This is a genomic window from Paenibacillus sp. cl6col (genome assembly GCF_900102125.1).
GTDB lineage: Bacteria > Bacillota > Bacilli > Paenibacillales > Paenibacillaceae > Paenibacillus_B > Paenibacillus_B suaedae.
This window is the reverse complement of record NZ_FNAZ01000004.1, coordinates 1-57,671: the sequence shown is the minus strand read 5'-3', so window position 1 is coordinate 57,671 and position 57,671 is coordinate 1. Positions and strand designations below refer to the sequence as shown.

The window sequence follows — 57,671 nt, the reverse complement described above, 5'->3', positions numbered from 1 at the left end:
AATAATCTGCTCCGCAATCGTACGTTCCCGCTTAATGATATCAGTCGGTACACCCTTCTCATCAACCAATACCTTCGATTCCACAAAATCGAAATCAATTGCTCCACGGTTCATCCGCTTCTGGCGAAGCTTCAGCGCCAATTCCTTCATCAGCTTGAAGCTGTCAACCAAATAAGCGTAGCGTGCTGATACCTCTGGATCCTCATCCTCAACGATTTTCCGTACATTGGTGTACGTCATACGCTCAACAGTACGAATTACACTCGGGAATACATCATGCTTCACGAGCTTCGCCTTCTCGTCGAACTCCATCTCGCAGGACAATGTCAAACGATCCACACGCGGATGGAGAGAGCATATTCCGTTGGACAATCGATGCGGCAGCATCGGAATAACTCGATCCACCAGATACACACTGCAGCCGCGAGCATATGCCTCGCGATCCAGCGCAGAACCTTCCTTCACATAATAGCCGACGTCTGCAATGTGGACGCCAAGCTTGTAATGTCCATTCGGTAGCTGCTCTACATATACCGCATCATCCAAGTCCTTCGCATCTTCTCCATCGATCGTGACGATATTCATGCCCCGTAAATCACGGCGTCGCTGACTGATGATTTCTTCCTCGGTTATGGAATCCGGCACAGCTTCTGCTTCTGCCATCACTTCATCAGGGAACGCCTCCGGAAGCTGATGCTTACGGATGACGGACAAAATATCAACGCCAGGATCATCCTTATGACCGAGAATTTCGGCCACCATGCCTTGCGCTGCTGCTCTTCCTTCCGGATAGCTTACAATATGGACAACGACCTTCTGCCCGGTAACCGCGCCATGCATATCTTCCTTCGGAATGAAGATGTCGCGATTGATCCGCTTGTCATCTGGAATGACAAATCCATACGATTCGTAATTTTGAAAAAGGCCGACAACACGCTCCACTGCACGCTTCACAATGCGCACAACTTCGCCTTCCAATCGAGCGCCATCAAAGCCTTTATTCGTCACGCGTACAAGCACGGTATCCCCATGCATCGCAGTCTTCAAATCATTTGCGTGAATGTATACATCGGGGTGCCCCGTTTCTTCCGGAATCAAGAATGCGAAGCCTTTGGCATGCGCCTGCAAGCGTCCGCGCAGCAAGTTCATACGCTCCGGCACACCGTAGCGGTCTGTGCGAGTGCGCAGCACCTTACCCTCTTCTTCCATTTGATTCAACATTTTCAGAAATGCCTTGAACTCTGAAGCGCCTTCAATATCGAAATGCTGCTCCAGCTCTTGATAGGTCATCGGCTTATAAGCGGTTTCACGCATAAAGTCCAACAACTGTTGTTCTGTTACCATTCCTTCACCTCACCTTGCCATGACCTGCATGATACAGTATAACAATATATAACCTAGTATACACGAAATAAAATCGTTACATCCCGGCGCTTTTCCTACATTTTTTCCGTTCGATCCACATCGTAACAAGTTTCTTGTCTTCGCCGGAAAAATGGGTACAAAAAAAGCGAGGAGCATGTCCTCGCTTTGCTTACGAATGGGAATTAACCTTTAAGGAAATAAGCTACGATCAGTGACAAGATAAAGAATCCTCCTGCCAATACAACCGTTGCACGTTGCAGGAACAAGTCCAGACCGCGTGCCTTCTGCTTTCCGAATAGATGTTCCGCACCGCCGGAGATGGCACCTGACAAGCCGGCACTTTTCCCTTTCTGCAGAAGCACAATGCTAATCAAACCGATAGAAAAAATGACAAGCAAAATTTTCAAGAAAATTTCCACAGTTACACCTCCTAATGCGTGATACACGTTCGAAAAGCCAAAAACAGTACTTTTATTGTATCACACGAATAAGAAGCAGGCAAGGCTTATCCTCTCTCCCTTTCCTTTCTCTTCCGGAAAGCTACCTCAGTTACCAGGCATTCTTACATGAATACGTCGCTTACTTATTCTTCGCCATGCTGCAGCAAGCGCAGTGCATTATGGCGCACAGGTCCAACATACTGATTAAGTGGGAAAGAATAACGGATCGCTTCCGTAATGAAGCTCTTCGCCTTATGGACACTCTCACGTACATCATTCCCCTTCGCCAGTTCTGCTGCTACTGCTGCTGAATACGTACAGCCAGCGCCATGCGTATAGGTTGTATCGATCAGATCAGCATCCAATATTTCGAAGGATTTGCCATCATACAATACATCGACAGAAGTAGGCAATCCAATCTTGGAGCCGCCTTTCACCAATACGTACTTCGCTCCCTGCTCTTGAATGCGAGCAGCGGCTTCCTTCATATCTTCGAGCGTACGGATTGGCGCTGTTCCTGCCAGCTGTGAAGCCTCGAACAAGTTCGGTGTTACCACGATGGCCTTCGGTACGAGTATGTCCCGCAAAGCATCGTTCGTCTCTGGGTGAAGTGCCTCGTCAGCACCCTTGCACACCATAACCGGGTCAACAACGACGTTCGGAATGTTATGCTTCTCAATGGTGCGTGCTGCCAGCTCAATTATATCGATAGAACCCAGCATACCGGTCTTCATGCCTGAAATACCGACACTCATGATTGTCTTCAATTGCTCTTCTATCGTAGAGAGCGCGATTGGGAACACCCGGTGCGCCCAACCTTCTTCCGGATCCATCGTTACAATGGTCGTCAATGCGGTCATGCCGTACACACCGCGTTCTTGGAATGTTTTTAGGTCAGCTTGAATGCCAGCTCCACCGCTCGTATCCGAGCCAGCCAATGTCAGCACTTTATGAATCGGTTTCATGTGTCCTTACCCCTTTACAGTATCTTGTTCCTCTAAATTTAAGATAAGTACATTATAACCGATTCACATGAATCTTCCGAGGAGCCAATACTATTTTTCGACAATCTTTATACTGCCCGCTTCTGTCCGTACCTTTATAACCATATCGCTTCCATGTTTCTCATTCGGTGCAGAGACGCTTCCCAACTCTGTTTTCAGATCAAACTTCCCGTTGTATTCAGGAACAATACGAATATTCACGCTTCCAAGCTGGCTTTCCGCATCGATCGGATGTGCCGCAGCTTGAACAATCGAGACGGAGCCTGCATTGGCTGAAGCCTGAACATTCTTCTTCGTCTGGTTCAATTCAACACTTCCCAGTGAAGAGCTTGCTTCAATCTCCGCATCGACATTATCTGCTACCACTTGACCCGAGTCCGACCTAAGCTTAACGACATCCCCTGTTACGTTCTTTACTTTTACCCTTCCCAGATTACTTAATGCTTCAAGTTGCTTAATATGTCCACCTGTCATTTCGAACGTCCCAGCAGACACCTTTGATGACAAATTGTCGAGCACAAAATTCTCCGATGTATGGATGATAATTTCATGATAACGGCGTTGCGTATTGCCAATGTTGATATTCAACCATCCTGCATTATCATTGTCTTCAAAATTCAGCTCTAGCGTTCCATTCTCCGCCTGAACATCACGAATTCGATTAATAACCGCTTCTGGCGCCTGCCCCTTCAACTCAATCATATTCTTGTTATCATTGATCCAGCTTACCTTAACATCCCCATAATCCGCATTGATAACTATACTCTCAAGCTCCCTTACATCAATGCGAGATTCGTAATCAGATGTCTTATCTGCCCCTTTTTCCTGACCAGATGCATCCTGTGAACCTTCCGCAGAGATACGGTACTCATAAGAAGGAAGTTGTGACTTAAATAGCTGATTTGGGCCGTAATAGATCAAGCCCGCAACCCCTGCCACGATACACACAATTCCGACCATATTCATGGTTGCACGATTCCAATTCATCTAACCTCGCTCCTTCCTTCATAGGCGACCCAGTGGAAATAGATCCGGTTCCATTTCAAATATGCACGTCCTACAACAACTATCGCTTGTATTAAAAATATTCCAATGCCGAACGCAATCGCTACGATCGACAACTCTGCACGATAAAACTCTCCGCCAAACCCAATTTTGAATGCGAACAAAAGAGGAGTTGCCAATAACGCTATTGCCGCTACACCAAGCCCAAACCACGTTGCCCATAGCCCGAACATAACCGGGACAACCATAATGCTAATAAAGATCGTACCTGCATAGGCGATAGCTGAACGGGGACGTCGTCCTTCGGACTGCTGATATGGTGGGTAAGCAGTATTCGGTATTCCGCCGTACTCTTGAGAATATCGATTCGGTTCCCCATAGTGTCGATTCAAATCTAACGGCTGCTCAGCATTCTTCAGGAAGCTAGGATCCTCGAAGAGTGGAGGCACTTGTGACGCTTGACCTTGATGACTAGGAATAAACGACCCCGGCTCTGTCACCGGCTCCCGTTCAACCTCTTTATCCCCTCGCTCACCTAACAGCAGCTCGGCCGCAAGCTCTTCCGGATCGCCAAGCTCTCTAGCAATCTCTTCTTCTGTTCGTCCCTGCTGCTTGCTGAATTCAAAGTGTGCATCATACTCTGCTAATATTTCATTGCGCTCCGCCTCTGGAAGCGACAGTAGGCCCATTTTCAATTGCAGCATAAATAACTGCTTATGCATGTTGTTCACCTCTCACTTCTCCTTGGATTCTTCTTCTTCCGCCTCGGTAAGCAGATTGGCTACTCCCGACACAAATTTATCCCATTCGGTCACGAGCTCATTCATATAATCCTTGCCCACTGGAGTAAGCTTATAATATTTCCGTGGCGGTCCCTCGGTAGATTCTTGCAAATAGGTCGTACAGTGGCCATCCGCAACCATCCGCCGCAGAACTGGGTACAGAGCACCTTCGGCAACCTCCACATGCTTGGATATCTGCTGGGCCAGCTCGAAGCCGTAACGGTCTCTCTGGTTAATGAGAACCATGACACACAGTCCGAGCACCCCTTTTTTAAATTGAACGATTTCCTTCAATTAAGTCACCCCCACTCATAACGTAATGAATTATAATTTATGATTCAGTATTGTATATTGATTAGTAGTACACGATGATTATATCCCCTGGAATAGTGTTCCACAATAGGTTATTTCCAAAACTAGCCTCAGGTCTAGGTAAAACCCAACTGGAGTCGGAATGAAGCAGTGAAGCATAATTTCACAAGGATCAGAACAGGTAAGAACAAAGAGAAATAAGGGAAGACAAGAAGGTCAAGTACGAAAAGCAAGCAAGAGTAAAAGGTAGATTAAAGGAAGAGCACAATATGCCTACCTCACATATGGATATGGGGTCATAAAAAAGAAGCCAGACCCCTTCAAGGGAGTCTGGCTTCTATCGGATCAGCAGGCCGCTTGTGCGGCAAGCTAATTATTTTTTCAAGTTGTAGAAGGATTTCAAGCCGTCGTAACGAGCTGTGCTTCCCAAGTTGTCTTCGATGCGAAGCAATTGGTTGTACTTCGCAACGCGGTCTGTACGGGAAGGAGCACCTGTCTTGATTTGGCCAGCGTTTGTTGCAACCGCGATGTCAGCGATTGTGCTGTCTTCGGACTCACCGGAACGGTGGGAGATAACAGCTGTGTAGCCAGCGCGTTTTGCCATTTCGATCGCTTCGAATGTTTCTGTAAGCGTACCGATTTGGTTAACTTTAACCAAGATGGAGTTACCGATTCCTTTTTCGATACCTTGAGCAAGACGCTCCGTGTTTGTAACGAACAAGTCGTCACCAACGAGTTGTACTTTGCCGCCCAATTTTTCAGTGAGCAACTTCCAGCCATCCCAATCGTCTTCGGACATACCGTCTTCGATTGTGATGATTGGGTACTTATCAACCCAAGAAGCAAGAAGGTCAACATACTCAGCAGATGTGTAGGACTTGCCTTCGCCTGCCAATGTGTATTTACCGTCTTTGTAGAACTCAGTGGACGCAACGTCCATACCCAAGAATACTTCTTCGCCTGGCTTGTAGCCAGCTTTTTCGATTGCTTCGATGATAACTTGAAGTGCTTCTTCGTTGGAACCAAGGTTAGGAGCGAATCCACCTTCGTCACCTACTGCAGTGTTCAAGCCTTTGTCCTTCAATACGGACTTCAGGTTGTGGAAGATTTCAGCACCCATGCGAAGTGCTTCTTTGAAGTTAGGTGCGCCTACTGGCAATACCATGAACTCTTGAACGTCGATGTTGTTGTCAGCATGCTCACCACCGTTGATGATGTTCATCATTGGTACTGGCAATTGCTTCGCGTTGAATCCGCCAAGGTACGTGTACAAAGGCATATCCAATGCATGTGCAGCAGCGCGAGCTACAGCCATGGATACAGCCAAGATTGCGTTAGCACCCAATTTGCCTTTGTTAGGCGTGCCATCAAGCTCGATCATCGCTTTATCGATTGCAACTTGATCAAGAGCATCGTAACCGATGATTTCTGGAGCGATAATTTCGTTTACGTTTTTAACAGCGTTCTCTACGCCTTTACCAACGTAACGGCCTTTGTCGCCATCGCGAAGCTCAACTGCTTCGTGAGCACCAGTGGATGCACCGGAAGGTACGATTGCACGGCCGAAGCCGCCGGATTCCAATTTTACTTCTACTTCTACCGTAGGGTTACCACGGGAGTCAAGCACTTCGCGTGCGTATACGTCCATAATCATTGTCATGGTGTGTACAACTCCTTTTTTGATTGTTTATATATAAATTACTATATATCTAAGTAAGTTGTAAAACTTACTTCTTAATCATGCTTTGTCCAGTCATCTCTGCTGGCTGAGGAACGTTCATCAAGTCAAGAATCGTCGGAGCGATGTCTGCCAAGATGCCGCCTTCGCGCAATTCCACGTCATTCGAAGTAACGATGAATGGAACTGGGTTCGTCGTATGTGCAGTGAATGGACGGCCTTGCTCGTCGAATACCATATCCGCGTTGCCGTGATCCGCCGTAATGAGGCAGACGCCGCCTTTCGCCAATACCGCTTCAACGACCTTGCCCATGCACTCATCCGTAGCTTCTACGGCCTTGATTGTTGGTTCCAGCATACCGGAGTGACCAACCATATCAGGATTCGCGAAGTTCAGGATAATCGTATCGAACTGGTCAGAGTTGATTTCGTTCACTGCTGCTTCTGCAACTTCGTAAGCGCTCATTTCAGGCTGCAGGTCGTAAGTTGCTACCTTAGGCGAGTTGATAAGCACACGCTTCTCACCAGGAAGTTCAACGTCACGGCCGCCGCTGAAGAAGAACGTTACGTGCGGATACTTCTCAGTTTCCGCAATACGAAGCTGCTTCTTGCCATGCTGCACGAGCACTTCACCAAGCGTGTTGTCCAACTCTTTAGGAGAGTAAGCAACATATCCGCCAACTGTTTCTGCGAACAGCGTAAGCGCAACGAAATGCAAGTTCTTAGGGAACTTGTCGCCACGATCGAAGCCGCGGAAATCATCGTTGGTGAACACTTGGCCAAGCTGGATCGCACGGTCTGGGCGGAAGTTCATGAATACGACGGAGTCGCCTTCTTGAACCAAGCCAACCGGCTGATCGTTCTCATCCACAATTACCGTAGGCATAACGAACTCGTCATATACGGATTGGGAATAAGATTCTTCAACTGCAGCAATTGGATCGCGGTATTTCGGGCCTTCGCCGTATACCATTGCACGGTACGATTTCTCAACACGTTCCCAGCGCTTGTCGCGATCCATCGCATAGTAGCGGCCTTGAACCGTAGCGATACGGCCTATGCCAACTTCAGCGATTTTGGCTTGCAGCTTTTCGATATATCCGCGGGAGCTATCAGGCGCAACGTCACGGCCATCCAAGAATGCGTGAATGTATACGTCCTTCAAGCCTTCACGCTCACAGAGATCGAGCATCGCAAGCGCGTGGTCGATATGGCTGTGTACGCCACCATCAGACAACAATCCGTAAATGTGAAGCGCCTTATTGTTCTCCTTCGCAGTCTTCACTGCTGCAAGCAGTGTTTCGTTCGAGAAGAAGTCGCCTTCACGGATCGATTTCGTAATACGAGTCAGGTCTTGATATACGATGCGGCCTGCACCGATGTTCAAGTGACCTACCTCGGAGTTCCCCATTTGACCTTCTGGCAAGCCTACTGCTTCGCCGCAAGCTGTCAGTGTCGTATGAGGGAATTGGCTCATGTAACGGTCGTAGTTTGGCTTGTTCGCTTGCGCGACTGCGTTGCCAACTAGTGTATCGCGAAGTCCGAATCCGTCCATGATGATAAGTGCTACCGGTCTAGGTGCGGACATCTTACTTCGCCCCTTCCACCAAGGAGATGAAGGAAGCTGGTTGCAAGCTTGCGCCACCTACCAATGCGCCGTCAATATCACTTTCTGCCATGTATTCACGTACATTTTCCGGTTTTACGCTTCCGCCGTATTGAATGCGAACAGCAGCAGCAACTTCATCATTGTACAAGCCCTTCACAACGCTGCGGATGTAGCTGATAACTTCATTCGCGTCTTTCGCTGTGGAGGATTTTCCTGTACCGATCGCCCAGATTGGCTCATAAGCGATGACAGCTTCTTTTGCTTGTTCAGCAGACAATCCTTGGAATGCTGCTTCTGTTTGCACTTTGCACACGTCGTTCGTTTTGCCGGATTCACGCTCTTCAAGCGACTCACCCACGCATACGATTGGCGTCAAGCCATGACGGAATGCTGCATGCATTTTTTTGTTTACTGTTTCATCAGTTTCCGCGAAGTATGCACGACGCTCGGAATGACCGATAATGACGTAGTGTACGCCAAGGTCTTTCAACATAGCGCCGGAAATTTCGCCTGTGAATGCACCGGAATCTTCAAAGTGAAGGTTTTGCGCACCAATCTTGATGCTTGTGCCTTTCACTGCTTCAACCAATGCTGGCAAGTTTGTAAATGGTGCGCAGAGTACGCTCTCTACGCCCTCCACTTCTGCTTTGCCTTTCACTTCGGATACGAAAGCGACAGCTTCCGATACCGTTTTGAACATTTTCCAGTTCCCTGCGATAATCGGTTGTCTCACACGATTCACTCCTTTACGCATAAGGGAGCGGCCGAAGCCGCCATCCCCTTACTTGCTCTCTTACTTATCGTTCAATGCAACCACGCCTGGCAATGCTTTGCCTTCCATGAATTCAAGGGAAGCGCCGCCGCCTGTGGAGATGTGGTCCATTTTATCTTTCAGCTTGAACTTCTCAACCGCTGCTGCAGAGTCGCCGCCGCCGATGATTGTGTAACCAGCAGTTTCCGCACATGCTTCTGCTACTGCACGCGTACCATGAGAGAACGGCTCGATTTCGAATACGCCCATAGGCCCGTTCCATACAACAAGCTTGGAATTCTTGATAACATCAGCATAGATTTCACGAGTTTTCGGACCGATGTCAATGCCTTCCCATTCTGCAGGAATGCTGTCGATCGCTACCACTTGTGTGTTTGCATCTGCACTGAAGTCATCTGTAACTACGATATCTACTGGCAAGTAGAGGTTTTTGCCAAGTTCTTTGGCTTTCTCGATGAAGCCTAAAGCAACATCAAGCTTCTCGTTGTCGACAAGCGACTTCCCGATTTCATTGCCTTGTGCTTTGAAGAATGTGTATGTCAAGCCGCCACCGATCACGATATTGTCGGCGATTTCCAACATTTTGTTGATAACGTCGATTTTATCTTTAACCTTGGAACCGCCTACGATTGCCGTAAATGGACGCTCAGGGTTTGTCAGCGCTTTGCTAAGTACATTCAATTCTTTCTCCATCAACAGACCGGACACGGCTGGCAAGTGATGTGCGATGCCTTCAGTGGATGCATGTGCACGGTGAGCCGCGCCGAACGCGTCGTTCACAAACAAGTCCGCAAGTTCTGCGAAGGCTTTAGCCAATTCTGGATCGTTCTTCTCTTCGCCTTTGTGGAAACGAACGTTTTCAAGCACGACAACGTCGCCGTTTTCCATTTTTGCAATTTCAGCTTTTACGTTTTCACCAATTGACTCGTCAAGCTTCTTAACGGGCTTACCAAGCAGTTCGCCAAGACGTACTGCTGCAGGTGTCAGACGCATGGAATCCACAACTTCGCCCTTCGGACGACCCATGTGGCTTGCCAAAATAACTTTCGCACCTTGTTCCACCAAATAGTTAATTGTCGGTAGCGTTTCGCGTACACGTGTATCATCCGTAATCACACCATTTTCCAATGGAACGTTGAAATCTACACGTACAAATACGCGCTTACCCTTAACTTCTACATCACGCACACTTTTCTTGTTCATCCCCGTGTTCCTCCTATCGTCGATTACACCGGCACACGCCTCTCTCTGGTGTGTTGTTCGGTATGTTCTGTGTTCTTGTTCTGTATGGGTTCCATCTAAATCTTTCTCTCTATATATCGTATATCGTTCGTTAGTATGTTCTGGTTTCTCTCTGTACTCTCTATCTCTGTATATCTAAAAATCTGTGTCCGCACTGGTTCTCGATATGCTCTAGGCACTATAAGGATCAAAAGAGGAGGCCTGAACGGTCACTCCTCTTTGATTGTAAGTGCTATGCGATTACAGACCTTTTTTTGCAATGAAAGCTGCCAAGTCTACAACGCGGTTGGAGTAGCCCCACTCGTTGTCGTACCAGGATACAACTTTAACCAAGTTTCCGCCGATTACCATCGTTGTCAAAGCATCGATAGTGGAGGAAGCTGGGTCGCCGTTGAAGTCGCTGGATACCAATGGCTCTTCAGTGTAGTTCAAGATGCCTTTCAATGGGCCTTCAGCTGCTTCTTTCAAAGCTGCGTTTACTTCTTCAACAGTAACGTCTTTCTTAAGTTCTACTACCAAGTCTGTAACAGACACGTTAGGAGTAGGAACGCGCATGGACATACCGTTCAATTTGCCTTTCAATTCAGGCAATACAAGGGATACCGCTTTAGCAGCACCAGTTGTAGTAGGGATGATGTTTTGAGCTGCTGCACGAGCACGACGCAAGTCTTTGTGCGGCAAGTCAAGAACGTTTTGGTCGTTAGTGTAGGAGTGAATTGTGTTCATCATACCTTTTTCGATACCAAACTTGTCGTTCAATACTTTAGCGAATGGCGCCAAGCAGTTTGTTGTGCAAGAAGCGTTGGAAATGATTGTATGGCTTGCAGCATCATACTTATCTTCGTTAACGCCCATAACGATTGTGATATCTTCGTTAGTAGCAGGTGCGGAGATGATAACTTTCTTCGCGCCGCCTTTCAAGTGCATTTCAGCTTTGTCTTTCGCTGTGAAGATACCAGTGGACTCAACAACGATTTCAACGCCGTTAGCGCCCCAAGGCAAGTTCTCAGGGTTGCGCTCAGCGAATACTTTCACTTCGCGGCCATTAACAACCAAAGCGCCCTCTTTAGCTTCTACAGTAGCTTCGAATTTGCCGTGAGTTGTGTCATATTTCAACAGGTGAGCCAGAGTGTTTACGTCTGTCAAATCGTTGATTGCAACGATTTCTACTTCTGAATTGTTCAATGCTGCGCGGAATACGTTACGTCCGATACGACCAAAGCCGTTAATACCAACTTTAACCATTGATGATTCCTCCCATTTCCTTCGCAATTTTTTTATATATCTCAAGACGGCCTGTAAGGCACATCGAGACCACAATGTTTCAATACTTCAACTGCTGCTGCTTCATCGATAACGAGAATGTCTTCGTGTCCTGCACGAAGTACTGCAGTAATCGATTCTCCTTTGCTCTGACCTCCAGCAATGGCTATGACTACCTCCATACGAGAGATGTCCTCTAGGCGAAGGCCCAGTGTTAGCATCGTATGAACGACATGCCCGTCTCGGTCAAAATAATACCCGAAAGCTTCTGCAAGCGCCCCTTCTTCGAACAGCTGCTGGATCGTCTCTTCATCCGCACGGCGGCGCTTCGCCATAACGAGAGCTTCTCCAATGCCATGCACGACAATGCGTGCTTGGCGAATTACTCGCAAAATGTCTTGGATGTTCGGTTCCTGCTTAAGCGACTGGTACGCTTCCTCACTCAGCAAATCCGGCACATGCAAGAGCCGATACTGAGCGCCTACGCGCTTCGCCATCGTGGATGCGATTGTGTTCGCTTGGTATTCCAAGCTCTCCCCAAGTCCCCCACGTGCAGGTACGAACCAATTGCCTTTCAACGGTGATGAACTCGTCAATTGATCTGCCATTGCAGCCAATGTGGAGCCGCCTGTCACCGCCACGACATCTTCCTTGTCCATTACGCTGCTGAGCGCTCTACAAGCCGCTTGCCCGAGTTCTTGCTTCACGGCAGGCGATACATCCGAATTGCCGGGTACGACAATGACCTGCTTCAAACCGAATGCTTGGCGGATACTCTCCTCCAGCTGGCGCATCCCGAGCAATTCGCCCATCACGGATTCCAGCTTCCGGACAAGTTGCCGGCCTTCATCAGTGATTCGCATACCCGTGTTATCCGAATCAATCAGGCCTTGCGCCTTCAATAAATCGGTCTCTGCACGGAGCACACGCTCGGTCATCTGCAATGACGTTGCCAGCGTTCTTCTCCCAATGGAGTCGGACAACATGATTTGATGCAGGATGGTGTAACGCTTCTTCAACAGTTCAATGAGTTCAGGTAGAAGTCGCTTCTGTATTTCTAACCACTCACGCATTCTCTCCACTCCTGCTTCCCATAAGCAACCATTGGACTAAAAACGTCCCATCTCTACATTTTTTGTCCCACCACTATTCTACCGAATAACGCAGCAACTTGCAAGTATCCTGAACCCCTGATTTTGCGCCCAAAACCGCGAATTCTCTGCCTATAAACAACTTCTATAATAAGCAAGCAATATCGAAGTTATTCATTATCAGACAACATATCTAGAAGGGCATACGACTGCCTATGATGTAATTAACCCAAAATACGACAAGTTAATACATATTCCGCAAAAATTTTAGACATTCCTCAGTATAGACATTAATGACGGACATCATGCCCTGCTCGTACCTGTGTTTACAAAAGTTTTGAGCTTTCCTTCACATCCTGTTCGCTCTCTACGTCCCCATGTAGTTTAGCCATCGACATTGCTCACTTAGATCGGGCAACATCCACCTTATTCGGCACCGTCCACTTATTATAGAAAGAATTCAACCGTTCCCTCCTTAAAAGTTAAAACCTTAATTATCGTCGAAGTCCCTTTCTGCGGTGCCAATACAATCATCTCTGTATCCCACTAATCAGTGGGCACTTCCAAACTTCCCGTTTTTAATAAATATTCAGTGGCGCTCACTTGACTTTGTTATACGCTTTCTTATATAATAAATTTTGCTCTTGTATGAATGCGCCCGTGGTCCAATGGATATGACGTAGGCCTCCGGAGCCTGAGATCAAGGTTCGATTCCTTGCGGGCGCGCCATTTACACTCCTGTCCTTATTTGGTACAGGATAAGAAGCTACGTTACGCATATATTTAGGTGAATAAGCACGGAAGTAACATCTTGAATTTTGCAGAAGCGAAACGAAAGATGTTTTTTTCTCTACATAGTTTGACCATCTTTGACTTTTTGTTTCAAGTCCTTTATATTGAATGTGTAATGATATTAGTTAGGAGGGGTTATCTTGAGTTATGTACCCGTAGTTGTTGAACAGACGAATCGTGGCGAAAGATCCTATGATATTTACTCTCGATTGTTGAAGGATCGCATCATCTTCCTCGGAACAGAAGTGAACGATCTCGTGGCGAATTCGATTATCGCCCAGCTGTTGTTCTTGGCTGCAGATGACCCGGAGAAGGATATTCATTTGTACATCAATAGCCCAGGCGGTTCAATCTCAGCCGGCATGGCCATATACGATACAATGCAGCACATCAAGCCGGACGTATCTACGATTTGCGTGGGCTTGGCAGCTTCCATGGGAGCGTTCCTGCTTAATGCAGGTGCCAAGGGCAAGCGTTTCGCCCTGCCGAACAGCGAAATTATGATTCATCAGCCGCTTGGCGGAGCACAAGGGCAAGCGTCCGATATCGAGATTCGCGCACGGCGCATCTTGAAGATGCGCGACACGTTGAACAAAATTTTGGCGGATCGCACAGGTCAACCACTTGAGCGCGTGGAGCGCGATACGGATCGCGACTACTTCATGTCTGCCCAAGAAGCGTATGAATACGGTCTGGTTGATAAGGTTCTTGGCAAAGAGTAAACAGTAAACGTGATACAGCCTCTCTCATGCAATCTATTTTGCATGTAGAGAGGCTGTTTTTTATTGCTTATTTCAACTGACATGAATAACGAAAAGCTAGGTTTACTTAGGTAAGAATGATCGGCAATGACTCGAAACCGAACATAAACTCGCTCTGGATGCGCTTCAACGGCTTGGAATGATCACATTGGTAGTTCGGGAAACGATCGAGCATTGCATTCAACGCTATCCTCGCTTCCAGCCGTGCAAGTTGGGCCCCCAGGCAGAAGTGGATACCATGACCAAACGCTAAATGCGGGTTCGGCTGACGACGAATATGGAAGAGATCTGGCTGCTTGAACACAGACTCGTCATGATTTGCTGACCCGATCCACAACATGACGAACTGCCCTTCAGTTAACATCAAGCCATCTACTTCCACATCCTTCTTCACACGGCGAAACATTAACTGTACCGGCGAGGTAAACCGCAGCACTTCTTCAATAGCGCCAGGCAGTAAAGAACGATCGGATCTAATATCGTCCCATGCGATGCGCTCACTGTCGAAACACGCTAGAGCAGAAGAGAGCAAATTCGTTGTCGTTTCATTGCCAGCCACAAGCAGCAAAATACAAAACCCAATGAGCTCAAAGGGGGATAACGGTTCTCCGTCTGACGTTGCATGCACAAGCCTAGTGATCAGATCATCCTGTGGATTACGGCGGCGTTCTTCTGCGATCGCCTCGAAATATACAGCCATCTCCTTCTGGCAATTGCTATTGCGGTCAATGTCACCACTCACTAATGCCTCCGACCATTCTCGAAACTGATCTCGATCATGTACCGGTATGCCGAGTATTTCTGCGATTACAATAATCGGGAGCGGAACTGCGAAGTCTTGAACTGCATCCATTCGTCCTTTGCTTTCCACCTTATCTAGAAGCTCATCCGCCAATGCTTCAATTCGTGGAATCATCTTTTCAATGGATCTAGGTGTGAAGGCTTGTGAGACTAATGTTCGAAGCTGGCTATGCTTCTGCGGATCGGTGCGGAGGATGCTGTATTCAATCGGCCGCTTGTCTTCGCTTCGCAATTCGGAGGAAAAATGATTGTAATCAGCAAATATCCTCTTAATATGATCGTATCGGTACGCATGCCAGAACGTCCCCCCCAGCAGCTGAGGATTCTCTGAACGCAACAGAGAGCTCTCTGACCACAACAAAGGACTCTCTGACCGCATAGTTTTGTAATGAGATAATGGCAGCACTTCATGCTCTTGAATCCATTTCATCATTCAACCTCTCCCCTCCTTAACCATGCAACATAGCTTCAGTCACAACTCTTCCTCGATTTACAGGGATTCGAAATAATATCTTGCATTATAACTAATATATGTAAATAATAACCTACATAGACCTAGGCCTGTATGCACTGAAACAACTTCGGGTCGATCTGTTAAATACCGAATTCAATTCATTTAGCTACAAAAAAAGGACCGCATCGCGCAATGCCGATGCGGTCTATATATGTTCTAGGGGTAAACTGTAAACCATGAGAAAGATGAAACGGATCACCTTGTGCAACGGAAGACTCCGGTTGACCAAGGCCAGTAATCGCTGCCGGCAACCCTCCTTCGCAAGAACTCATCTGTCATTCGGTCCATTGTTAGAATACTAGAGTTACATTAAAGAAAACTGAACCGAACCTTAAAATAAGATAAAAAGCAATTCCCTCAATGGCTATACACCTACAATGTCCACTCTACAGAAATTGTTGTACACACTACGAAGTCATTCCATTTCCGATTGGAATCGTTTACAATATGAATATTGCCGCTTTTATTCAATTTCTCGCTTTACAGATGAAGCGAAACGTATACAATAATTACAAATCATCAGCATCTTTTCTCTATTAAATTGTCTTCTTACTAATTGCCAGATTCACTTCATAGCAAGATTACATCAAGAGACTACTAGGAGGCTTGTCAGGATGAGTTGGAACTATTTTCGGTCGAAGCTGCTATTACAGTACATATGGTCGTATATATTGATTTTTCTCATCCCATTAGTGGTTCTCACGATCTTTATCTATCAAAATGCCGTAAACAATCTTCGTTCCGAAATTGAGCAATCGAACGTGAACCAGCTCAATCAGGTGAAGCTGAACATCGATTCTCGCATGACGGAGCTTCGAGACATTGCTTCTCGCATTGCTTATGATGAACAATTGACACCTTATATGATACGGCATCCCTATTACAGCCGCGATGCGATATCCGCGCTCGGCAAATATAAAGCGAACAGTTCCATTCTAGAAGAGCTATTCCTTTTCTACAGGAACAGCCACGCCATCTACTCGTCAAAAGGAATGACCAATGTAGATGTCCTCTTTGATCAATACTATCTATTCGAGGACTGGAGCAAGAAGGACATTATTAAGGAGCTGGAAACTGAGCTCTATCCTGTCGTGCGACCAGCAGAATCCGTTAACTTAAGCATGAATATTACCAAGTCCATGCTTGCGTACATGATCCCAATCACTCCTAACAGCTCGTCTCCACACGGAACAGTGCTGTTCCTAATGGAGGAATCGAAGCTAACGGGGCTTATGGACACCATTTTGAATGGATTCAAAGGCAATACCTACATCTTCGACGAGAAGGGCCGTGTTCTTACCCAGAATAATCATGGAGAACCTATCCCGAAAAATGAGATTCACTTGCTGTCAGAGCTTGGTTCCGGCATCCATAGCTTGAAGCTGGATAACAGGCAGCAATCTGTTGTGTCCGTTAAATCCTCTATGAATGGATGGACCTATGTAACGGCCATGCCGAGCGAGCAATTTTTCGGACGTGTGTTCCATATTCAGACCTTCTTCATGCTCGCGTTCGCTGTAGTGGTCATCGCCGGCATTCTGGCAGCCGTATTCCTAGCTCGCAAGCAATACCATCCTATCCATGATCTTATGGAATTCGCTTTGTTGAATGAAGAAGCCTCTGCTGCACAGCCGGCGCCTAAGAGAGGAAATGAATTGGAGTGGATTCGTAAAACTCTGCATGACTATAGTGCCCGCGTCGATATTCAAGAGCCCTTTGCCCGCAATCAATTTCTGCTCATGCTGCTCAAGCATGGGAAGCTGGACAACCCAGAATCTGCACATATTATGGAGATGATCGGCATTGAACTGACAGGCAAATACTATTTCATCATTGCAATCTCTTGGGACGAGTATCCTGGCATCGCAGATGCCTTGCAGCATCGTCAACAGATTGTAGAGCTGCTCGAGGAGATCGAAATTCCGGAATACGGTGCACACGCATATGGCATTGAACTGCCGCATTTTGATCAATTCGCACTCATCGTCAGTATGAATGAGGACTCAAGAATCTCCGTGGAGCACCAGATGGAACAAATCGTCGAAGCTCTTCGAATCATCGTGATGGAGAGCACGCACCTCATCCCATCCATTGGTGTTGGTAATGCCTATGAGGATGCAGCGCTCTTGAATCAGTCTTATATCGAATCAGCTTCTGCGCTGGAGTATCGCATGGCGAACGGCAAGGGCAGCATTACGTATTTCAACAAGCTGTCCCATACACCAAACGATACGTTCTGGATCGCTAAGGACTCCCTGCTTAAGCTTACACAAAGCTTGAAGCAGGGCAATGATACCGTTGCAATGCAAATGATTGAAGCGATATTCAACAAGCTGAAGGCAGAGCGCGTATCGATCTCTCTCCTTCGCTGTATTTGCTTCGATATTATGAATACCTTGCTAAAGACAGCGTCTGAGCTCGGCTTGAACGAGTTAATTCGCGATATTCCGAGCTTCACCTCCTTCGAGTCACTGGAGGAGCTTGAGAAGAAGCTTCAGCTCCTGGCCGCACATATTTGCGAACAAGTAGAGCGCAACTCGGAAAATGAACAGCTCTCTTTAATGGACAGCGTTATTGCGTACGTCGATCAACAGTATACCGACTACAGCTTGAGCTTGGAAGCGACCGCACAGAAGTTCTCTATCTCGTCCTCTTATCTCAGCCGTTCGTTCAAGGAGAAGACAGGCAGCAACTTCTCTCAATATATATGGCAGCGCCGCATGGATGAGGTCATTCGCCAGCTGCTGATGACTAGTGATCCGCTGAAGGACATCATCGTCAGGGTCGGATATTTGGATACACCGAACTTTATTCGTAAGTTCAAGAAAGAGATGGGATATACACCAGGCCAATACCGAAAGCTTCATGCTTCAAGCGAGCAAGCAAAAGCTGCCGCAGATGCGGACGATGAATCTATAAGCTAAGTGCATACGTACAAAGAAAACGAGCACCAAAGGCAGAATAGGAAGCCTAAGGTGCTCGTTTTCTTTCCGATTAGCTTATTTCACAATTTACGGGTTACAACTACGTTTACTTTCCTGAGTTCCATTGGTCATAGGCTTTTTGATAAACCTCAACGATTTTCTCAGCGCCCATCTTCTTCAATGTACCTACATACTTATCCCAATTCGCAAGCGGTTCTTGCCCTGTTACGAACTTCGCTTCCATTTGCTTCACGTAAGTGTCGAGGTCAGAGCGCAAGCTCGATACTTGCTGCTGATCAGCCTCGGACAAATATACGCTCGGGAATGGAACTTTCGCGATCGGATTGATTTTTTCCTCTGTTTCTTTCTTCAACCACTTCTCGAATTCGCCTTCGAATCCACGTTTCACTTCTTCTGTCATGACTTTCGGAACGATCGTACCATAGTCCGGCGTCAAAGTTGCACGATAGTCCTCACGATCCTTACCATCCGGTACCGGAAGTTGTTTCTTTGTATGGTCTTCCTTGTTTGCATACTCCCACAGCGTGCCTTCCGGGCCATAGCTAAGCAATTCGGAGCCTTCTACCGAATAGAAGAAGTCTACCCAACGCATGGTTGCTTCTGGGTTTTTGTTCTTGTTCGTAATCGCGAATACGCCCTTCATCAAACCTGGATGCTTCGCTGCAACCGGTTCGCCCATCTCGCTTTTCACAGGAGCGTACATCGGGTCAGTCATGCTTGGCTCGCCGCCCAATGTGAAGTAGGCATGGTAATCAGCAAACAATGCCACTTGATTATTTTTCCCTTTTGCTTTCTTTTGCTCATCCGTTTGGGAGAAGGTTTCATGATCTAACAATTCTTCGTTCCACAACTTGTTCAAGAACGTAAGATAGCCTTTGTATCCTTCCTCCATTGGAGAGTAGTGAACTTTTCCTGCTTTATCCGCATAGATGAATTCGCCATACATCCCCCAAGAGCCGAACAACCACATGCGAATGTCGTCAAGCTTAACGGAAACAAGCGGAATTTCATCCTTCTTGCCATTTCCGTTCGGATCTTCTTCTTTTACCCGTTTCAAGTATGTGTATAGTTCATCCGTTGTGGATGGTACTTTGTCCATGCCAAGCTTCTTCAAGAACTTGCCGTTATACCACAATGGACCACGATACCAGCCTGCATCCAAGTCAATGCTTGGCAGGGAATAAATATGTCCATCCGGCGTCGTAATCGACTTGCGAATATCTGGATTGTCATTCAGGATTTTGTTCAAATTCGGTGCATACTTCTCAATAAGTCCTTCCAAAGGAATCAGTACGCCTTGGCTGCTTCCATAGTTGATTTCATCTGCAGACTGCAATTGACCGGAGAAGAACACATCAGGATAATCGCCACTAGCAAATACAAGGTTGCGTTTTGTATCAAAGCTGTCGAGAGGTGCATTTCGGTATTCGAACTTAATGCCAGTCTTCTCTTCCATTTGCTTCAGTAAGGCCATATCCTTCCAGTTTTGAATCCCTACGTCTTGTCCCATCATCGTAAGTGTAATAGGTTCCTTGACGATCGGGAAGCCTTCTTGATTTAAGTTGCTAAGTGCTTCCTCGCTACCTTTGCTTCCCTCTGCGGCAGGCTTGTCTGACGATCCGCATCCTGCGAGCATTGTGAAGATCAAGGTCATAGACATCAATAATGCCCACGTTTTTTTCCATTTTTGCATGGCAATGATCCTCCCTTTTGATGATTATTATACTCTTTGTCCTGCTTCTATAATAAGCAAAGGCGAGCCTTCGTTTATTACCGTTCATAGATTCGACAATGACAACGTACATATCTTTCATGCTCACTAGACGAAATAGACGAGATTCGTTACTGATGAATTTTACTCTGGATACATTCACAAGCGCATTCTGAAATTTGCAACAGTCTGTTCAAGCTATCCTTTGACCGATCCAATCATAACCCCTTGCACGAAGTACCGCTGCAAGAATGGGTATACCACGATAACTGGTAAAGTCGAAACAATAATGACCGAATATTTGACGAGCGATGCGATTTCTGCCTTGTTGTTTAGCGCAGCGGCAACCGAACTGCTTACCGCAGCACCAGTCGTTTCTGCCGACATTTCCTGCAGAACAAGAATTTGACGCAGGATCATTTGCAGTGGATATTTCGACTCTTCATTCAAATAAATGAGAGCGCCAAAGTAGCTGTTCCAATGTCCAACCCCATAGAATAATGCCATAACGGCTATGATCGGAGCTGACAACGGCAAAATTATCTGCAGGAATAACCGCATGTTCGTACAGCCGTCAATGCTTGCTGCTTCCTGAAGTTCTCTAGGTATCGTGGATTGGAAGAATGTCCGTGCCACGATGATGTTCCAGACCGATGCTGCACCCGGCAAAATTAACGCCCACATACTGTTGATTAGCCCCAATTCTTTAATCAACAGATATCCCGGAACTAATCCGCCACCGAAGAACATTGTGAACAGGAACATCCCCATAAAGAAGTTACGTCCAATGAAGTCCGATCGACTCAATGCGTATGCTGCCGGTAACGTTACGGCTAGGTTAACGCAAGTACCTACAACGGTATATAAAATGGTGTTCCCATAACCACTCCATATCTTTGAGTTCTCGAACACGCGTGCATAACCGTCAAATGTGATTCCTTTTGGGAGCAGCCACATTTCACCGGAGGCTACCATCTTGGGATCACTGATAGACGCGCTTAGAATATACAACACAGGATACAATACAAGAATCAAAGCTATCGTTAAATAAATATAGTTACATACGATAAAAATCTTGTCCGCTCTCGTTTCTTTCACAGTAGCAGCCATGTTCCATTCTCCTCCTTCCTACCACAAGCTTGTTTCGCTCGTGCGTCGCGCGATTTGGTTAACAACGATGAGCAAAATAGCATTAACGATCGAGTTAAATAAACCTATCGCCGTGGAGAAGCTGTACTGCGCATCTACTAGACCTGAACGATATACAAATGTCGATATGACATCAGAAGATTCCATGTTGAGTGGGTTTTGCAAGAGCAATATTTTTTCAAATCCGACACCGAGAATGCTGCCCATGTTCAAAATGAGCAAGATTGTAATCGTTGGAATAATTGCCGGAATGTTAATATGCCAGATACGTTGGAACCGGTTCGCACCGTCCACGACGGCTGCTTCGTGCAGCTGTGGATCGACACCGGACAAGGCTGCCAAATAAATGATTGTCCCCCAGCCTGTACCCTGCCACACACCAGACAAGACATACATTGTCTTAAACCATGCCGGATCCGTAAGGAAAGAGGCCGGTTCAAATCCGAAGAACTTAATGATATGAATGATGATACCAGTTGAAGGAGACAGGAACGTAATAATGATACCTGCCATGACGACAACGGAAATGAAGTGCGGTGCATAGGTTATCGTCTGTACCGTTCGCTTGAATATCCCATCCTTAACTTCATTAAAGGCAAGCGCCAATATAATTGGCAGCGGGAAGCCTATCGCCAGCTCATACAAGCTGATGCTCAGCGTATTCCACAACAGATCCCAGAAGTAGTACGAGTTGAAGAAGCGCTCGAAGTGGTCGAATCCGACCCATGGGCTCCCCATAATCCCTTTCGCTGGGATGAAGTTTTTGAATGCAATTTGAATCCCGTACATCGGGCCGTAATGGAAAATGAGGAAGTACAAAAATGCAGGAGCAATAAATAAATACAACTCCCAATTCTGAAGCATCTTCTTCCACGTCGGTTTCTTCTTATTTGGAACCACGTTCATTGAAAGGGCACTCTGTCCATTTCCTTGCATCGTGTCCACTCCCTCCCTTCAAATGATGGCATGGTTGGCACAGTTACTTTCATTGATGAAACGATGAACTGTGCATGAAGCCATGCTAACGCTTTCATGAGAACATTTTAGGCATCCTTTACCAATATCGTAAATATGTCGATTCCGCATTGTCGTTAACATATCCTTTACAACCGCGCCACTGCGCGTTTTTTGATCACGCCCCCTGCGTCGGTACTACCTCAGTTGCAGGCGAAATTGGTACATTTTGATGTTACCGATCACACACCATATATTACACATTGTCAGGAAAAACATATCGAACAAGGCTGAATACAACGCTTAATGTTCAGCTTCCAACCCTTCCATCTATTGCTGAATTCTGAATCAGGATGTATGATAGTTCTATAATCATAGAACTAATGAAGTTATAAACTTACAAACATGGACACATGTATAAGAAAGGGGAAAGATTCAATTGTCTACTTATCTTCTTGTTCACGGAGCATGGGATGGCGGATTTGTATGGAAGGAAGTCGCATCCCTGCTTCGACAAGCTGGTCATGCTGTGTATACTCCCTCCCTTACTGGTCTTGGAGAGCGAACACATCTAGCTCATCCAGACATTGATCTCCATACATTCATTCAGGATATTGTAGGGGTATTTACTTATGAACAGCTCGAGGATGTTATTCTTGTTGGACACAGCTTCTCCGGAATGGTAATCACCGGGGTAGCTGAAATTGTGCCTGATCGAATCAAGCAGCTGGTCTATGTTGATGCCATGATTCCCCGGCATGGAGAGTCTGTCGCAACCCTCTCAGCTCCATACTTGGATAATCCCTATCCAAATACTGTAGATGACGACACACCGGCGTTTATTGCACCACCTAACTTAACAGATCCACGTAAATCGCCAATGCCGACCCGTTCGTATATGCAGGAGCTATCTATTACCAATGAGCGTGCCGCTGCCCTTCCTCGCATCTACATAGAACCGCTGGATCATCCTGATAGTTGGCCGATGGCTGCCTTTTTCCGCGCAATGGCCTTACGTGCCCGGGATGCTGGCTGGCGCCATATGAGTCTCGAGCAAGGAGGGCATTGGCTCATGAAGACTCAACCCGAACCGTTGTCCAAGCTGCTCCTGAATCTGTAATCAACATAAAAATGCCCTTAATCCTACATATAGGTGTGGATTAAGGGCATTTATTGTTCAATCAATACTATGCGATTATCTTCCGCTCTTTAGTTCTGTCCACAAGCGATCATACAATTGAATATTTTTACCAACATCACCGAGCCATTCTGTACGATTCAGTTCTTCGTCAGTTAAGTTAATCATCTTGTTGTCCAGATACTCTTTGCTATGGTGCTCTTTTGCCTTCGTCACAGGATTGCTGTAACCGATAGCCTCATAGTTCTTCGCACTGTTCTCTGGATCAAGCATGAAGTTGATGAACTTCTCCGCTAATTCCTTATTCTTCGTACCCTTTGGAATCGCATAGTTGTCCGAGAAGATCGTGCTTCCTGTCTTTGGAATCATGAATGCAACATCTGGGTTCTCACCATGAATGACAGATGCATCGCCAGACCATACCGTACCGATCCAGCCTTCTTCCGCAATCATCTTCTGCTTGATGTTGTCCGTATCGAATGCAAGCACGTTCGGAACAAGCTTGCGCAGGTCATCAACAGCCGCGTTGATTTCCGCTTCATTTTGGGAACTGTTCGATTTGCCTGCCTTCTTCAGCGCCATACCTAAGATCTCGCGGTTGTCATCCAGAAGAAGTACTTTACCCTTGTACTCATCCTTCCACAAATCCGCCCAATCGGTTGGAGCTTGCTTCACATATTTTGTGTTATAGGCAATGCCTGTAACACCCCATGTATATACAATAGAGTACTTGTTGCCAGGATCAAATTCAGGGTTTTTGAAACGATCCGTGACGTATTGGAAATTCGGAATATGATTTAAATCAAGCGGCTCCAGCAAATCTTGCTTAATCATGCTAGCCACCATATAGTCGGACGGTTGAATTAAATCATAATTCGCGCCGCCGGCTTTCAACTTCGCCAGCAGTTCCTCGTTGTTGGCAAAAATCGCATAGTTAACTTTTACGTTATTCTCCGATTCGAACTTCTTGATCATATCCATATCGAAGTTATCTGCCCAGCTATACAAATTCAATGTTTGCTCCGGCTTAGAAGAGCAGCCTGCCAGTGCAGTAAGTGCCAACATCCCGGCCAATACGACCGCGAACCATTTCTTTTTGTTCAATTCTTGTTACCCCTCTCTGATCCTGCAACAGATCCTTAGAATGTATTAATTATTATGATTCAAATTCACTTGCTCACATCGGGTGAACAGTGAATTAGAACGGCAGCATAGAGCTTTTCTTCTCTCCGTTACCGCGGTTCAACAACCATTGCGCCAGCACGATCAGCACAACACTCAAGATAATCATTAGCGTACACAAGGCGTTGATCTCTGGAGAGATCCCCCGTTTTACCAATCCATAAATGTAAATCGGCAATGTTGTCGAGTTCGGTCCGGCAACAAAGAAGCTGATCATAAAGTCATCAATCGACAGTGTAAAAGCCATGATCGCTCCGGCAAGTACGCCTGGCCATATCGAAGGCAGCGTAACGTAGCGGAATGTCTGCCATGGTGTAGCACCAAGGTCAGATGCCGCTTCTTCAAGCTGCTTACCCATGTTGGCAAGCCTAGAAGCAACAATCACATACACGTATGAAATACTGAACGTGATATGTGCAATAATAACCGTCATTTTGCCCAGATCAATCTTAAACTGGCTGAACAGCACCAGTAGGGACAAGCCCATAATGATATCCGGTACAATAATCGGCAAGTACAACAATCCGATTACGCCTTGCTTGCGCTTGGCAGTCATTCGGCGAAGTGCAATTGCGGCTATCGTACCGAGTACAGTCGAGATGACTGTAGATATCAATGCGATCGACAAGCTGTTGCTAAGTGCTTCCATTACTTGTCGGTTGTCGAATAGTGAACTGTACCATTTGAACGTGAAACCGCTCCAATTCGAATTAATCCGTGAATTGTTGAACGAGTACGCGATAATCAAAAATACAGGTATATAAATAAATAGAATTAACAGTATCGAATGGAGCGCAAGAAGCGGACTCTGCTTCTTTTTGGTTGCTGCCTTCATGCCCCCGCCTCCTTCGATGCATCATATTTGGAGCGGAGTGCTCTGTTGAACAGCCCAATAATAATTAGGGAACTGATCACGAACACGACTGACAGCGCGGAACCGAATGGCCAGTCACGCGCACCTAGGAACTGATTCTGTATAATATTGCTGAGCATTTGCGCCTTAGCACCGCCCAGAATGTCTGTAACAACGAACATCCCCGCTGTTGTCACGAAGACCAGCACACTGCCTGTCATCATGCCAGACTTCGTCTGCGGCAGCGTAATATGCCAGAACGACTTCCATTTCGTAGCACCCAAATCACTGGATGCCTCTAGCAATCGCTTGTCCATTTGCTCCAAAGAAACATAAATCGGAAGCACCATATACGGAATGAACGTATAGACCATTCCAAGCAGTACTGCTCCCTTGGTATAGAGCATTTGCAGAGGCTCCGCGATCAATCCCAGATCAAGGAGCGTCTGATTGACGACCCCTTGCGTACGCAGCAAGAGTACCCATGCATATGTCCGAATCAGGAAGTTAATCCAGAACGGAACCGTAATGAGAATGAGCAGCAGCTTCTGCTTCGCCGGGCTCGTCGTCGAGATATAATATGCAAGCGGATAGCTGAACAACAAGCAAATTGCCGTTGTTAGCACGGATAGCCACAGCGTATCCCAATAAATACCCAAGTATAAGGGATCGAAAAATCGTTCATAATTGTTCAGCGTAAACGAAAAGACGATATTGCCGAGCTCGTCGCGCTGCATGAAGGATACAGCGATGACCGCGATCATCGGCACGACAAGGAATATCGTCAGCCACAATACGACCGGCGCAATGATGCCAAATGAGCGTTTCATGAGCCGATCATCACCTCATCTTGCTTACTCCAGCTTACTCCAATATGCTGGCCAATCTCCCACGTCCGCTCGTCCTTGAAGTCAAGCACAACTGATACGTTCGTTTGGTCGTTATCCAAGTGCACGATCAGCTTATGGATGTTCCCCAAATAAACGATATCCTGAATAATTCCAGTACGAGGCGCACCTTCCACATCCGCTGTCACATGAATTTTCTCTGGACGTACGGTGAAGAGGTTCTCTTCATGGAATACGTTGTTCTCCCCTACAAACGTAGCTGCAAACAACGTCTCCGGGCGTTCGTAAATATTTTTAGGAGAGTCGATCTGTTCGACACGTCCGTTATTCATGATCACGATTCGATCCGACATCATCATCGCTTCTTCTTGATCATGGGTTACATATACGAATGTAATGCCCAAGCTCCGCTGCAATTGCTTCAGTTCAGCTTGCAGATTTTTGCGCAGCTGCAGATCAAGTGCACCAAGCGGCTCGTCCAATAGCAGCACCTTCGGCTTATTAGCAATTGCCCGTGCAATCGCAACACGCTGCTGCTGTCCACCAGACAATTGATGCGGATAACGCTTAGCAAGTGCTGTTAGCTGCGTCAAGCGAATGGCTTCATCAATACGCTTGCGCTGTTCAGCTTGCGGAATTTTCTTCATCTTTAGGCCGAATTGAATATTTTGCTCGACCGTCATATGAGGGAACAACGCGTAATGTTGAAATACAAGATTCAAATTCCGCTTGTTCGGAGGTAAGTTCGTAACATCTTCTCCATCTAGGCGGATATGGCCAGATGAAGGCTGTTCAAAGCCAGCAATCATGCGTAAAATGGTTGTCTTCCCACAACCACTCGGACCGAGCAGCGTCAAAAATTCCCCTTCGCCAATCGTAAGCGACAGAGGATGCACAACGGGTTGCCCGGCAAAATGCTTCTCCACATTTACCAGTTCAATCATTAGCATCAACCCCTTACATCGTCAGTCTGCCAATTGGAGCAGCTGTTCCTGCATGCAGCGTGCCATCGCAATGGCATGCTAACACGCTCTGCAGCACCACCCCAAATGGGATGAACAAGAATGCGCGCAGTGTATAGGATACGTTCTTATTCATTAAGCAAAAAAAGCCATATCCATTGGTATGGCTTCTACGTCCCGTTCACGTTGGCGTTTTTGCATATCCAATATACATCGTTTTGTCTGACGATACAACTTATTTTAACGTAATTTCGACAAAAACATACATTTCTTTTCAACGGTTCGACCTATTTCCAATAGCGATCAGGCCATGAGGCACTTATTTACATTCGAACTATCGGAGAATACGATAATATTCAATTCCCCTGTTACATTCTAGGGCTTTGTTCCCTAAAATACAACCCCTAATCCAAGATGGCTTCCATACAAAAAGGCACTATGTCATTTCTGACACGAGTGCCCCTTGATACAGCGCCATTTCTGATGTACTCTTGCCCACCTAATTGGGAATATTTCATTGATTTAACAGAAGGCTTTCACCCATGCCGACGCTGTTACTGCACGCTTCATTTCAGTTGTTTCTGCGTTCTTTATTTCAATTGATATTGAATTTGAACCTGTGCATTCAACTTAATAAGTCCGCCCTGCACTGAAGTTGAAGCCACATCCTTTTTCATATCCGACGGGCTTGCTGCTGCGTCGTACATCACGCGTATTGGGGACCAGTCCGCCCCAGACTCTGTAATCGTAAGAGCTGCACCTGCTTCACGGCCTGCCGCTTTCGCGAGTGCAGATGCCTTCTTCGCTGCATGCTGCACTGCCTTCTCCAGCACCTGTGCCTCATAGTCAGCGCGCTTCTCCGTATCGAATTGAATACGGACTACTCGGTTCACACCTGCATCAGTAGCTGCATCTACTAAGCTCCCTAGTCGATTCAAATCACGATACGTCACACGCACAGCATGTTGAGCTTGATAGCCTATGATTTGAGGCTCTTTATTTTCCACGTATTTATATTCAGGATTAACCGAGAAATTGACCGTCTTCAGATCCTTTTCCTGAATACCATATTTCGAAGTAAGCACCTGTTTCACTTTTTCGAACAACACTGCATTTTGCTTTTGTGCTTCAGCCGCTGTTTTCCCACGTGTATCTATTGCAAGCTCCGCATAAGCCACATCAGGCGTTACTTCCAATTCTCCCATGCCCGACACGTTCACCGTATCCTTCACGCTGAATTCTGCCGCTGCTGCATGCACAGGCACCGGTGCCGCAACTCCTGTCCCCACAAGCAGCGCTCCTGTAAGCATGACCGCCATCGTCATTCGACGCCATGTCATTCTTCCTGTCAATTGCGTCATAATCCATTCCTCCATCACGTTATAGAATGTAAGATTGACTTGCTTCTTGTCTTCTAAACGTTAATAAGATAAATATTGTTGCAAGTCCGGCCATAACTTTAGATGTATTTTCTGCGGCTATTGAATCGGTACAAATGTAACGCTGCAGATTCATTTTTATAATCATTAATCTACAGTTTTATACAATTTTTGTCATTTTATGCTTATTTCGACCTGTCGATCGGTGAAAAACCATGATATGGTAGAGCTGTAATTTCCATTAAAAGACGTCTGAGGAGGAATACATGTGATTCGTAACAAAGGGAAATTTGCTTTACTTGTCGCTCTTGCATTGAGCATGCTTGCTCCTGCATCATTATCAGCTAAATCTGCTGATGAAATGATGATCGAACAGAAGTACAGACCGGAATCGGGGTATTCGAAGGTATTCCAAAAACAAGACATTGCTAAGGCATATATCGCTGTATACGAATGGTCAGCTGATTTCTCCACGACAACCCAACAACAAATTAAGAAAGACATCGTGGTTCCTAGCGACACTCTCCGCACTACCCTCCAGTTGAACGTCAGCTCTGAGAAAAATACCGGCAGTAATGCAAAATTCAAGGTCGAATTAGAGATGTACTACCCTTGGGCAGGTTATTTGATCGAAGAATCACGCGAACTTAGTGTAGGTTATCAAAATGCACCTGTATACTTCTATAAGCTCAAGCCAGGCAATACATATCGTCTGCGCATCAATGGGAATGTAAAAGGATCTGTTGACGTCTATAGAGAATAGGTGCGCTCGACAATTAATTGTAACAGCGGCACACAAACACAGCCTGATCTCTTGAAGGAGATCAGGCTGTATCACATTTCATACCGTTCATCTGATGCACCATTCGACAAGCTTACCATAATAAAAAAAGAGCCATTATGGCTCTTCTCTTGATCACAGTGGCAGCTCGCTGCTTCCACTATGATTGAACACGATGTCAGCTACAGATTAGCTGTCCAATTCTTCTTTGCTTACAAGCCCGACTAAAGCGCTTACAGCCTGATCGGCGTCCGCGCCATCCGCAGTAATGGTAATTGACGTGCCGGTGCTGATTGCGAGACTCATAATACCCATGATGCTCTTAGCATTGACTTTCTTATCTTCTTTTTCAACGAAGATATCCGAAGAATATTTATTCGCTTCTTGAACGAACAAGGCCGCAGGTCTTGCGTGCAGTCCAGTCTTCAAACGTACGACAATTGGTTGTTGAGCCATGCGAATCATACCCCCTATATTCCATGTAGTTTACATTACACAAATCTACGCTAATTTGCTCTATTTCATCACATATTAGCATTATAAACGATTTTAAGCGAGGAATAAAGTTTATCTCGCTATCCGTTGCGCATTCGCTCAGCCAGCTCGTCTATCTTGCGCAGTCGATGATTGACACCGGATTTACTAACCTTACCGCCCAGAAGCTCTCCCACTTCCTTCAGATTAATATCCGGGTGTGCCAATCTGACCTCGGCAACTTCTCTCAGCTTATCTGGGAGCTTATCTAATCCAAGATGCCTATCTAGATAACGAATATTTTCGATTTGGCGCACAGCAGCACCAATCGTTTTATTCAAGTTAGCCGTTTCACAATTGACGATTCGGTTCACGGAGTTGCGCATATCCCGCATAATACGGACATCCTCGAACTTGAACAGCGCCTGGTGAGCACCGATGATATTGAGGAACTCAATAATTTTCTCGCCCTCTTTGATGTACAGGACGAAGCCCTTCTTGCGCTCAATGAATCGTGCATTCAACTGGAACTCATTCGCCAGATCAACTAATGCGCGGCAATGTTCCTCGTACATCGAGGATATCTCCAAGTGATAGGAAGATCCCTCTGGATTATTCACCGATCCTCCTGCCATGAACGCTCCTCGCAAATATGCGCGTTTGCAGCAGTTATTTTCAACAATCTGCGTGTCAATGCCGTCCGTGAACAAGAACCCTTCCGATACAATGTGCAGGTCACGCAAAATCTCCTGCACACGCGTCGGAATACGTACAATGTACACATTATTTTTCTTCAAGCGCATCTTCTTGCGTACAAGCAGCTCCGTATGCACTTGAAAATACGTTTTAACAAGCGTATAAATGCGGCGTGCGATCGCTGCATTCTCAGTAGAAATGTCCAATATTACCTTGCGGTTGGACGAGAGCTGCACAGAACCGTTCATGCGCATTAGCGCAGACAGTTCCGCCTTCTCACAGCACGACTCGGATTCGATCATGGTTAATTCTTTTTTTGTCTGTGCTGCAAAAGACATAGCGGCTCACCTCTTTCGTAACATCCAATTTTCCACAAGCTGATAAATATGATGACTAAGCTTATCTGCGTCGTGACGCAGATAGGTGCGGAACAGCACTAAAGAATCCGCGATTACCTGATATCCACGCTTCGTCACTTCTTCCATATCCAAATGGACAGCCTTTGCCCCCTGTTCGGCATATTTATCCTGAACTTGCGGCGGAATCTCCCCATTATTCACGATAACATAATCGAACAATTGAGTGCCGACATGAAGCTGAACAGCTTCCAAATGATCACTCACGGAATAGTTATCCGTTTCCCCCGGCTGAGTCATCACATTACATACAAAAATCTTTACCGCATTTGATTCCAATACTGCCTGTGCCAGCTTCGGTACGAGCAAGGTAGGAATAATGCTTGTATACAGGCTTCCTGGTCCAATCAGGATGGCATCCGCCTGACGGAGCGCCTCAACTGCCTCAGGCAACGCCTCCACCTGTTCCGGTTCTAAGAACACACGCTTAATGCGCTGGCCGGCTTGCGGGATTGATGATTCGCCCGACACAATAGACCCGTCTTCCATCTCAGCCTTCAGGACAACTGCTTGATTGGCTGCAGGCAGTACCCGACCCCGAACCGCAAGTACGCGGCTCAGCTCTCGAATACCTGCAACGAAGTCGCCAGTAATGTCTGTCATCGCTGCCAATAGCAAATTACCCAGGCTATGTCCTGCAAGTCCAGATCCACTCTTGAAGCGATACTTCAACATTTCCGACAGCGATGGCTCCACATCAGCCAACGCTGTCAATACATTGCGTATATCTCCTGGCGGGGGCATCTGCAGCTCGCTGCGCAATATACCAGAGCTGCCTCCATCATCCGCCACAGTAACGATTGCGGTAATATCGAGCGGCTTCTCCTTCAACCCTCGAAGCATGACCGACAGCCCTGTGCCGCCGCCCATAACTACGATACGTGGGTTTACGCGCTCTTCTTTTTCACATGCCATAACGACCCTCCACTAATGCCGATCTCTCTCAGCATCACGGTGACTGACACGGACAACCTCCGTATCACTCGCTCCGATTGTACGACCTAAATATTCTGCAATGGCCACTGATCGGTGCTTGCCGCCTGTGCATCCGATGCCGATGATAACCTGACCTTTCCCTTCCTTGCGATACTGCGGCATAAGGAAATTCAGCAAATCAAGCAGCTTAGCAAGGAAAGCCTGTGTTTCTGGCCATTTCATGACATAATCATATACTTCAATATCCTGTCCAGTTCTCGGGCGCAATTGCTCCACATAATGCGGATTCGGCAAAAAACGTACGTCAAAAATGAGATCCGCATCAATCGGCACCCCATATTTAAAACCGAACGAAGTCACATTCACCGACATCATATTCTGATCCGCGTGCGTGAATCGCGCCGCAATTCGTTCCTTCAACTGTACAGGCTTCAAATTGCTCGTATCAATAACCTGTGTCGCCCAACCCTTCAAATCTTCCAGCAGTGTGCGTTCCTGCTTAATTCCTTCAAGCGGCATGCCGCCTGGATTGAGAGGATGACGGCGACGGCTCTCTTTATATCGCTGCACGAGAACAGCATCCGTTGCATCCAAGAACAATATTTCACAATTAATGGTAAAGTGATCCCGAATATAATTAATGGATTCTGATAAGGCCGTGAAAAATTCTCTGCCGCGCAAATCAATGACAAGCGCTACCTTGCCAATCTTACCCTTGGACTGCTCGATGAGTTCAGCAAACTTCGGTATAAGTACTGGCGGCAAATTGTCCACGCAGAAAAAACCGAGATCCTCCAAGCTCTGTACAGCTATTGTCTTCCCTGCACCAGACATCCCCGTAATGATAACCAGCTTCGCAAGAGCTGTCATCTCTGTCGATTCCATCATCGTTCGTCCTCTCCTTCTTACAAGATTCGGCTACGAACGCAAGAACAAGCCTGCCGCACCAATCATACCCGCATCATTGCCTAGCTCTGCTGGAACGATGGATACGCCGCGCGTAACCGGGTCAGGTGTTAATTTCATAAATGTTTCACGAATTTGCTCGAACAGGAACTCGCCTGCCTTCGATACGCCTCCGCCAATAATGAACCGCTCTGGATTCAGTGTCACTGCTACAGCAGCCATCGCCTTGCCTAAATAATAAGCTGCACGGGATACGATGCGCACTGCGACCTCATCTCCCGCCTTCGCCGCATCGAATACATCCTTTGCTGTAATGCTCTCTACCAAGGATAAGGAAGTGCGATCTCCGCGTTCAACTGCATCATTGGCCATTCGAATAATACCTGTAGCCGAAGATACTGTCTCCAAGCACCCCATCTTGCCGCAGCCACATTGGATCGCTTCCAGATCAGGGATTACCGCCATATGGCCAAGCTCTCCTGCTAGACCTGAGAATCCTTGTACAATTCTACCGTTAATAATAACGCCTCCGCCGACACCCGTTCCGAGCGTGTAGCAAACACAATGGTCAATGCCCTTGCCTGCGCCGCTCCACACCTCGCCAAGTGCGGCAACATTTGCATCATTGTCAATCTTAACTGGCTTGCCTAGACGTTCTTCTAATATGGAACGGATCGGCACATCCTTGAATCCTACGTTGGGCGCCAAGATGATAACGCCTTCCTTTACATTCGTAAATCCTGCGACTCCTGCGCCGACGCCAGCCACCTGGCTCCAATCGTAAGGAGATTGTTCCACAATGAGACGAACATATTTTTCGATATTATCCATGACAGTATCCGGACCCTTAGCTACTTCAGTTGGTCCCTCAAATGTATGCAGAAGCTTGCCTTCCGCATCACAGATTCCAACTTTAATGGCCGTACCGCCCAAATCGACACCCACGTAGATCTGCTCAGACATGCGTCATCCACCTTTTATATACGTAATCGAATTATGGTACTTTCAGTACCCACTATACGCGAACCCACTAGTCAGGTCAAGAGAACGGAGCCCCTAGCCAAGCGTTGCCAAGCCGCGCCAGAAGCGCGTATAAGCCCTCCCTGCGGCCTAATTTTCGGCCATACGTTCCAGTCCGTTCGACACACTCGCCACTCCCACTTTTTCCGCTCGACCACCTGATTTAATCGTACGAAAATAAAGAGGGAGCCTACTGGCTCCCAACTTTCGAAAAGTGAGTACTTTTTTACCTTATTGATTCAAAGACTGGCTCCAGTCCTGCGTAATATGTCCTTCCAAGAACTTCTCGCAGTCCAAAGCTGCTTGGCAGCCAGAACCTGCTGCTGTAATCGCCTGACGATACTTCGTATCATGCACGTCACCTGCAGCAAATACGCCTGGTACACTCGTTTCCGTAGAACCTGGCTTCACAATTACATAGCCATGATCATCCAGTTCAATGTGACCTTTCAAGAAATCTGTGTTTGGCTTGTGGCCGATAGCAACGAACAAACCGTCCGTTTCCAGAATTTCTTCTTCGCCTGTCTCATTGTTTTTCACCTTGAGACCTGTAACACCCATGCCTGTAGATACGACCTCAATTGGAGTACGATTCAAGCCCCATTTGATCTTCTCATTATTCTTCGCGCGATCCTGCATAATCTTCGATGCGCGAAGCTCGTCACGTCGATGAACGAGTGTCAACTCGGAAGCGAAGCGAGTCAAGAAGCTTGCTTCCTCCATCGCAGAGTCACCACCGCCGACAACAATGATTTTCTTCCCACGGAAGAAGAATCCGTCGCATGTCGCGCAAGCGCTGACCCCTTTACCCAGGTTCTCTTGCTCACCTGGAATATCCATATATTTCGCAGAAGCGCCTGTTGCTACAATTAACGTTTCTGTGACAATCTCGCCTACACCTTCAACTTGAAGTTTAAATGGACGGCTAGACACATCAACACTGTTTACCCAGCCTGTCTTGAACTCCGTACCGAAGCGCTCAGCTTGCTTACGCATATTGTCCATCAATTCAGGACCTTGGATGCCTTCTGGGAACCCAGGGAAGTTCTCAACTTCTGTAGTCGTCGTCAACTGTCCACCTGGTTGTGGTCCCTCGATCACAAGCGGGTTCAAGTTGGCGCGAGCCAAGTAAATCGCTGCTGTATAACCAGCAGGTCCTGTGCCGATAACAACTGATTTATATACTTTGTTCTCCATGGGGTTGGCCTCCCTTATAATCAAGTATTTATTTTATCTTCATGTAAAGGATTGCTTGATTTTAGCTTCTACCTGACAAGTGTCTTCCATTCGTTTCACATGCTTGGCAACGGTAGTTGCCGATACACCATATTGCTCTGCTGCAAGCTGATAGGACATCTCACGGCGTATCATCTTCGCGATAATGAATTCGATCGCTGCAGCCCAGCTTTCCGCCTTGCCAATTCGTGGCACCTCATCGGGATATAAGTGCGTAATAAATTCAATCCAAAGCGTCTCTGCATCATGCATCTGAAACAGATCGTACCGCTCTTTCATAGAATCACGCAATATATCCAGTACCTGCTGCCATTGCGACTCCCAGACTGGCAGACGATTCGCAATATGATTACGGTGAACTTGAATGTACTCGCCCTTCCATTCTACCTCAATTGGATCTTCTACCCCATGCATACGCAGCACATATACAGCAACCTGCTTCATGTATGCATCCTGATCTGGATCCAACAGCATAGAGCGAAGCGCATCATTTGCTTCATCGTCACCGAGCAAGCTCATCGCTTGGAGTGCCTGAAGCTTGACATCCGGCTCACCGAATCGCAGTGCCCAGAATAATGAAGCTCGTACGAGCGGATCTTTCTTGAGCTGCTGCTCCCAATCCTTGCCGTCCCCTGAACGACTCGAACGACTGCCATCAGTTGAAGCAGCCTTTGAAGCAGCCCTGCGGCTAGCCTCCTCATAAGGTAGACGATAATGATAGGTTGGCATAGGATCGATATCTCCCCCATCACGCTGCTGCAATCGTTCCATATAGTACGTTGCTATGCCGGAATCGGGATCCAGTCTGCGGCATACTGCCCACCAGCGAGATGCTTCCTCATATCGACCTAAGCGGCAAGCCGCTACTGCCGCATAATGGTAAATACTCGCTTCCCGCAGCATATGGCCTGTTACTAAGCGGCGCAAATGCTGATAAGCAAGCTCATGCTCATCCAACATACCCATCGTAGTCGCTATCTTGAACAGATGCTCCCGATAGAAGGGCTGAATCTTGCCAATCATTGCAATAAGCTGCTGGACGACAGCTTCATTGCCGGCATGGCGCTCGAATATCGCCAAGTTGCACAATGCGTGTAAGTTCCCTTGATCTCTCTCAAGCACGGCATCAAGTGCCTCCCGCGCTTCATCGAACTGCCCCATATAATAATAAGCTAACGCCAGGTTGTTCCAGGCGGCCAAATAATCTGGATCCGAATCCACAACCCGCTTCAACAATTTCTCTGCCTCGACGAACCGGCCGGCTTCGAGCAGCATGCGTGCTTCTGCATGCTCATCCTCTGCCTGCTCAGAGATTCCCATCTCTTCGTCGCTCAGCGCTGACGGCAGCTTCGCAGCTGACGATTGAACTCCCACATTCTGCTCACCGCGATGCTGTGATGAAGAAGACTGCTTCGCCTCGAAACGAATCATTTCGAGCATTTCCTCCGCTTCTTCCGTATACATTCCTGTGAGATCACGGGATAAATACGTCTCAAGCATCGCCTCCGACTCCTCGAACTGCTCCATATAAGCAAAGTTATTCGCCATATAATAGTAGCATTCATTCATATTCGGATCGAGTTCATGCAAGATGTGGTGCAATGTATCGTTAGACTCTTCGAACCGCCCTGCTTCTGCAAGCGTTCCTGCTAGATTGCACTGCAGGATAGGGTTGTCCGGTTCGCACTCCACCGCCTTGCGAAAATATGTCAACGCCTTGTCGTAGTGCAGTCGTTCCAACGATTGTACCGCACGTTCAGAGAACGAAGCAGCATCCATCGGGAACATAACTACCTTGTTCTGTTCTGCCATCGCCAAGGCCCCTCCTGACACTCATATACTGTACACATACCCAACAGTATATCATATTGACGCTCAATTCCTGCATCCCTTTCGCGAAGTCTTTCCAAGGGACAGATTCAAACCTCGCGTTTCTCTGTAGATTCAGGCAGAAGCCTCTATATTTCCCACAACCGCAAGGGTCGGAGATTTCAGAAGATGCACCTCGGTAATACACCAGAAAATCGATGTTTTATTTTTATATAATAATAATTCTTATCTTATTATAACTCAAATCTTGATCACAGGCAATCTGTTGACCCCTATTTAGATATGTTCATATTCAAGTTCACAACCACGCAAACAACGAACAATAGGCGGGCAATTGCATTGCGCACCTCTCATAAGGAACACATGACATCGCCCGCCATCCTATGCAGCTTGTAATCATTACTTTACTTTCCCATTCTGATTATACGTATCCCGTCTAGCCCCACGGTGGCGCGCCTCCAGTACGGATAACACGTCTCCCAGCGCAATGTTGCGTTCGCGTAGCAGAACAAGCATATGGAACAGCAGATCCCCAATCTCCCCAACTAGTTCCTCCTTGTTGTCATTCTTCGCTGCGATCACAACCTCGGTAGACTCCTCGCCTATCTTCTTCAATATCTTATCGAGACCCTTCTCGAACAAGTAGGTTGTATATGATCCCTCAGGACGCTCAATCTGCCGCTGTGCTATAAGGTTCTCCAGCTCTGCCAGCACCGAATTTACAACTGGCACATGATTCTCTTCTTCCCTCACATATCCCATATGGCCACTTTCGAAGCAAGTACGGCTTCCGGTATGGCAAGCCGGTCCGCTTGGACTGACCTGCACGAGCAGTGTGTCCTGATCACAATCCACGGCTATGGATACGATTCGCTGCGTATTGCCTGACGTTGCGCCCTTGTGCCACAGTTCTTGACGAGACCTGCTCCAGAATACTGTCTCTCCTGTCTCGCACGACAAGAGCAAGGATTCCTGATTCATATACGCCACCATAAGGACTTCCTTCGTGATGGAATCCTGTACAACAGTCGGCACGAGGCCGTATTCATTCCAACGGATGGATGCAGCCAAGCGTTCTCCATCTACTATTACTTGTTGCGTCATCGTACATGTACCCCCTCTGCGTGAAGCGCCTCCTTCACTTCTGCAATCGATACTTCTTTATAGTGGAATATTGACGCTGCAAGCGCAGCATCGGCATGTCCTTCCGTAAATGCCTCCACAAAGTCACCTGCTCGCCCTGCACCGCCTGAAGCAATAACGGGGATGCCGACAGCATCGGATACTGCACGTGTCAGCTTATTATCGAAGCCATCCTTCGTTCCGTCCGCATCCATGCTTGTCAGCAGCAATTCCCCTGCCCCAAGCCGCTCCACCTCTTGTGCCCAAGCCACTGCACGCAATCCAGTAGGTGTACGCCCACCGTGAATATACACTTCCCATTCTCCCCAGGTCTCATTGTACTTGGCGTCGATGGCTACTACGATGCATTGCGACCCGAATCGCCGCGCACCATCCGTTATGAGACTTGGCTGCTTCACAGCCGCTGTATTTATGCCGATCTTGTCCGCACCTGCACGCAGCATGCGCATCATATCATCGACAGAAGAGATTCCGCCACCCACTGTAAAAGGAATCGAGATTTCTCCTGCGGTCTGCCGTACTACCTCCACCATCGTTGCCCTACCCTCGATAGACGCGGAGATGTCTAGGAACACCAGTTCATCTGCGCCCTCCTGATCATACAGCGCAGCAAGTTCCACCGGATCTCCAGCGTCACGAAGCTGAACAAAATTGACGCCTTTTACAACACGGCCATCCTTCACATCTAGACAAGGAATTACACGCTTCGCCAACACCGCAATCGCCCCCGTTCCGTATGGCTAGCTTCGTACGGCTGCCTCCAGCCGTACTGCATCTGCCAAATCAATGCTGCCTGTATAGAGTGCCTTGCCAATAATTGCTCCACCTACACCATCAACCGCATACTTGGATAGAGCATGAATATCATCCATACTGCTGACGCCCCCAGAAGCAATTACGGTCTGCCCCGAGACCTTCGCCAGTTGTACAATTGCCTCGATATTCGGCCCCTTCATCATGCCGTCTCGAGAGATATCCGTGAAGATGAATGTCTTCGCCCCTGCCGCAGCAAGCTCAGCCGTAAGCACGCCCGCCTTCACTTCCGAGGTCTCCAGCCAACCACGTGTGGCAACGAATCCATTGCGGGCGTCGATGCCAATCGCAATGCGGTCGCCATACTTGCCAAGTACGGTTTCAACGAAGCCACGATCCTCTATTGCCGCTGTGCCCAATATGACACGTGCCACACCCGCTTCCAGCAGCTGCTCAATGTCCTCAAGCGTGCGCAGGCCGCCGCCAACCTGTATCGGAACCGCTACAGACCGTGCAATTTCACCAATGAGCTCCGCATTGATCGGGCGCCCTTCCTTCGCTCCATCCAAGTCCACCAGATGAATCCAAGAAGCGCCATTCGCTTCCCAACGCTGCGCTACTTCTACAGGGCGCTCATCGTAGACCGTCTCTTGCCCATAATCCCCTTGTACAAGCCGGACACACTTTCCCCCGCGAATATCGATTGCTGGATATATCGTGAACGCTGCCATCTGCCTCGCCTTCCTCTCCCATCATTCTCCTGTCTATGATCTGGCCAGTTGTATGGATTGCCTGCCCGAGCCAGTCAGCGCCAAAAATCTCCCTAACAGGCGCAGTCCCAATGCTCCGCTCTTCTCCGGATGAAACTGCATTCCATATACAGAGCCGCTCCCTACTATTGCCGCGACTTCAACGCCTCCATAGCTGCACGTCGCAAGTACATCTGATTGCTCTTCCGCAACTACTCGGTAGGAATGTACGAAATACACATAACCATTCTCCGCCTCTCTCGCCAATGGATGTGCTGCTTGCTTCCACATCAGCTCATTCCAGCCCATATGCGGCACCTTATAAGATCCGCCCTCGAAACGCACCGCACGACCTGGCAGCATGCCTAATCCCTCATGGTAGCCATGTTCATCGCTTCCCTCGAACAACAGCTGCATGCCTAGGCAGATGCCGAGCATTGGCTTGCCTCCTTCAACTACCTCCTGCAGAGTGGGAATGAGCCCGCTTCCCCGAAGCGCCTGCATGGCATCTCCGTATGCCCCAACCCCTGGAAGAATGATGCCGTCAGCAGTCAGCAATTCCTTACGGGAACTGGTCAGGACGACCTCATATCCTAATCGCTCCACCGCCTTGCTAACACTATGAAGGTTCCCCATCCCATAGTCGACCACGGCGATCATGAGCTACAGCACTCCCTTCGTAGAAGGAACACCTTGTACCCGCGGATCAACCGATGTCGCTTCATCAAGCGCCCGCCCTAACGCCTTGAATACCGCTTCAATCATATGGTGCGTATTCTGTCCGTAATGAACGATGACATGAAGTGTAATTCTCGCCTCCAGCGCTAATTTCCACAGAAACTCATGCACAAGTTCCGTGGTGAACGTGCCCACTTGGGCGGATGGATAGGAAGCTCTGTATTCGAAATGAGGTCGGTTGCTTACATCGATAATCACTTGAGCCAATGCTTCATCCATCGGAACAAACACAGACGCATACCTCTTGATCCCCGACTTGTCGCCCAAAGCCTCTCTTAATGCAAGCCCGAGACAAATGCCGATATCCTCAACTGTATGGTGATCATCGATGTCGATATCACCGGTAGCATCGACCTTCAGATCAAAGTGACCGTGCTTCGTAAATAAATCCAGCATATGCATAAGGAACGGAACGCCAGTATCCAACTCACTTTTTCCCGTCCCATCAATCGAGAATGACAACTGAATATTCGTCTCATTCGTCTTGCGGGCAATATCCGCTTGACGTATACGGCTAATCGCTTCCTGTACCATTAAAAGTTCCGCCCTTCTGTTGAAGATTGCAGTTTTTATTCTTACTTTCTATGATCTAAGAATCCGCTATTCCAATATAAGCTTCGCAGCTCGTTGACTGCACCTAGCTTCTCACGGTTCCCTCTCCACTGTTCCCCGTCTTTCACTGTCTCTCTTTACTTTCCATGCCGCTCCACCAGGTTTCTATTTATGTTCTCCACTCTATCTCTATGATTTCTAATACCTCTATAATTTTTTTATCCCCACTATGCCTGCTAAATCAGGTATGTCTGTCAAATCAGGCATGTCTGCCAAATCAGCCATTTGTTACAATTTCTACTATCACTGCTATCTCTACTATCTCTTTTTATTGCCACTATACTTACTATCGTTATTGATATAGTACTGCTATAATTCCTGCGCTTCTGTTGCTGCTGTTTCTCTTAATCCTACTCTTACTGCTATCGCAACTGTTCTATGACGCTATGCGTAGCTTCAAACTCCGCGTTTGCCTGCTCTCGCAGACGAACCTCAATTGCCCTGGCATGCCCCTCTAGCCCTTCATGGCGAGCCAGTTCGATAATGGCCGCCCCATTCGTCAGCAGTGCTTCCTTGCTGTAACGAATTAAGCTCGACTTTTTCATAAACATATCTACATCGACGGGGGAAGAGAAGCGCGCGGTTCCATTCGTCGGAATAATATGGTTCGGTCCCGCGAAGTAATCTCCAACCGGCTCAGAGCTGTAAGCACCAAGGAAGATTGCCCCAGCATTCTCTATAAGCCCGAGCCACTCCATAGGCTCTTCTGTCATAATTTCCAAATGTTCAGGAGCCAATCGATTCACGACTTTGACACCCTCGCGCAGATCCTCTACCACGATAATTGCCCCGTATTGCTCTATAGAAGCAGAGGCAATGTGACGACGAGGCAGTTCCTTCAATTGACGTTCAACCTCGATTGACACAGCTTGAGCCAGATCCATGGAGTCTGTCACCAGGACAGCCGATGCCATCTCGTCATGTTCAGCCTGGGACAATAAATCAGCTGCCACAAATACAGGATTAGCCTGCTTATCCGCTAACACGACAATCTCTGAGGGCCCTGCCATACTATCGATATCAACGACCCCATACACTTCGCGTTTCGCTAATGCTACGAAGATGTTCCCCGGGCCGCATATTTTATCTACTGGGGCAATTGTATCCGTCCCATAAGCTAATGCAGCAATCGCCTGTGCACCGCCAACCCGATACATTTCCTTTATACCCGCTTCGGCAGCCGCTACGAGTATGTATGGATTGATTCCTTCCGTCCCACCAGTAGCTGGAGGAGTGACCATTACGATCTCCGGTACACCTGCTACTTGAGCAGGGATCACGTTCATGAGAACAGATGACGGGTATGCAGCTTTGCCGCCTGGCACATATACACCTACGCGCTTCAGTGGACGCACAATCTGTCCAAGCAGAGTCCCATCTGGTTCGAACTCCATCCATGATGTCCGCTTTTGTCGCTCATGGAACCGTCTGATGTTGCTTGCAGCTTGACGAATGGCCACTAAGAACGCTTGATCAACCTGCTCGTAAGCCAATGCAATATCCGACTCTTCTACACGAAGCTGTTCTTGGGTAAGGACGGTCTTATCGAACTCCCTAGTATATTTGATTAGTCCTGCATCTCCCTCATGCCGCACATCGCTCACAATCCGCTTTACACTGTTCAATTGCTCGGGGGTACCGTAATCAATTTTCCGATCCAGGCTCCAGTCCGCTGCTTGTAAGATCCGCATCTCACTCTCTCCCTCCTAATCCCCTGCTGCAATAGACTTCGTTGATCATCCATACTGATGACTAAGAACATCCTAACGAATGGCCGCTGACTTCTCCAATGTCTGGGGCACAATCCGTTGAAGCCGTTCGCACAAGCTCTGAATGGCCTCGCTCTTCATGCGATAACTTACCTGATTGGCGATCAGTCGGCTTGTAATGCTGAACATCTCCTCTAGCTCTACCAAGCCATTCTCTTTCAGTGTCTTGCCTGTCTCCACCATATCCACAATTCGATCAGCCAGACCAATCAAGGGAGCCAGCTCGATGGAACCATTGAGCTTAATCACCTCTACTTGCTGACCTTGCTCACGAAAATATTGTGAGGCTACATTCGGATACTTCGTTGCGACCCGCAAGTGGCTGACCGGCTTCCATGATGGCAATCCGATGACCGACATCCGGCAGCGTGCAATCCCTAGATCCAGCAGCTCATATACGTCCTTGTCTTCCTCCATTAATACATCTTTGCCGACGATGCCGATATCAGCCGCTCCATACTCCACATAAGTCGGGACATCAACAGGCTTCGCCATAATGAACTGCATGCTCGCTTCCGGCACATCTATAATCAACTTGCGCGACTCATCCTCATCCTCTGGAACATAGAGTCCAGCTTGACGGAACAAGGCAGATGCCTGCTTGTAAATGCGGCCCTTAGGCATTGCAACCTTAAGCCAATCTTGCATAAGTCGTTCCTCCTTCGTCGTCAAGCGCGATTCGTGAAGGCAAGCACCTTGCTTCCTCGATCACCACATGTATCGGGCTGCACCCCCGCCTCAACACTTCCGTCCAATCGTTTCTCACCTACAGAATCGATATATTGCGTCACCACTTTCTTACCTTCCTTCCGCAGGCGTGCCGCTTCCCGGAATGCCTCCTGACGGTGAAGCTCATCATATTGAATAGTGAGTATCGCTATATCTTCATCTACTCTATCTCTATTAATGGACAAGGCATCTACAATACGGGTCGTCTGAAGAGCAAATCCAGTTGCGGGCGCCGAGCGACCGAACTGCTGCAGCAAATTATCATATCGTCCTCCGTTTAAGACAGGGAATCCAGTATCCGCCGCATAACCTTCGAATATGGTACCTGTATAGTAGGAAAAGTCACCTAGCATCGTTAAATCCAATAAAATATGCTCTTCCACCCCGTAGGCTTCCAGCACATCCCACACTTTCTCTAAATGATGGATGGATTCCATCATCGCTGGCACATCAGCTATACCGCGAGCTGACTTCAGTACATCTCGGCCTCCCCGCAAATGCAGCACTTGCTCCAGGCAGCTTCGATGCTCTTGATCTATAGGCAAGTTATGAATGAGCTCTCGATAACCAACTACATCCCGTTGTACTAGGCGCAGCTTCAATTGTGTCTGTACCTCGTCCTGCTGGGGAAGTGCATATTCGAGCAGCCCTTCCAAAAAGCCATGATGTCCTAGTGCGACCTTAAACCGTTCAATCCTCGTTGCTTCTAAGCAAGCAATCGACAGTGCTATTACCTCAGCATCGGCGTCAGGAGACCCATCCCCAATCATCTCTGCTCCTGTCTGGTAGAATTCAGCTTCACGTCCCGCCTCCTCCTCCATTGAGCGGAACACATTCGCATGGTAAGACAATCGAATAGGGTACGGCTCCTTGCCGAGCAAGGATGCCACAACTCGCGCTATTGGTGCAGTCATGTCAGAACGAAGCACCATTGTTGTACCGCGTTGATTCAACAACTTGAATAGCTTGTGATCAGAGGTTGAGCTCGCCGTACCTACCGTCTCGTAATATTCCATTGTCGGTGTAATAATTTGCGCATAGCCCCAGCTATCCATCGTGCAAAGTGCTTTCCTTTCAACTGCACGCAACCGGCGCACAGCTTCTGGCAAATAATCACGAACACCCGAAGGCTTCTCGAACATTCTCGGCTTTGTCATTGCGTCACCTCGGAATTAGTTGCTTTAGTGAGTTAATATGTTAACATGTTACCTTGTTAGCAAACCAAAGAATTTTACTGGTAATATTAACACGTAATATTTTCATCGTCAATCCATTTTCAATGCAATTCCCTTTATTTCTCTCCTCCCCCACAATCCCCAGCCCGAGCTTCCTGCACAAAAGAAAAGGAACACCCTCTATCCTTGCAAGCTGCAAGAATACAGGGTGTCCCTTAAGTGCAGAAGATGTATACATGTCCTGCTCTTCTGGTGCCGTTAAGAAGCATTCGTACTCCTAATCATTTCAACTGCTGCGGCTGGATTCTTCCGATTCTGCATCCAATCGCGTGGCGGGGCCCCTAATCCAAATGAAGCGCCCGGTATAAATCGAAGTGCCTCATACACGATGATCCATGACATCCCGAGGGCGAACACATAACCAATAAAGATGAATATTGGATATAACGATGCGCTCCCCTTATGCCACGGAAACTGTCGATACAGGGCAAGGAACGCGGGATGAATGAGGTAAATGCCGAAGGATAGATCCCCAAGCTGAGACAGTAGTCTTCTTCCGAGCTCTGGTAGACGGCGTTCCAGATAGAAGGCAAGTTGGATGAGTACAATTGCAGATAACAACGTATGTCCGTTCCAGAGCAGTTCATAAATAAGTGAGTTCATCTCTTTGCCCGTGGAGCGTGTCCAATACCATATCTGCACATGTAGCAGCGCGAATCCAAGCCATAACAACCAGATTGAACCTGTTATCAGCTTATAGCGTACCGAGCAGGCTCGCCCCAAAGAATCAAGCCAAGGGCGTACTTTATGAAAGTTAATTCCTAAGTAAGCACCTGCGAAATAAAAGCTTATGTATGACAGCGAAATACTCCCTTTTGCCGGAATTTGCACGCCATATTTGTTCCATAATACATACCCCCATTGCAAGGCCAAGCCGAGTGGGATGGCCCAAGCGACAACTCGCCGGGAGCGAAATAGCATTAGCAGCAACGGGAACAATAAGTAGAACTGTATACTAATAAACACAAAATACAAGTGCGTATATGCAGTTCCTGTTAATAGCTTCGTAACGAACATAGGTACTGCTTCACTCCACGAACGCTCTGGATACCAAGTTACCTGCACAAGCATAAAATAGAAGACTGAGCAGATTAGATAAGGTATGAATACATAGCGAAATCGATTCTTATAGAACTTCCCCAGCACCTGAGGCTGCAGCTTATCTCCAGCACCATAGTTATAGAAGAGCACCATGCTGCTAAGTAAAATAAATGTTGGTGTACCGTACTTGAAAAAGATGTTGAAAAAGGTATACCCATAAAATAAGCTTGATGTCTTCATCATCGCTGCGGTTTCCGAAGTTGCATGGACACTAATAACACCAAGCATGGCAAGTGCGCGCACGATAGAAAGAGTCGAAATCCGTTCTTTCCGTGCCACTATTGCATCCCTCCATTCACTTTGCGGGGTTCGTTATACGATCCAACTTCATGAGGATAGACCTTTGCCTCTGCGTGTATTGTGATAACCTAATTTGGAGGATGCACTGTCGTCTGTGTTGGTTGGTTCTGCCTCTGTACATTCCCGCTTCTTTTTTTCGGTACCGCCCCAAAGAACATCCAACTGAACGGAATATAGCGATGACATAATTCTACAATAGCCCAAGATAGAAGGAACGCACACAGGAACCCTCCCCCGATATACAGCGCATAACTAATCGAGTCTCCGTCTCCTAGCGGAATCTTGCGATAGAGATATAAGATCACGGGATGAATCAGATAAATGCCGAATGAGACGTCTCCGAATCTAGTAATTAACTTCACGAATCTCTCAGGAAATCTGCGTTCAATGTATTGAGATAATTGAATGAGTACGACGCACGACAGCAAAGCATGGGCATTCCAAGCTGCCTCATACCATAACGTATTGAAGCGCATACCATATTTATAAGTTGCATACCATAGCTGAACATGGCCGAGTGAAGCCGCAATCCACACGAGCCACACCACCGCCGTAATCCAGCGATCACGTCTGCTGCCTTCAGGAGTTAGTGCATTGAACCAACCTTGTATGCGGTTCCAATACACACCGATGAACGCCCCTACCATGACATAGATCGAGTAGGACACAAGCAGACTCCCCTTGTATACAATATGCAGGTCTAGCTTGTTCCAAATGACAAAGCCCCAATGTAGGGCAAATCCAATAGGAATGGCCCATATCGCTGATTTTACGGAGCGAAAGAAGTACAATATAACCGGAAATATCAAATAAAACTGAATTAGAATAATGACATAGTATAGGTGTGTGTATGCTGTTCCTTTAATTAAGCTGACAACATAGGCCTGTAAGGTATCTCCCAGACCACGACTGCGATAGGCAAGCCAATGATTCAACAGAAAATAGCAAGTAGAACAGATTACATAAGGGAGAAGAATTAGTTTTAATCGCTTGGTGTAGAATTCCTTTAAGGAGCTCCATGAGGTTAATCCTTTGTCGCAATAATTATAAAACATGACGAAGCTTGTCAGCAGCAAAAAAGCAGGAACAGCAAATTTGCTGAACACATTCATAAAATTATAGACAACAAATGAGTCGGTTGTCTGTGTCGCCTTAATCGTCTGCGATGTAGCATGGATGCACAGAACTGCCATCATCGCGATAGCTCTATATATCGATAAAGATGAAATGCTCGACTTATTGCTCATGTCATCCATTCTCCCCATACCGAGGAATCAAGGGTGTCGAATCTAAGAGGTAACTCGGCAAATAATAAGTTTTATCGTATGACAACGTTCGAGGTTATTTCCCGGGAAACAACCTCACAATTTGTTGAACGTCGTCAATTTCGTATTTTATACCGAATAGTTGATGAAGCTGGTGCAGTGACAGATACCAAATGTCCTTTTTTTTAACCGGCGTAAGCTCGGAATATATGGGTGCTTGATCCCAACTTACTGTATAGGAAGTCTTTGCACGCCCAAGCTGCACATTTTTCCCCTTGTTCCCCATGCGTTCTAATAATTCTGATGTTCGAATTTTCTGATTGCCTGCATTTATACGGAATCCATTTGTTGTCGTCCGTTGATTGATACCTGGCTTTACCGTGAAGGTAACATGAATACCTAGCTGCTTGCACACTTCCAATACATCCTTGTTATACGCCCCGTACGGGAAGGCAACCACACTATACGTATTGCCAAGCATCTGCTTTAAGCGATCTTCAGCTCGCTTAAGATCCTTTTTAACCTTCGCTGTAAATTCCGTGCGTGTCTCCTTGCGATGCAGCTTCTTCAAATATTCTGGCTTGGACAACATCGGCCTCAAGGAACCCTGCTCATTAACCACCGTATATACATGCGAATTGTACGTATGGCTGAAGAAGCTCATTCCATTTCGCTTCATCTCACGCATCTGTTCCCATGTCAGCTTCGGTCGTCCGGCACTCTTGCGATTGTCAATCGTAGAGACAATGACGAAGTTCGTCGCAGGTATATGGTACTTCTGCATGATCGGGTACACTTCTGTATAGAAAGATTCGTACCCATCGTCGAAGGTCATCAAGACCGCATTCGGTGGAACCGACCCTCCATGAAGCATAAAGTTCATATACTGATCCATGGAAATGAAATGATAGTTATTATGGAGTAAAGCCTGAATCTGCTCTTCCAACTGATTCGGTGAAATAAATGTGACGTTATCTGGATTCTTCTGAACATTGTGGTACATCAGTGTCACTACTTCATCACGATAATGGACTGGTGTATACACCCATTGTGAGTCCAGATTATCCGTTGGTGCCAGGTCTAATTGCTTGTCTGTCGTACGCACTTGAATGCCGAAGGCATTCTTCAGGGCGTCGGCTGGGACATACCATTCATTCCCCATTAACAATGCCTGCTCTTCCGAACCGTTGTACCCGTCCCATACAATACGATGTGATAGCGCCTGTACCCCATCCGTATTCAAGAACAACGTGCTGCTTAGAAGAGCTATGAGCAATATGACACCTACAGTGCGTTTCTTTCGCATGTCGAACTTCCCTCTTCTTCCAGTAACATTACATTTATTTTAATCTAACATACTTCGCAAGTGTTGTCATTTTTGTTTCCATATTCAAATTGTTTGTAAATACCAAAAAAAGTGGCAGGTGGGGAGCCCCTTTCCTACCACTTCTCAGCTTATCCTTCTATTGTGAGGATGCTTCTATCATGGGAGCTGCATCCCGAATAACCCGCATGGGATTGCCGCCAACCATTTGACCAGGCAATACGTCTTTATGCACGACTGTTCCCGCCGCGACAACAGCGTGATCCCCAATCGTGACACCCGGCAAGATCGTACTATTGGCTCCAATCATCACATGACTGCCAATCCGAACCGTTCCAAGCCGATATTCGTGTGTCAAATACTCATGTGCTAAGATCGTGGAATTATAGCCGATTATCGTATTATCCCCAATCTCGATTCGTTCAGGGAAAAAGACATCCACCATCGCCATTAGACCGAAGGCTGTGCATTCACCTACCTTCATGCGCAGCAGCTTGCGATATATCCACAACTTCAAACGCAAGGAGGGGCTGTATCGTGCAAGCTGAATGCAAATGAAATTCCACATTCCCTTCCAAGGACTGACGGTTCGGTAGATTTGCCATAGACTGTTCGGCCCTTCGACAGGATGCCGCTCCACATCTCTCACTTCTATTTCCGCTCCAATCCGACCAATGCGTACAGATCCCGCATGTCATGAATAATATGGCGTGGCTCGTATTGGCTAAGGACAGTTTCTCCCTTCAGCGACCAAGCTACACCGCATGATATTACGCCGGCAGCGTTCGCAGATAGAATATCAGCCGGACTATCACCAACCATAATTGTCTGTGCTGGATTTGCCTGCAGTGCTTCAACGGCTCGCAGCACCGGTTCAGGATGCGGCTTCGGATGATTGACATCTTGTACAGTAACAATCGTGCTTAAGTAATCAATGAGTCCGAACATACGCAGCGCCCGCTCTGTTGTCGCCCGCATTTTTGTCGTCACGACACCAAGCTGAATGCCTGATGCATGCAAGTCCGCCATCACTTCCTTCACATAAGGAAACTCACGAACAAGCTCATCATGGCGTGCTAAATTGTATTTACGATATGCTGCTACCAGTTCATCCACCTGATCCTGCCCTGTAAAAATTCGAATCTGCTCTTCGAGCGTTAATCCCATACTCGGGATAATATGTTCACGAGTGAACGGTGACGGCGTCTTGTCCCGCAGAACGTGGAGAAATGTCTCGATAATCAGCTCGTTCGTATCGATAATCGTGCCGTCTAAGTCAAACAGTACCGTTCGTATCATTTTCATTAATTACTCCTTCTTGCTCTCGTTATGATCTTTTTGTTGGTTATCTTTCGCTTCATTCGCATCATCAATGTCTGATGATTCCTGCACAGCTTCGGTGTGTGCAGTTTCGGTTTTGACAGTTTCAGTTTGTGCATTGACTGAATGCTCTTCCGCAGGTGCTCCTGTATCATGTACATTCTCTTCGGCCTTATCCACCTGTGTTGTCACTGCTTTTTTCGTGCTACCAGCAGCAGCCTCCGTACGAAGGGTTGACACGATCGGCGCATGATAAGGAACTCGCGCGGCACCAGTCATACGACGAATAATAATCATAATTACACCGGCCACAATCAAGAAGATCGCTAGCAGCTGCGAGATACGTACATTTCCATACGCAGGATCAAGGAAGCCTGGCTCGAATACGACCGTCATTGGCGACCACAATCCATCAATAAGCGACACTACCCAGTCTGAACCTTGGTAAGCCAAGCTATCCGTGCGAAGGCCTTCGATAAAGAATCGGCCGATGGAATACCAAATGAGGTAGCTGATGAATACTTCACCACTGCGAACACTGCGCAGACGTCGCAAGCCGAATAACAGCAACACTCCTATGAAGCTCCACAGAGACTCATACAGAAAGGTTGGGTGATGGAATGTGCCTTGGACGTTCATTTGATTCACAATAAAATCAGGGAGGTGCAAGCTATTGCGCAAAAATGATTCCTCAACCGGCCCTCCATATGCTTCTTGATTCACATAGTTCCCCCACCGTCCAATCGCTTGTCCGATGAGAAGTCCTGGTGCACAAATATCTGCAATCCGCCAAAAAGTATATCCTTTCTTACGGACATAGATGAGCGCGCAGATGACTGCACCTATGAGAGCACCGTAGATGGCAATGCCCCCGTTCCATATTTTAAAGACATCTACCCAATTGTCCTTATATTCATCCCACTTGAACGCGACATAATACGCGCGTGCCCCGATTAATGCGGAGGGTACACCGAACAATACCAAATCCATAAAGAAATCTTGGGATATGCCAAATCTCTTCCCTTCCCGAATCGCAAGCAGCAGCCCAACCAGTGCAGCGGTACCAAGAATAATCCCGTACCAATGCACTTTCAATGGTCCGAGCTGAATGGCTATCGGGTCTAGCAGCATCGTTGCCATGCTCTACACTCCTTCATTATATTAGGCTACACTGACTATCAATCGAAATCGTCCATATCCTCGGCAATCGTTTCCGTCAACTTGTTCGTAAACTGCAATGCCGCATTGTAACCCATACGCTTGAGGCGATAGTTCATGGCTGCTACTTCAATAATAACGGCCAAGTTCCGACCTGGGCGAACCGGTACGGTAACAAGAGGGACATCCGTATCAATAATTCTCGTTGTCTCTTCATCAATGCCAAGACGATCATATTGCTTATCTTGCTGCCAATTCTCTAGAGAGATGACCACGCTGATTCGCTTATTGTTCCGAATAGCACCTGCCCCGAACAACGTCATCACGTTGATGATGCCGATACCGCGAATTTCAAGCAGATGGCGGATCAGCTCTGGTGCCGAACCGTGCAATACATTGTCAGAAGTTTGACGGATCTCTACCGCGTCATCCGCTACTAGACGATGTCCGCGTTTAACCAGCTCTAAGGCAGTCTCACTCTTACCAATCCCGCTGCCGCCAGTAATTAGCATACCAACACCGTATACATCGACCAGTACACCATGAATGGTAGCCGTTGGTGCCAGCTTTTTCTCAAGGAAGCTCGTAATGCGGCTCGATAGAATCGTTGTTGCGGTGCGCGAGCGCAGCAGAGGCACTCCCTGCTCCTGACATACGTCGAGAATTTCCTGCGGAACCTCGAGTCCTCTTGTTACGATGATGCAAGGCATCTCTTCCGAGCAGAACAATTGCATACGCTCTCGCTTCGTCTCGGGGGAGAGCATTTCGAAGAAGGCAAGCTCAGTCTTACCAAGAAGCTGTACTCGTTCCTTCGGGTGATATTCGAAATACCCGGCCATCTCGAGGCCTGGGCGATGTAAATCATCAACAGTAATTGTTCGCTTCAAGCCTGTATCGCCAGCCAGCACCTCCAGGTGGAACTGTTCCACCATTTCGGAGACCTTTACCTTTTTGGCCATCGTCGTTCACTCCTTCGTCTCCGGCATTGCTCACAATCGATTACGTCCTGTTATGATGCCAATAATGCCGTATCTCTTTGTATTCATCGTATAGGAAAAACTAGCTTTTTTCAACGTTCCATCTTTCGCAAGCACAACCTTGGCATATTCCACGATTTTTTTCCATATTTGTTGAAGGGATGCAGGAAAATCACCCTATCTCCACGAATATTCCAAACTACCTATCGATAAGGAGGTGTATGATATTTATCCCGATTCCCGTCCTAGCCGACAAATAGGCTGAACGAGCAGGACGATGAATCCGAAATCCACCTATGACGACTTCCTTGTCAGGCCCATTCGTCCATAACCTTATATTTGAACGAAGGAGGCAATCATATGAAACGAAGTTCCTTACGTCTGTCAATGAATCCGCTTCCAAAATCATTTTCATCCCTTGCTCTCGTCTTTATCCTCTTGTTGTCACTCTTCCCTGCCACTGTCTTAGGGGCGGCAGCCCCATGGTCACCGAATACCGCCTACAAAACCGGGGATCTCGTCTCCTATAGCGGCAAGACTTATGCTTGCATTCAGCCGCATACTTCACTAACCGGCTGGGAACCACCGAATGTCCCTGCTTTATGGAAGCTGTCAGCAGATGAGCCTGTTGACACGACACCTCCTACAGCCCCAACCAACCTGCGCGCATCTTCAATTGGCATTACTGAAGTCGTATTAGCCTGGAACCCAGCTACGGATAATGTGGGCGTCGTATCTTACGAAGTGTATAATGGCTCACAACTGGCAGGCACTACGAATACCACATCGTACACTGCCAAAGGACTTACCCCAGACACAGCCTACTCATTCAGTATCAAAGCCCTCGACGCTGCTGGCAACCGGTCAGAAGCGAGCAACAGTCTGGCCGTCCATACGAATACGGCCCCTGTGGATACAGAACCCCCAACTGCCCCAACAGGATTACAACTGTTGTCTGCTACACCAACCAGTTTAACCCTCTCGTGGAATGCATCGACCGACAATATTGGCGTCGCCGGATATGATATTCTCCTTAACGGAACCAACGCTGCTTCAACATCCAACACGACCTACACATTGACTGGGCTCACTGCAGCCACCTCTTACACGATTCTCGTTCGTGCCTACGACGCTGCCGGCAATCGTTCTGCGGACAGCAACATTCTTACTGCTGATACCCCTCAAGTTCCGATTGGCAGCGGCTCAAAACAATTAATCGGCTACTGGCATAACTTCGATAATGGATCGACCAATATCCGCTTAAAGGATATATCTCCGCGCTACGATATCATCCAGGTTGCATTTGCTGAGCCAATCGGCGATCGAGTAACAATGGCCTTCACTCCTTACAACGCAACGAAGGAACAATTCAAGGCTGATATCGCTTTACTTCAATCCCAAGGCAAAAAAGTGCTTATTTCGATTGGTGGGGCAAATGGAACCGTCGAACTCACCTCTACCACAGCTAGAGATAGTTTCGTACGTTCTATGAATGATCTCATTCAAGAATATGGATTCAACGGAATCGACATTGATTTGGAAGGAAGCTCGCTTGCCTTGACTGGTGCCGATACCGACTTTAAAAACCCAACAACACCGAAGATTGTTAATCTCATTAGCGCAATCCGGACGATTCTACAAGGAAAATCCTCAGACTTCATGCTAACTATGGCGCCAGAAACTGCATATGTACAGGGTGGCATGGTTGCATACGGTGGCCCATGGGGAGCTTATCTGCCTGTAATTTATGCATTTAAAGATCGCTTGAACATCCTTCATGTTCAACATTACAATACAGGCTCCATAACCGCACTGGATGGACGTTCCTATAGCCAGGGCACAGCGGATTTCCAAGTAGCTATGGCTGAAATGCTGCTGCAAGGCTTCCCGGTCAACGGCAACGCATCCAACCGCTTCCCAGCATTGCGCGAAGACCAAATCGCCATCGGCTTGCCAGCTGCTCCAGCTGCAGCAGGCGGCGGTTATACGTCACCTGCAAATATCGATAAGGCATTGCAATATCTCGTCAAGGGAACGGCATACGGAGGTACCTATCAGTTGATCAAACCCTCAGGCTATCGCAACTTCCGTGGGGTCATGACCTGGTCCATCAACTGGGATCAAGCAAGTGGAAACAACTTCTCCCAGCCTGTACGCACCACATTGAATGGGTTGCAGTAATTGGGGGACTATGGATCTAAGAAATTCAAAAACAGGCCTCGATTTTGAGCAAAAATAAAAGCGGTTCAATCTTCCACGATCCGAACATCCATACTTCACTGAACATACAGATTACGAAACAAAAACATGCAAAAAAGGCTGGCCCTCAGGGCCAGCCTTCTATTTATTGTATCCAATTAGCTTTCGAACAAGTTCAACTCGGAATCTTTGTCGAAAATGTGGATTTTGTTCATGTCGATAGCAAGCTTCACATTTTGGCCTTCTTTCGCGTTAGAACGTCCGTCTACACGAGCGATAACCGTTTCCTTGCCTACACCTGTCAAGTACAAGAACATTTCATGACCCATGTTCTCTGTAACTTCGATAGCTGCAGAGAAGATGCTGCTTGGGGAAGCTTCCAAGAATACTGGCTCTTCATGGATATCTTCGGAACGCACGCCGAGAATAACCTCTTTGCCTACATATCCTTTTTCCTTCAAAATTTGTGCACGGCCTGCAGGAACTGCTACATCCAAGCCAGTCGCCTTGAAGCGGAAGTTGCCGCCTTCTTCAGACAATACACCTGTAATAAAGTTCATTGTAGGGGATCCGATGAATCCTGCAACGAACATGTTAACCGGATGATTGTACAATACGTCCGGGGAAGCTGCTTGTTGAATGATACCGTCTTTCATAACAACGATACGGTCACCCATCGTCATCGCTTCGATTTGGTCATGCGTTACGTAGATAACAGTTGTTTGCAAACGCTTAGCAAGCTTGGAGATTTCCGCGCGCATTTGACCGCGCAATTTTGCATCCAAGTTGGAAAGTGGTTCGTCCATCAAGAATACTTGTGGTTCACGAACGATCGCACGACCCAAGGCAACACGCTGACGCTGACCACCGGACAAAGCCTTAGGCTTGCGATCAAGCAAGTGCTCGATGTCCAAGATGCGAGCTGCTTCACGAACGCGCTTGTCGATATCTTCTTTTTTGAACTTACGCAGTTTCAAACCGAATGCCATGTTCTGATACACGTTCATATGCGGGTACAACGCGTAAGATTGGAATACCATCGCGATATCGCGATCTTTAGGAGCAACGTCATTCACAAGGCGGTCGCCAATGAACAATTTACCTTCAGAGATTTCTTCAAGACCTGCGATCATACGCAGTGTTGTCGACTTACCGCAACCAGATGGGCCTACCAATACGAGGAACTCTTTGTCTTGAATGTCCAGGTTAACATCCTTAACTGTTGGATTATCTGAACCTGAGTACTTCTTGTAAATATGTTCTAAACGTACGCCTGCCATGTGCGTTTCCCCCTTATAGTTAGATACAATGTAATCGGTTACTTTCGATACATTTATCTTACCGGAACCCTGTACAAATGACCATACACAAACTGCACAAAAAATGAATGGCCTATTTTGTTACTTTGTACAATAGCAATATCAATTTTACCAACACAGCATCCGTAAATTGACGAACGTCCAACCCGGTCTCATGTTTAATCTTATCTAATCGGTATAATAGCGTATTGCGATGGATATAGAGACGCTTGGCTGTCTCGCTTACACTACAGTCATGCTGGAAGAACGTATCCAGCGTAGACAGTGTTTCTACATCATTGAAGCTGTCTGCCTTCGTAACGACACGCTGCAGAAACTGCTTACGAACCGCATCTGGTATACTATTGACAAGCCGTTCTAGATGCAGCTCCCATGGAAGATGAATATTGTCTGTGACATGGAACGTCCGCCCCAAGTACATCGTTTCTCTCAGCTGGCTAACGACCGACGGCATACCTTTCACCGGTGCAAAAGGATACCCAATGGACAGCTGGCTGTCACCTACCCATTCACTGGCCACCAGCTCATACAGTCCCAGACAAAAAGAAGTAAGCTGCTCTTCCATCGTCTCCTTCGTTTCTACATCCTCATCTGCCTCACTAACTTGAATCAGTTGCTCGGGACATAAGATCAGCCACTCCTTATCCGATAAAGGAAGGAGGATCAATTCTCCGCCAAAATAAGACTTGAGCAGTTTATATAAATGCTTGTACCCTGGCCCATCTCGATGAGCATGTTCCGCAACAAGCAAGAAAGGCACTGTCTGTGTGAACATTTTCGTCTTCCATGAGAAGGAGTCCGGAATTTCCGCGGCCGTATCTCCATCTCGCATGTGCTCGATGATCCATTGACCGATTAGATAGGCCTGCTGCTCATCCGTGACATGAACCGTATCCATCGCCGATTTCGGTTGATGCTGCATCAACAGCACTAATTCAAGCCATTGCAGCTCTTGTCCCGATAGCGATTTCCCTTGCAGCTTCATGACTTCGGTGGTTGTCTTACCCTGCTTCCATAACAAATACCATTCCTCATCATGCTTCACCATCGTACGAGGAGATGGAGTTCCATCCTTCACTCCCACAGCTGCTGATATCCAATCTTCCCACTGTGCCGTTGATATGTGTTGCGACTCTAAGCGCATACCTGTTAGTCGCTCGATTTGCAGTTGTAATGCTTGCTTATCCATCATCGCTCTCAACCCATTTCATCCAGCATAAATTACTTCCATTGTACCATATCAAGATACAAAAAAACCGGACTGGCTAATCCCAGTCCGGTACTTTTGTATGATGAGTGTTATATGCGTTGTTTAGCAACCTGTTTGTTTTGTTTCATTCCCATCCATTCTTCTGCAGCCAACACGGCCACTATACTGCACGCATAAATAATACCCGCTATCCTTGGCTTCCCGATTGCGTCAAAACATTTTGCAATACCAAAGCCAATAAACGTAGTTGCCACAAACACAATCACTCGTATGATCCACTTGTTCATGCTGTCTTCACCTACATTCGGTATAGTTGTGACATACAAAAAAACCTCAGCTTCCGCTGAGATTGATTGAATAAACTGGTGAGCCATGAAGGACTCGAACCTTCGACACCCTGATTAAAAGTCAGGTGCTCTACCAACTGAGCTAATGGCTCGCAAATGGTGGAGGATGATGGATTCGAACCACCGAACCCGGACGGGAACAGATTTACAGTCTGCTGCGTTTGGCCACTTCGCTAATCCTCCATTTTGCAATGGTGGCTTGGGACGGAATCGAACCGCCGACACAAGGATTTTCAGTCCTTTGCTCTACCGACTGAGCTACCAAGCCGTATTCAATTAAAAAAAGTGGGGATTGACCTCCACTTTTACTTGAGATAAAAATGGCGGAGCTGACGGGATTCGAACCCGCGGTCTCCTGCGTGACAGGCAGGCATGTTAGGCCTCTACACCACAGCTCCAGGATGGTTAAAATGGTGCCGGCGAAAGGAGTCGAACCCTCGACCTACTGATTACAAGTCAGCCGCTCTACCAACTGAGCTACACCGGCATATTATGGTGGACGCTGACGGGATCGAACCGCCGACCCTCTGCTTGTAAGGCAGATGCTCTCCCAGCTGAGCTAAGCGTCCATGTTGT

General features: G+C 47.2%; 52 protein-coding genes and 7 tRNA genes (1 of these 59 running past the window's edge). 6 read left to right on the top strand and 53 right to left on the bottom strand.

Annotation, left to right across the window (positions count from 1 at the left end; genetic code table 11):
* The 12 genes from rnr to BLS15_RS12125 form a co-directional block, all read right to left on the bottom strand.
* Positions 1-1,344, bottom strand: the start of a protein-coding gene (gene rnr / locus BLS15_RS12180; RefSeq protein WP_090511689.1) for a ribonuclease R. 1,872 nt of this gene lie to the left of the window's left edge; 1,344 of the gene's 3,216 nt are visible here — the first part of the coding sequence; the start codon lies at positions 1,342-1,344; its stop codon lies off the left edge, out of view.
* A 203-nt stretch (positions 1,345-1,547) separates the two neighbouring features.
* Positions 1,548-1,784, bottom strand: coding sequence for a preprotein translocase subunit SecG (gene secG / locus BLS15_RS12175; RefSeq protein WP_021252815.1), 237 nt, complete (start codon positions 1,782-1,784; stop codon positions 1,548-1,550).
* Between the two features lie 164 nt (positions 1,785-1,948).
* Positions 1,949-2,770, bottom strand: coding sequence for a pyridoxine/pyridoxal/pyridoxamine kinase (gene pdxK, locus BLS15_RS12170; protein ID WP_021252816.1), 822 nt, complete (start codon positions 2,768-2,770; stop codon positions 1,949-1,951).
* Positions 2,771-2,860: 90 nt separating this feature from the next.
* The gene (locus BLS15_RS12165; protein ID WP_021252817.1) at positions 2,861-3,796 is read right to left on the bottom strand and encodes a DUF4097 family beta strand repeat-containing protein; all 936 of its coding nucleotides are present in this window, start codon (positions 3,794-3,796) and stop codon (positions 2,861-2,863) included.
* Positions 3,793-4,536, bottom strand: coding sequence for a DUF1700 domain-containing protein (locus tag BLS15_RS12160; protein WP_036590482.1), 744 nt, complete (start codon positions 4,534-4,536; stop codon positions 3,793-3,795). Before BLS15_RS12160 ends, BLS15_RS12165 begins: the two co-directional genes overlap by 4 nt.
* Before the next feature lie 12 nt (positions 4,537-4,548).
* Positions 4,549-4,890 carry a PadR family transcriptional regulator gene (locus BLS15_RS12155; protein ID WP_021252819.1) on the bottom strand — a complete coding sequence of 114 codons (342 nt, stop codon included), beginning with the start codon at positions 4,888-4,890 and terminating at the stop codon, positions 4,549-4,551.
* A 391-nt stretch (positions 4,891-5,281) separates the two neighbouring features.
* Positions 5,282-6,568 (bottom strand): phosphopyruvate hydratase, encoded by a 1,287-nt coding sequence (gene eno / locus BLS15_RS12150; RefSeq protein ID WP_021252820.1) that lies wholly within the window; start codon positions 6,566-6,568, stop codon positions 5,282-5,284.
* 67 nt (positions 6,569-6,635) lie between these two features.
* The gene (gene gpmI / locus BLS15_RS12145) at positions 6,636-8,174 is read right to left on the bottom strand and encodes a 2,3-bisphosphoglycerate-independent phosphoglycerate mutase (RefSeq protein ID WP_021252821.1); all 1,539 of its coding nucleotides are present in this window, start codon (positions 8,172-8,174) and stop codon (positions 6,636-6,638) included.
* A 1-nt stretch (position 8,175) separates the two neighbouring features.
* Complete coding sequence (gene tpiA / locus BLS15_RS12140) at positions 8,176-8,928, bottom strand: triose-phosphate isomerase (protein ID WP_021252822.1); 753 nt, start codon at positions 8,926-8,928, stop codon at positions 8,176-8,178.
* Positions 8,929-8,988: 60 nt separating this feature from the next.
* Positions 8,989-10,170 (bottom strand): phosphoglycerate kinase, encoded by a 1,182-nt coding sequence (gene pgk / locus BLS15_RS12135; RefSeq protein WP_021252823.1) that lies wholly within the window; start codon positions 10,168-10,170, stop codon positions 8,989-8,991.
* A 279-nt stretch (positions 10,171-10,449) separates the two neighbouring features.
* Positions 10,450-11,454, bottom strand: coding sequence for a type I glyceraldehyde-3-phosphate dehydrogenase (gap, locus tag BLS15_RS12130; RefSeq protein WP_021252824.1), 1,005 nt, complete (start codon positions 11,452-11,454; stop codon positions 10,450-10,452).
* Between the two features lie 41 nt (positions 11,455-11,495).
* Positions 11,496-12,545, bottom strand: coding sequence for a sugar-binding transcriptional regulator (locus BLS15_RS12125; protein WP_021252825.1), 1,050 nt, complete (start codon positions 12,543-12,545; stop codon positions 11,496-11,498).
* Positions 12,546-13,217: 672 nt separating this feature from the next.
* On the opposite strand from BLS15_RS12125, the gene BLS15_RS12120 reads away from it, so the two are divergent.
* A tRNA-Arg gene (locus BLS15_RS12120) sits at positions 13,218-13,292 on the top strand.
* A 203-nt stretch (positions 13,293-13,495) separates the two neighbouring features.
* Positions 13,496-14,077 carry an ATP-dependent Clp endopeptidase proteolytic subunit ClpP gene (gene clpP, locus BLS15_RS12115; protein ID WP_021252826.1) on the top strand — a complete coding sequence of 194 codons (582 nt, stop codon included), beginning with the start codon at positions 13,496-13,498 and terminating at the stop codon, positions 14,075-14,077.
* A 106-nt stretch (positions 14,078-14,183) separates the two neighbouring features.
* On the opposite strand, the gene BLS15_RS12110 is transcribed toward clpP, so the two are convergent.
* Positions 14,184-15,350: a cytochrome P450 gene (locus tag BLS15_RS12110; RefSeq protein WP_021252827.1), complete on the bottom strand. Its 1,167-nt coding sequence runs from the start codon at positions 15,348-15,350 to the stop codon at positions 14,184-14,186.
* Positions 15,351-16,045: 695 nt separating this feature from the next.
* Here BLS15_RS12110 and BLS15_RS12105 point away from each other — a divergent pair.
* Complete coding sequence (locus tag BLS15_RS12105) at positions 16,046-18,355, top strand: helix-turn-helix domain-containing protein (protein WP_090511684.1); 2,310 nt, start codon at positions 16,046-16,048, stop codon at positions 18,353-18,355.
* A gap of 106 nt (positions 18,356-18,461) precedes the next feature.
* Here the strand turns inward: BLS15_RS12105 and BLS15_RS12100 are convergent, their stop codons facing one another.
* From BLS15_RS12100 to BLS15_RS12090, 3 genes are all read right to left on the bottom strand, one after another.
* Positions 18,462-20,069, bottom strand: a complete 1,608-nt coding sequence (locus BLS15_RS12100; RefSeq protein WP_090511680.1) for an extracellular solute-binding protein — start codon at positions 20,067-20,069, stop codon at positions 18,462-18,464.
* A 216-nt stretch (positions 20,070-20,285) separates the two neighbouring features.
* Complete coding sequence (locus BLS15_RS12095; protein ID WP_021252830.1) at positions 20,286-21,197, bottom strand: carbohydrate ABC transporter permease; 912 nt, start codon at positions 21,195-21,197, stop codon at positions 20,286-20,288.
* Positions 21,198-21,215: 18 nt separating this feature from the next.
* Positions 21,216-22,172, bottom strand: a complete 957-nt coding sequence (locus BLS15_RS12090) for an ABC transporter permease (RefSeq protein WP_021252831.1) — start codon at positions 22,170-22,172, stop codon at positions 21,216-21,218.
* A gap of 457 nt (positions 22,173-22,629) precedes the next feature.
* Between BLS15_RS12090 and BLS15_RS12085 the strand changes: the two genes are divergently transcribed.
* Complete coding sequence (locus BLS15_RS12085; RefSeq protein WP_021252832.1) at positions 22,630-23,310, top strand: alpha/beta fold hydrolase; 681 nt, start codon at positions 22,630-22,632, stop codon at positions 23,308-23,310.
* Positions 23,311-23,385: 75 nt separating this feature from the next.
* Here the strand turns inward: BLS15_RS12085 and BLS15_RS12080 are convergent, their stop codons facing one another.
* From BLS15_RS12080 to BLS15_RS12060, 6 genes are all read right to left on the bottom strand, one after another.
* Positions 23,386-24,432 (bottom strand): ABC transporter substrate-binding protein, encoded by a 1,047-nt coding sequence (locus tag BLS15_RS12080; protein WP_021252833.1) that lies wholly within the window; start codon positions 24,430-24,432, stop codon positions 23,386-23,388.
* Between the two features lie 94 nt (positions 24,433-24,526).
* Positions 24,527-25,345, bottom strand: coding sequence for an ABC transporter permease (locus BLS15_RS12075; protein ID WP_021252834.1), 819 nt, complete (start codon positions 25,343-25,345; stop codon positions 24,527-24,529).
* Positions 25,342-26,193, bottom strand: coding sequence for an ABC transporter permease (locus tag BLS15_RS12070; RefSeq protein ID WP_021252835.1), 852 nt, complete (start codon positions 26,191-26,193; stop codon positions 25,342-25,344). The genes BLS15_RS12075 and BLS15_RS12070 overlap by 4 nt, the downstream gene beginning before the upstream one ends.
* The gene (locus BLS15_RS12065; RefSeq protein ID WP_028533457.1) at positions 26,190-27,161 is read right to left on the bottom strand and encodes an ABC transporter ATP-binding protein; all 972 of its coding nucleotides are present in this window, start codon (positions 27,159-27,161) and stop codon (positions 26,190-26,192) included. The genes BLS15_RS12070 and BLS15_RS12065 overlap by 4 nt, the downstream gene beginning before the upstream one ends.
* A 7-nt stretch (positions 27,162-27,168) precedes the next feature.
* Positions 27,169-27,309 carry a hypothetical protein gene (locus tag BLS15_RS28965; protein WP_155987351.1) on the bottom strand — a complete coding sequence of 47 codons (141 nt, stop codon included), beginning with the start codon at positions 27,307-27,309 and terminating at the stop codon, positions 27,169-27,171.
* Positions 27,310-27,763: 454 nt separating this feature from the next.
* Entirely contained in the window at positions 27,764-28,534 is a 771-nt protein-coding gene (locus tag BLS15_RS12060; RefSeq protein ID WP_021252837.1) for an SIMPL domain-containing protein, read from the bottom strand.
* Positions 28,535-28,820: 286 nt separating this feature from the next.
* On the opposite strand from BLS15_RS12060, the gene BLS15_RS12055 reads away from it, so the two are divergent.
* Complete coding sequence (locus tag BLS15_RS12055; protein WP_021252838.1) at positions 28,821-29,315, top strand: hypothetical protein; 495 nt, start codon at positions 28,821-28,823, stop codon at positions 29,313-29,315.
* Between the two features lie 207 nt (positions 29,316-29,522).
* Here the strand turns inward: BLS15_RS12055 and BLS15_RS12050 are convergent, their stop codons facing one another.
* The 22 genes from BLS15_RS12050 to hprK form a co-directional block, all read right to left on the bottom strand.
* Positions 29,523-29,789: an HPr family phosphocarrier protein gene (locus BLS15_RS12050; RefSeq protein ID WP_005545782.1), complete on the bottom strand. Its 267-nt coding sequence runs from the start codon at positions 29,787-29,789 to the stop codon at positions 29,523-29,525.
* A 119-nt stretch (positions 29,790-29,908) separates the two neighbouring features.
* Positions 29,909-30,841 (bottom strand): DNA-binding protein WhiA, encoded by a 933-nt coding sequence (gene whiA / locus BLS15_RS12045; RefSeq protein WP_021252839.1) that lies wholly within the window; start codon positions 30,839-30,841, stop codon positions 29,909-29,911.
* Positions 30,842-30,847: 6 nt separating this feature from the next.
* The gene (gene yvcK / locus BLS15_RS12040) at positions 30,848-31,834 is read right to left on the bottom strand and encodes a gluconeogenesis factor YvcK family protein (protein ID WP_021252840.1); all 987 of its coding nucleotides are present in this window, start codon (positions 31,832-31,834) and stop codon (positions 30,848-30,850) included.
* 12 nt (positions 31,835-31,846) lie between these two features.
* Positions 31,847-32,743, bottom strand: coding sequence for an RNase adapter RapZ (gene rapZ / locus BLS15_RS12035; protein WP_021252841.1), 897 nt, complete (start codon positions 32,741-32,743; stop codon positions 31,847-31,849).
* A gap of 30 nt (positions 32,744-32,773) precedes the next feature.
* Complete coding sequence (locus BLS15_RS12030) at positions 32,774-33,724, bottom strand: ROK family glucokinase (RefSeq protein ID WP_090511676.1); 951 nt, start codon at positions 33,722-33,724, stop codon at positions 32,774-32,776.
* A 288-nt stretch (positions 33,725-34,012) separates the two neighbouring features.
* Entirely contained in the window at positions 34,013-34,978 is a 966-nt protein-coding gene (gene trxB, locus BLS15_RS12025; RefSeq protein ID WP_021252843.1) for a thioredoxin-disulfide reductase, read from the bottom strand.
* A gap of 39 nt (positions 34,979-35,017) precedes the next feature.
* The gene (locus BLS15_RS12020) at positions 35,018-36,829 is read right to left on the bottom strand and encodes a tetratricopeptide repeat protein (protein ID WP_021252844.1); all 1,812 of its coding nucleotides are present in this window, start codon (positions 36,827-36,829) and stop codon (positions 35,018-35,020) included.
* A gap of 417 nt (positions 36,830-37,246) precedes the next feature.
* Positions 37,247-37,951, bottom strand: a complete 705-nt coding sequence (hisIE, locus tag BLS15_RS12015) for a bifunctional phosphoribosyl-AMP cyclohydrolase/phosphoribosyl-ATP diphosphatase HisIE (RefSeq protein ID WP_090511672.1) — start codon at positions 37,949-37,951, stop codon at positions 37,247-37,249.
* On the bottom strand, positions 37,948-38,706 hold the full coding sequence (hisF, locus tag BLS15_RS12010) for an imidazole glycerol phosphate synthase subunit HisF (RefSeq protein ID WP_021252846.1): 759 nt from the start codon (positions 38,704-38,706) through the stop codon (positions 37,948-37,950). Before hisF ends, hisIE begins: the two co-directional genes overlap by 4 nt.
* Positions 38,707-38,730: 24 nt before the next feature.
* Positions 38,731-39,474, bottom strand: coding sequence for a 1-(5-phosphoribosyl)-5-[(5-phosphoribosylamino)methylideneamino]imidazole-4-carboxamide isomerase (hisA, locus tag BLS15_RS12005; protein WP_021252847.1), 744 nt, complete (start codon positions 39,472-39,474; stop codon positions 38,731-38,733).
* A 33-nt stretch (positions 39,475-39,507) separates the two neighbouring features.
* The gene (gene hisH, locus BLS15_RS12000; protein WP_021252848.1) at positions 39,508-40,152 is read right to left on the bottom strand and encodes an imidazole glycerol phosphate synthase subunit HisH; all 645 of its coding nucleotides are present in this window, start codon (positions 40,150-40,152) and stop codon (positions 39,508-39,510) included.
* A 3-nt stretch (positions 40,153-40,155) separates the two neighbouring features.
* The gene (gene hisB, locus BLS15_RS11995) at positions 40,156-40,764 is read right to left on the bottom strand and encodes an imidazoleglycerol-phosphate dehydratase HisB (RefSeq protein ID WP_021252849.1); all 609 of its coding nucleotides are present in this window, start codon (positions 40,762-40,764) and stop codon (positions 40,156-40,158) included.
* Positions 40,765-41,204: 440 nt separating this feature from the next.
* Positions 41,205-42,533: a histidinol dehydrogenase gene (hisD, locus tag BLS15_RS11990; protein ID WP_021252850.1), complete on the bottom strand. Its 1,329-nt coding sequence runs from the start codon at positions 42,531-42,533 to the stop codon at positions 41,205-41,207.
* 72 nt (positions 42,534-42,605) lie between these two features.
* Entirely contained in the window at positions 42,606-43,259 is a 654-nt protein-coding gene (hisG, locus tag BLS15_RS11985; protein ID WP_021252851.1) for an ATP phosphoribosyltransferase, read from the bottom strand.
* A 20-nt stretch (positions 43,260-43,279) separates the two neighbouring features.
* Complete coding sequence (locus BLS15_RS11980; RefSeq protein ID WP_036667602.1) at positions 43,280-44,497, bottom strand: ATP phosphoribosyltransferase regulatory subunit; 1,218 nt, start codon at positions 44,495-44,497, stop codon at positions 43,280-43,282.
* A gap of 276 nt (positions 44,498-44,773) precedes the next feature.
* The gene (locus tag BLS15_RS11970; RefSeq protein WP_021252854.1) at positions 44,774-45,955 is read right to left on the bottom strand and encodes an acyltransferase; all 1,182 of its coding nucleotides are present in this window, start codon (positions 45,953-45,955) and stop codon (positions 44,774-44,776) included.
* A gap of 89 nt (positions 45,956-46,044) precedes the next feature.
* Positions 46,045-47,223 (bottom strand): acyltransferase, encoded by a 1,179-nt coding sequence (locus tag BLS15_RS11965; protein ID WP_175460758.1) that lies wholly within the window; start codon positions 47,221-47,223, stop codon positions 46,045-46,047.
* A 94-nt stretch (positions 47,224-47,317) separates the two neighbouring features.
* Positions 47,318-48,547 (bottom strand): polysaccharide deacetylase family protein, encoded by a 1,230-nt coding sequence (locus tag BLS15_RS11960; protein WP_021252856.1) that lies wholly within the window; start codon positions 48,545-48,547, stop codon positions 47,318-47,320.
* Positions 48,548-48,704: 157 nt separating this feature from the next.
* The gene (locus BLS15_RS11955; RefSeq protein WP_021252857.1) at positions 48,705-49,214 is read right to left on the bottom strand and encodes an acyltransferase; all 510 of its coding nucleotides are present in this window, start codon (positions 49,212-49,214) and stop codon (positions 48,705-48,707) included.
* 2 nt (positions 49,215-49,216) lie between these two features.
* Positions 49,217-49,864, bottom strand: a complete 648-nt coding sequence (gene ppaX / locus BLS15_RS11950) for a pyrophosphatase PpaX (RefSeq protein ID WP_036590484.1) — start codon at positions 49,862-49,864, stop codon at positions 49,217-49,219.
* 9 nt (positions 49,865-49,873) lie between these two features.
* Positions 49,874-51,025, bottom strand: a complete 1,152-nt coding sequence (lgt, locus tag BLS15_RS11945) for a prolipoprotein diacylglyceryl transferase (RefSeq protein WP_090511663.1) — start codon at positions 51,023-51,025, stop codon at positions 49,874-49,876.
* A 38-nt stretch (positions 51,026-51,063) separates the two neighbouring features.
* The gene (gene hprK / locus BLS15_RS11940) at positions 51,064-52,002 is read right to left on the bottom strand and encodes an HPr(Ser) kinase/phosphatase (RefSeq protein WP_021252860.1); all 939 of its coding nucleotides are present in this window, start codon (positions 52,000-52,002) and stop codon (positions 51,064-51,066) included.
* Between the two features lie 378 nt (positions 52,003-52,380).
* Between hprK and BLS15_RS11935 the strand changes: the two genes are divergently transcribed.
* Positions 52,381-54,201 carry a fibronectin type III domain-containing protein gene (locus tag BLS15_RS11935; protein WP_090511659.1) on the top strand — a complete coding sequence of 607 codons (1,821 nt, stop codon included), beginning with the start codon at positions 52,381-52,383 and terminating at the stop codon, positions 54,199-54,201.
* A gap of 176 nt (positions 54,202-54,377) precedes the next feature.
* On the opposite strand, the gene BLS15_RS11930 is transcribed toward BLS15_RS11935, so the two are convergent.
* The 9 genes from BLS15_RS11930 to BLS15_RS11890 all read right to left on the bottom strand — a co-directional run bounded on the left by BLS15_RS11930 (position 54,378) and on the right by BLS15_RS11890 (position 57,664).
* A complete protein-coding gene (locus tag BLS15_RS11930) occupies positions 54,378-55,499 on the bottom strand; it encodes an ABC transporter ATP-binding protein (protein ID WP_021252862.1) in 1,122 nt (373 codons plus the stop codon).
* Positions 55,500-55,611: 112 nt separating this feature from the next.
* Positions 55,612-56,730: a PucR family transcriptional regulator gene (locus BLS15_RS11925; RefSeq protein WP_021252863.1), complete on the bottom strand. Its 1,119-nt coding sequence runs from the start codon at positions 56,728-56,730 to the stop codon at positions 55,612-55,614.
* Positions 56,731-56,837: 107 nt separating this feature from the next.
* Positions 56,838-57,035: a hypothetical protein gene (locus BLS15_RS11920; RefSeq protein WP_139170656.1), complete on the bottom strand. Its 198-nt coding sequence runs from the start codon at positions 57,033-57,035 to the stop codon at positions 56,838-56,840.
* A gap of 76 nt (positions 57,036-57,111) precedes the next feature.
* Positions 57,112-57,187 (bottom strand) — tRNA-Lys (locus tag BLS15_RS11915).
* A gap of 5 nt (positions 57,188-57,192) precedes the next feature.
* A tRNA-Tyr gene (locus tag BLS15_RS11910) sits at positions 57,193-57,278 on the bottom strand.
* A 9-nt stretch (positions 57,279-57,287) separates the two neighbouring features.
* A tRNA-Phe gene (locus BLS15_RS11905) sits at positions 57,288-57,363 on the bottom strand.
* 53 nt (positions 57,364-57,416) lie between these two features.
* Positions 57,417-57,493 (bottom strand) — tRNA-Asp (locus BLS15_RS11900).
* A gap of 13 nt (positions 57,494-57,506) precedes the next feature.
* Positions 57,507-57,582 (bottom strand) — tRNA-Thr (locus BLS15_RS11895).
* Positions 57,583-57,588: 6 nt separating this feature from the next.
* Positions 57,589-57,664: transfer RNA gene (locus BLS15_RS11890), tRNA-Val, on the bottom strand.
* Positions 57,665-57,671 lie beyond the last annotated feature (7 nt).

Excerpts from the sequence above, each read along its gene's own strand:
- eno (WP_021252820.1), bottom strand. The coding sequence starts at position 6,568 with ATGACAATGATTATGGACGTATACGCACGCGAAGTGCTTGACTCCCGT.
- BLS15_RS12110 (WP_021252827.1), bottom strand. The coding sequence starts at position 15,350 with ATGATGAAATGGATTCAAGAGCATGAAGTGCTGCCATTATCTCATTAC.
- BLS15_RS12165 (WP_021252817.1), bottom strand. The coding sequence starts at position 3,796 with ATGAATTGGAATCGTGCAACCATGAATATGGTCGGAATTGTGTGTATC.
- BLS15_RS11935 (WP_090511659.1), top strand. The coding sequence starts at position 52,381 with ATGAAACGAAGTTCCTTACGTCTGTCAATGAATCCGCTTCCAAAATCA.
- BLS15_RS11930 (WP_021252862.1), bottom strand. The coding sequence starts at position 55,499 with ATGGCAGGCGTACGTTTAGAACATATTTACAAGAAGTACTCAGGTTCA.
- BLS15_RS12125 (WP_021252825.1), bottom strand. The coding sequence starts at position 12,545 with ATGCGTGAGTGGTTAGAAATACAGAAGCGACTTCTACCTGAACTCATT.
- BLS15_RS11925 (WP_021252863.1), bottom strand. The coding sequence starts at position 56,730 with ATGATGGATAAGCAAGCATTACAACTGCAAATCGAGCGACTAACAGGT.
- hisB (WP_021252849.1), bottom strand. The coding sequence starts at position 40,764 with ATGGTACAGGAAGCGATTAGCCGTATACGTCAAGCGGATATTGCCCGC.
- BLS15_RS12070 (WP_021252835.1), bottom strand. The coding sequence starts at position 26,193 with ATGAAACGCTCATTTGGCATCATTGCGCCGGTCGTATTGTGGCTGACG.
- gpmI (WP_021252821.1), bottom strand. The coding sequence starts at position 8,174 with ATGTCCGCACCTAGACCGGTAGCACTTATCATCATGGACGGATTCGGA.
- BLS15_RS12065 (WP_028533457.1), bottom strand. The coding sequence starts at position 27,161 with ATGCTAATGATTGAACTGGTAAATGTGGAGAAGCATTTTGCCGGGCAA.
- whiA (WP_021252839.1), bottom strand. The coding sequence starts at position 30,841 with ATGTCTTTTGCAGCACAGACAAAAAAAGAATTAACCATGATCGAATCC.
- BLS15_RS12075 (WP_021252834.1), bottom strand. The coding sequence starts at position 25,345 with ATGAAGGCAGCAACCAAAAAGAAGCAGAGTCCGCTTCTTGCGCTCCAT.
- hprK (WP_021252860.1), bottom strand. The coding sequence starts at position 52,002 with ATGGCCAAAAAGGTAAAGGTCTCCGAAATGGTGGAACAGTTCCACCTG.
- pgk (WP_021252823.1), bottom strand. The coding sequence starts at position 10,170 with ATGAACAAGAAAAGTGTGCGTGATGTAGAAGTTAAGGGTAAGCGCGTA.
- pdxK (WP_021252816.1), bottom strand. The coding sequence starts at position 2,770 with ATGAAACCGATTCATAAAGTGCTGACATTGGCTGGCTCGGATACGAGC.
- hisA (WP_021252847.1), bottom strand. The coding sequence starts at position 39,474 with ATGGCAGCGTTCACGATATATCCAGCAATCGATATTCGCGGGGGAAAG.
- BLS15_RS12105 (WP_090511684.1), top strand. The coding sequence starts at position 16,046 with ATGAGTTGGAACTATTTTCGGTCGAAGCTGCTATTACAGTACATATGG.
- BLS15_RS11965 (WP_175460758.1), bottom strand. The coding sequence starts at position 47,223 with ATGAGCAATAAGTCGAGCATTTCATCTTTATCGATATATAGAGCTATC.
- trxB (WP_021252843.1), bottom strand. The coding sequence starts at position 34,978 with ATGGAGAACAAAGTATATAAATCAGTTGTTATCGGCACAGGACCTGCT.
- lgt (WP_090511663.1), bottom strand. The coding sequence starts at position 51,025 with ATGGCAACGATGCTGCTAGACCCGATAGCCATTCAGCTCGGACCATTG.
- BLS15_RS12095 (WP_021252830.1), bottom strand. The coding sequence starts at position 21,197 with ATGGCTGCTACTGTGAAAGAAACGAGAGCGGACAAGATTTTTATCGTA.
- yvcK (WP_021252840.1), bottom strand. The coding sequence starts at position 31,834 with ATGGCATGTGAAAAAGAAGAGCGCGTAAACCCACGTATCGTAGTTATG.
- BLS15_RS12160 (WP_036590482.1), bottom strand. The coding sequence starts at position 4,536 with ATGCATAAGCAGTTATTTATGCTGCAATTGAAAATGGGCCTACTGTCG.
- hisD (WP_021252850.1), bottom strand. The coding sequence starts at position 42,533 with ATGCGGATCTTACAAGCAGCGGACTGGAGCCTGGATCGGAAAATTGAT.
- gap (WP_021252824.1), bottom strand. The coding sequence starts at position 11,454 with ATGGTTAAAGTTGGTATTAACGGCTTTGGTCGTATCGGACGTAACGTA.
- BLS15_RS12030 (WP_090511676.1), bottom strand. The coding sequence starts at position 33,724 with ATGTCTGAGCAGATCTACGTGGGTGTCGATTTGGGCGGTACGGCCATT.
- BLS15_RS12100 (WP_090511680.1), bottom strand. The coding sequence starts at position 20,069 with ATGCAAAAATGGAAAAAAACGTGGGCATTATTGATGTCTATGACCTTG.
- BLS15_RS12060 (WP_021252837.1), bottom strand. The coding sequence starts at position 28,534 with ATGACGCAATTGACAGGAAGAATGACATGGCGTCGAATGACGATGGCG.
- BLS15_RS12020 (WP_021252844.1), bottom strand. The coding sequence starts at position 36,829 with ATGGCAGAACAGAACAAGGTAGTTATGTTCCCGATGGATGCTGCTTCG.
- BLS15_RS11920 (WP_139170656.1), bottom strand. The coding sequence starts at position 57,035 with ATGAACAAGTGGATCATACGAGTGATTGTGTTTGTGGCAACTACGTTT.
- BLS15_RS11980 (WP_036667602.1), bottom strand. The coding sequence starts at position 44,497 with ATGACAAAGCCGAGAATGTTCGAGAAGCCTTCGGGTGTTCGTGATTAT.
- BLS15_RS12050 (WP_005545782.1), bottom strand. The coding sequence starts at position 29,789 with ATGGCTCAACAACCAATTGTCGTACGTTTGAAGACTGGACTGCACGCA.
- rapZ (WP_021252841.1), bottom strand. The coding sequence starts at position 32,743 with ATGATGGAATCGACAGAGATGACAGCTCTTGCGAAGCTGGTTATCATT.
- BLS15_RS11960 (WP_021252856.1), bottom strand. The coding sequence starts at position 48,547 with ATGCGAAAGAAACGCACTGTAGGTGTCATATTGCTCATAGCTCTTCTA.
- BLS15_RS12090 (WP_021252831.1), bottom strand. The coding sequence starts at position 22,172 with ATGCAAGGAAATGGACAGAGTGCCCTTTCAATGAACGTGGTTCCAAAT.
- BLS15_RS28965 (WP_155987351.1), bottom strand. The coding sequence starts at position 27,309 with ATGAATAAGAACGTATCCTATACACTGCGCGCATTCTTGTTCATCCCA.
- hisIE (WP_090511672.1), bottom strand. The coding sequence starts at position 37,951 with ATGACGCAACAAGTAATAGTAGATGGAGAACGCTTGGCTGCATCCATC.
- ppaX (WP_036590484.1), bottom strand. The coding sequence starts at position 49,864 with ATGATACGAACGGTACTGTTTGACTTAGACGGCACGATTATCGATACG.
- hisG (WP_021252851.1), bottom strand. The coding sequence starts at position 43,259 with ATGCAAGATTGGCTTAAGGTTGCAATGCCTAAGGGCCGCATTTACAAG.
- hisH (WP_021252848.1), bottom strand. The coding sequence starts at position 40,152 with ATGATCGCCGTGGTCGACTATGGGATGGGGAACCTTCATAGTGTTAGC.